Origin of the sequence: Staphylococcus saccharolyticus, assembly GCF_900458815.1 — a bacterium.
Taxonomy (GTDB): domain Bacteria; phylum Bacillota; class Bacilli; order Staphylococcales; family Staphylococcaceae; genus Staphylococcus; species Staphylococcus saccharolyticus.
Window position 1 is genome coordinate 749,727 of the sequence record NZ_UHDZ01000001.1, and the last position, 57,671, is coordinate 807,397.

Consider the following 57,671-nt stretch of genomic DNA (forward strand, 5'->3'; position numbering starts at 1 on the left):
TCAAGGAATAACCTTTCATCTAATTTCTTATATTGTTACTACAATAATGTTCTATTTTATTGTTCATATACATTACGTTTACATCAATATTCAATTTTGGGTAATTATGATTATCATAGGCTTTTTATTTATATGCAAAGAAATTTTTTATCCGGAAAGTAAAAATTTAAATAATAAAAAATAACTCTATTAAGCAATTAGTTTGTATTGCTCTTTTAAATTTGGTTGAATAATTAACTGTTAAGAAAATAAAAAGGAGTAATTATTTATGGCCAGTAATCAGTTACCTAAAACAAAACGTAATTTAATAGTATCTGTAATGTTAATAAGTGCTTTTGTGGCCATTTTAAATCAAACTTTATTGAATACTGATTTGCCTCATATTATGCGTGAATTAAAAATTAATGAAAATACATCGCAGTGGCTGATAACTGGATTTATGCTTGTCAATGGGGTTATGATTCCACTTACTGCTTATCTTATGGATAAAGTTAAAACGAGACCTTTATATCTTGCAGCTATGGGAACATTTCTCTTAGGCTCTATTATAGCTGCGCTAGCTCCTAACTTTGGTGTATTGATGACCGCACGAGTTATCCAAGCCATGGGTGCTGGATTATTAATGCCACTTATGCAGTTTACGTTATTTACTTTATTCTCTAGAGAACATCGTGGCTTTGCAATGGGTCTTGCCGGATTAGTTATTCAATTTGCACCTGCAATAGGTCCTACATTTACAGGATTGATTATTGATAATGCCAGCTGGAGAGTACCGTTTATTGTCATTGTGGGTATAGCTTTGATTGCTTTTATATTTGGTTTTATCTCAATATCAAGTTATAACACTACAAAGGATACAAAATTAGATAAAAGATCTGTCGTTTATTCTACTGTTGGATTTGGCATCATGTTATATGCTTTTAGTAGTGCTGGGAATTTAGGATTTTTCAATTCAATAGTGATTGGTGCACTAATCATTAGTTTGTTTATTATTTCAATTTTTGTTCGAAGACAAATCACAATTTTAAATCCATTATTGAATTTAAAAGTATTTAATAATAAAATTTTTTGTTTTTGTACGATCACATCAATGATTATTATGTTATCTATGATAGGTCCAGCACTGCTTATCCCGCTTTATGTTCAAAATGCGTTAGGTTTATCTGCATTGTTATCTGGTTTAGTAATTATGCCAGGAGCAATTATTAACGGTATTATGTCAGTGTTTACTGGTAAATTCTATGATAAGTATGGTCCAAGACCTTTAATATTTACAGGTTTTACGCTCTTAATGATTTGCACATTATTACTTTGTTTCCTTAAAATAGATACGTCATATAGTTACTTAATTGTCATCTACGCTATTCGCATGTTCGCTGTGTCACTTCTTATGATGCCAATTAATACAACTGGTATTAATTCATTGAGTAATGATAATATCTCTCATGGTACGGCAATTATGAATTTTGGACGTGTGATGGCCGGTTCAATAGGTACAGCATTAATGGTTACCTTCATGAGTATAGGTGCAAAATGGATAAGTCCCGCATCTTCTACTCATACAAGTAAAGAAATATTACAACGTCAAAGTGTGGCTGCAGGAGTGGATGTCTCTTTTGCTATGGTTACTGTTTTTGTAATTATTGCATTTATTTTATCTTTATTTATTTAAGAGCCAAGTAAAAATTCTCATAATATTAGAAAAGTATAAAAAAACAATTATTCATGAAAGTTAGTCCTACATTGTGCGGGCTAACTTCTTTTTTTATATAATAAAAAGTTTTATACTCAAACAGTTGATTTATATCAACTAGCAATCTCAGTTGCTATGTAAATAAATTAATATTAATTAAGGGGGGATTTACTTTGTTAACGGTAAATCAAGTCAAAGAAATAATAGGTGCATTAAAAGATCCAATTATTAATGTACCTTTAAAAGAAACAGATGGAATTGTTAACGTGTCCATCAAAGAAAATATTGAACATCTAAGTCTAAAAGTTGCTATGGCTCAACTAGGTGGACAACCACAGCTAGATTTACAAATGTCTATTGTTAAAGCGTTGAAAGAAAATGGTGCAAATACTGTAGGTATACGTTTTGAAGAATTACCAGTAGAAATAGTGGAAAAGTATAGAGGTAAAGGTACTGAAAAACCTAAAACGATTGAAGGGCTACTATCTCAAAATAATCCTGTTGAGTTTATTTCTATTGCTTCTGGTAAAGGGGGAGTTGGTAAATCGACTGTGGCAGTTAATTTAGCAGTTGCTTTAGCTCGTGAAGGGAAAAAAGTTGGCTTAGTAGATGCTGATATTTATGGATTTAGTGTACCTGATATGATGGGAATTGAAGAAAGACCAGGGATAGACGGTAAAGAAATTATTCCTGTTGAGCGACATGGAGTAAAAGTGATTTCTATGGCGTTCTTTGTCGAAGAAAATGCCCCTGTTATATGGAGAGGGCCTATGTTAGGTAAAATGCTTATAAATTTCTTTACAGAAGTTCAATGGGGTAATTTAGATTATCTTTTGCTTGATTTACCACCAGGAACTGGTGATGTGGCACTAGACGTTCATTCAATGCTTCCTTCAAGCAAAGAAATTATTGTTACAACGCCTCATCCAACAGCAGCTTTTGTTGCAGCAAGAGCAGGTGTTATGGCTAAACATACGGAACATTCTATATTAGGTGTTATTGAAAATATGAGTTATTTTGAAAGTAAAGAAACGGGTAACAAAGAATATGTATTTGGTAAAGGTGGAGGAACTAAGCTTGCAAACGAACTTGATACGCAATTATTAGGTGAACTTCCTTTAGAACAACCTACTTGGATACCAAATGATTTTTCACCTTCTATTTACCAACTTGATGATAGATTAGGAAAAATTTATAAATCGATAGCAAGAAAAGTCATCGCTACTACCCAAAAGTAATCTTGTATTTAATATCAAACGTAGTTATAATCGTACGAATTTATTTTATTTTCGTACGATTTTTCTGTTGCAAAATTTTTGAATCATGCTAAAATGTCTTTTTGTGAGCTAATAAAAGAGAGCTCAAATAAATTTAAATTAATTTGATTTAATTGTTGACTTGAAAACATAAAATTGATATTATACAAAAGTCACTGAAAAGTGAATGTAAAATATATAATCACTTTGTTAAGAGAGTGTAAAACTCACCCTTGCAAAGATGGTTAAATCGAATTAAAATGAATGAAGTAATCTTAATTATTCGTTGACTTTTCTTTTTAAAAAAAGTATAATAAAAAAGATTGAATTTACAAAGATGAACATTGAAAACTGAATGACAATATGTCAACGTTAATTCCAATAAACAGTAACGAAACGTTACAAACTATTAGTATTTATGAGCTAATCAAACATCATAATTTTTTATGGAGAGTTTGATCCTGGCTCAGGATGAACGCTGGCGGCGTGCCTAATACATGCAAGTCGAGCGAACAGACGAGGAGCTTGCTCCTCTGACGTTAGCGGCGGACGGGTGAGTAACACGTGGATAACCTACCTATAAGACTGGGATAACTTCGGGAAACCGGAGCTAATACCAGATAACATGTTGAACCGCATGGTTCAACAGTGAAAGACGGTCTTGCTGTCACTTATAGATGGATCCGCGCCGCATTAGCTAGTTGGTAAGGTAACGGCTTACCAAGGCAACGATGCGTAGCCGACCTGAGAGGGTGATCGGCCACACTGGAACTGAGACACGGTCCAGACTCCTACGGGAGGCAGCAGTAGGGAATCTTCCGCAATGGGCGAAAGCCTGACGGAGCAACGCCGCGTGAGTGATGAAGGTCTTCGGATCGTAAAACTCTGTTATTAGGGAAGAACAAATGTGTAAGTAACTATGCACGTCTTGACGGTACCTAATCAGAAAGCCACGGCTAACTACGTGCCAGCAGCCGCGGTAATACGTAGGTGGCAAGCGTTATCCGGAATTATTGGGCGTAAAGCGCGCGTAGGCGGTTTTTTAAGTCTGATGTGAAAGCCCACGGCTCAACCGTGGAGGGTCATTGGAAACTGGAAAACTTGAGTGCAGAAGAGGAAAGTGGAATTCCATGTGTAGCGGTGAAATGCGCAGAGATATGGAGGAACACCAGTGGCGAAGGCGACTTTCTGGTCTGTAACTGACGCTGATGTGCGAAAGCGTGGGGATCAAACAGGATTAGATACCCTGGTAGTCCACGCCGTAAACGATGAGTGCTAAGTGTTAGGGGGTTTCCGCCCCTTAGTGCTGCAGCTAACGCATTAAGCACTCCGCCTGGGGAGTACGACCGCAAGGTTGAAACTCAAAGGAATTGACGGGGACCCGCACAAGCGGTGGAGCATGTGGTTTAATTCGAAGCAACGCGAAGAACCTTACCAAATCTTGACATCCTCTGACCCCTCTAGAGATAGAGTTTTCCCCTTCGGGGGACAGAGTGACAGGTGGTGCATGGTTGTCGTCAGCTCGTGTCGTGAGATGTTGGGTTAAGTCCCGCAACGAGCGCAACCCTTAAGCTTAGTTGCCATCATTAAGTTGGGCACTCTAAGTTGACTGCCGGTGACAAACCGGAGGAAGGTGGGGATGACGTCAAATCATCATGCCCCTTATGATTTGGGCTACACACGTGCTACAATGGACAATACAAAGGGCAGCGAAACCGCGAGGTCAAGCAAACCCCATAAAGTTGTTCTCAGTTCGGATTGTAGTCTGCAACTCGACTATATGAAGCTGGAATCGCTAGTAATCGTAGATCAGCATGCTACGGTGAATACGTTCCCGGGTCTTGTACACACCGCCCGTCACACCACGAGAGTTTGTAACACCCGAAGCCGGTGGAGTAACCTTTTGGAGCTAGCCGTCGAAGGTGGGACAAATGATTGGGGTGAAGTCGTAACAAGGTAGCCGTATCGGAAGGTGCGGCTGGATCACCTCCTTTCTAAGGATATATTCGGAATATCTTCGTAGAAGATGAGGAATAACGTGACATATTGTATTCAGTTTTGAATGTTTATTATCATTCAAGTGAAAATAATTTCAAAATTAGGCTAATGAAAACGACAACGTTACAAATGCTTGACTTGAAATTAGACATTGTACATTGAAAACTAGATAAGTAAGTAAAGATTTTACCAAGCAAAACCGAGTGAATAGAGTTTTAAATAAGCTTGAATTCATAAATAATCGCTAGTGTTCGAAAGAACACTCACAAGATTAATAACGTGTTTTTGTTTTAAACTTTAAAAGAAATCGTTTTTCAGGTAACGAATGGAAACGAAGCCATATGAAAGCGATTGACTTAAAGTTGAGCGAAAACAGAGATTAAGTTATTAAGGGCGCACGGTGGATGCCTTGGCACTAGAAGCCGATGAAGGACGTTACTAACGACGATATGCTTTGGGTAGCTGTAAGTAAGCGTTGATCCAGAGATTTCCGAATGGGGGAACCCAACATGAGTGATGTCATGTTATTGACATGTGAATTCATAGCATGTCAGAAGGCAGACCCGGAGAACTGAAACATCTTAGTACCCGGAGGAAAAGAAAGAAAAATCGATTCCCTGAGTAGCGGCGAGCGAAACGGGAAGAGCCCAAACCAACAAGCTTGCTTGTTGGGGTTGTAGGACACTCTATACGGAGTTACAAAAGAACATGTTAGACGAATCATCTGGAAAGATGAATCAAAGAAGGTAATAATCCTGTAGTCGAAAACGTATTCTCTCTTGAGTGGATCCTGAGTACGACGGAGCACGTGAAATTCCGTCGGAATCTGGGAGGACCATCTCCTAAGGCTAAATACTCTCTAGTGACCGATAGTGAACCAGTACCGTGAGGGAAAGGTGAAAAGTACCCCGAAAGGGGAGTGAAAGAGAACTTGAAACCGTGTGCTTACAAGTAGTCAGAGCCCGTTAATGGGTGATGGCGTGCCTTTTGTAGAATGAACCGGCGAGTTACGATCTGATGCAAGGTTAAGCAGCGAATGTGGAGCCGTAGCGAAAGCGAGTCTGAATAGAGCGTTGAGTATTTGGTCGTAGACCCGAAACCAGGTGATCTACCCTTGGTCAGGTTGAAGTTCAGGTAACACTGAATGGAGGACCGAACCGACTTACGTTGAAAAGTGAGCGGATGAACTGAGGGTAGCGGAGAAATTCCAATCGAACTTGGAGATAGCTGGTTCTCTCCGAAATAGCTTTAGGGCTAGCCTCAAGTGATGATTATTGGAGGTAGAGCACTGTTTGGACGAGGGGCCTCTCTCGGGTTACCGAATTCAGACAAACTCCGAATGCCAATTAATTTAACTTGGGAGTCAGAACATGGGTGATAAGGTCCGTGTTCGAAAGGGAAACAGCCCAGACCACCAGCTAAGGTCCCCAAATATATGTTAAGTGGAAAAGGATGTGGCGTTGCCCAGACAACTAGGATGTTGGCTTAGAAGCAGCCATCATTTAAAGAGTGCGTAATAGCTCACTAGTCGAGTGACACTGCGCCGAAAATGTACCGGGGCTAAACATATTACCGAAGCTGTGGATTGTCCTTCGGACAATGGTAGGAGAGCGTTCTAAGGGCGTTGAAGCATGATCGCAAGGACATGTGGAGCGTTTAGAAGTGAGAATGCCGGTGTGAGTAGCGAAAGACGGGTGAGAATCCCGTCCACCGATTGACTAAGGTTTCCAGAGGAAGGCTCGTCCGCTCTGGGTTAGTCGGGTCCTAAGCTGAGGCCGACAGGCGTAGGCGATGGATAACAGGTTGATATTCCTGTACCACTTAGTATCGTTTTAATCGATGGGGGGACGCAGTAGGATAGGCGAAGCGTGCTGTTGGAGTGCACGTCTAAGCAGTAAGGCTGAGTGTTAGGCAAATCCGGCACTCATCAGGCTAAGCTGTGATGGGGAGAGGAAATTGTTTCCTCGAGTCGTTGATTTCACACTGCCGAGAAAAGCCTCTAGATAGATAACAGGTGCCCGTACCGCAAACCGACACAGGTAGTCAAGATGAGAATTCTAAGGTGAGCGAGCGAACTCTCGTTAAGGAACTCGGCAAAATGACCCCGTAACTTCGGGAGAAGGGGTGCTCTTTAGGGTTTACGCCCAGAAGAGCCGCAGTGAATAGGCCCAAGCGACTGTTTATCAAAAACACAGGTCTCTGCTAAACCGTAAGGTGATGTATAGGGGCTGACGCCTGCCCGGTGCTGGAAGGTTAAGAGGAGTGGTTAGCTTCTGCGAAGCCACGAATCGAAGCCCCAGTAAACGGCGGCCGTAACTATAACGGTCCTAAGGTAGCGAAATTCCTTGTCGGGTAAGTTCCGACCCGCACGAAAGGCGTAACGATTTGGGCACTGTCTCAACGAGAGACTCGGTGAAATCATAGTACCTGTGAAGATGCAGGTTACCCGCGACAGGACGGAAAGACCCCGTGGAGCTTTACTGTAGCCTGATATTGAAATTCGGCACAGCTTGTACAGGATAGGTAGGAGCCATTGAAACGTGAGCGCTAGCTTATGTGGAGGCGTTGGTGGGATACTACCCTAGCTGTGTTGGCTTTCTAACCCGCACCACTTATCGTGGTGGGAGACAGTGTCAGGTGGGCAGTTTGACTGGGGCGGTCGCCTCCTAAAAGGTAACGGAGGCGCTCAAAGGTTCCCTCAGAATGGTTGGAAATCATTCACAGAGTGTAAAGGCATAAGGGAGCTTGACTGCGAGACTTACAAGTCGAGCAGGGTCGAAAGACGGACTTAGTGATCCGGTGGTTCCATATGGAAGGGCCATCGCTCAACGGATAAAAGCTACCCCGGGGATAACAGGCTTATCTCCCCCAAGAGTTCACATCGACGGGGAGGTTTGGCACCTCGATGTCGGCTCATCGCATCCTGGGGCTGTAGTCGGTCCCAAGGGTTGGGCTGTTCGCCCATTAAAGCGGTACGCGAGCTGGGTTCAGAACGTCGTGAGACAGTTCGGTCCCTATCCGTCGTGGGCGTAGGAAATTTGAGAGGAGCTGTCCTTAGTACGAGAGGACCGGGATGGACATACCTCTGGTGTACCAGTTGTCGTGCCAACGGCATAGCTGGGTAGCTATGTATGGACGGGATAAGTGCTGAAAGCATCTAAGCATGAAGCCCTCCTCAAGATGAGATTTCCCAACTTCGGTTATAAGATCCCTCGAAGATGACGAGGTTAATAGGTTCGAGGTGGAAGCGTGGTGACACGTGGAGCTGACGAATACTAATCGATCGAAGACTTAATCAAATAAAAATGTTTTGCGACACAAAACCTTACTTACTATCTAGTTTTGAATGTATAAACATTCACTTGTCTGGTGACAATGGCAAGGAGGTCACACCTGTTCCCATGCCGAACACAGAAGTTAAGCTCCTTAGCGCCGATGGTAGTCGGACTGACGTTCCGCTAGAGTAGGACGTTGCCAGGCAATTCTATTCATCCGCAGTAGCTCAGTGGTAGAGCTATCGGCTGTTAACCGATCGGTCGTAGGTTCGAATCCTACCTGCGGAGCCATGGCTCCTTGGTCAAGCGGTTAAGACACCGCCCTTTCACGGCGGTAACACGGGTTCGAGTCCCGTAGGAGTCACCATTTTGGAGAATTAGCTCAGCTGGGAGAGCATCTGCCTTACAAGCAGAGGGTCGGCGGTTCGAACCCGTCATTCTCCACCATTTAAATGAATATTGCGGAGGGGTAGCGAAGTGGCTAAACGCGGCGGACTGTAAATCCGCTCCTTCGGGTTCGGCAGTTCGAATCTGCCCCCCTCCACCATGTTATTGGGCTATAGCCAAGCGGTAAGGCAACGGACTTTGACTCCGTCACGCGCTGGTTCGAATCCAGCTAGCCCAGCCATTAGAGCCATTAGCTCAGTTGGTAGAGCATCTGACTTTTAATCAGAGGGTCAGAGGTTCGAATCCTCTATGGCTCACTTTTTAAAACACCTTCAATAGAGGGTGTTTTTTATTTGTAAATTCATATTTTTTCTTAGTGTTTGGTAATAACAGGTAAACGTACTAAACAATCTTATTTTGATGAATAAAATCTTTAGATTCTATCTTTTAAAATACTCATATTCATATGATATCCTTCTTATAAACTAAGTTTTCTTACATTTTACTAATTGTTGTATGACACTATAAATAATGATTGGTATAATAAACAATATGGAAAAATATTACCCGGAGGAGATGTTATGGATTTTTCCAACTTTTTTCAAAATCTGAGTACTTTAAAGATTATTACTAGCGTACTCGATCTACTGATTGTTTGGTATGTACTTTATCTTCTCATCACAGTATTTAAAGGAACTAAAGCAATACAATTATTAAAAGGAATTGTAGTAATTGTAATTGGCCAGCAAGTCAGTAAAATTCTTAATTTGACAGCGACCTCCAAATTGTTTGATATCGTCATTCAATGGGGAGTTTTAGCACTTATTGTTATTTTTCAACCAGAAATTCGGCGAGCATTAGAACAATTAGGTAGAGGTAGCTTTTTAAAACGTTATACTAACACTTATAGTCGTGATGAAGAAAAATTGATTCAATCAGTCTCTAAGGCTGTTCAATATATGGCTAAAAGACGTATTGGTGCATTAATTGTTTTTGAAAAAGAAACAGGACTTCAAGATTACATAGAAACTGGCATACCTATGAATTCAGATATATCTCAAGAACTATTGACTAACGTTTTTATTCCTAATACTCCTTTACATGATGGTGCTATGATTATTCAAGGAATTAAAATAGCTGTTGCTGCCAGTTATTTACCACTATCTGATAGTGTAAAGATTTCTAAAAGTTTAGGAACAAGACATCGAGCAGCAGTAGGTATTTCTGAAGTCTCAGATGCTTTTACAGTCGTGGTTTCAGAAGAAACTGGAGATATCTCGGTTACATTTGATGGCAAATTACGTAGAGATATTTCTAATGATGTTTTTGAAGAACTTTTAGCTGAACATTGGTTTGGTGCACACTTTCAAAAGAAAGGTGTGAAATAAAAAATGTTAGAAAGTAAATGGGGATTAAGATTTGTAGCCTTAATCTTAGCAGTATTTTTCTTTTTATCAGTAAATAATGTATTTGGAAATATCTTTAATTCAGATGATATATCTCAAAAGTCATCAAAAACTATTCAAGATGTGCCTGTAGAGGTTATTTGTAATCATAAAGATTTTCATGTCACAAAAGTCCCTGAAAATGTAGATGTTAATTTATCGGGTCCTCAATCAAAATTAATTAAAATTGAAAATACTAAGGATTTAAAAGTGACAGTTGATTTATCTGGTAAAAAAGCTGGGGAATATCACAAAAAATTTCAAGTAAAAGGTATCGATAGAGATATTAGTTATAATATTAAACCAAAAAGAGCAGATATTAATTTAGAAAAAAAGATAACTAAAAAGATGCATGTACAACCAGATGTTAGTCAAAGCAATATTGATCCAAAATACAAAGTGAGTAAACAAAGTATTTCACCTGAAACAGTTAAAGTAACTGGAGGAGAACAGCAACTAAAAAAAATTGCTTACTTAAAAGCAAACTTTAAAAATTCAACTAAAATTACCAAAGATACGAATGATGTAGCCGAGGTTAATGCTTTTGATAAAGAGCTTAATAAATTGAATGTTTCAATTAAGCCTAATGAAGTTAATCTTAAAGTTGCAGTAGAATCTTTTAGCAAAAAAGTAAAAGTACATATAAAAACAATTGGTAAGTTAGCTGATGATAAAGAATTGGATAATATTAAATTAAATGATAAAGAAGTAGAAATTTATGGTAGCAGAGATGATTTACAAAATATAAATGAAGTTATAGCAGAGGTAGATTTAGACAAAATTTCTGAATCAACACAGAAAACTGTTTCTTTTGATTTACCAAAGAATGTAACGAAAATTGATCCTAAGAAAACTAAAGCTTATATAAATGTTAAATAATTAAAAGATATAAAAAAAAGGAGAGTTTAGGAAATGGGAAAATATTTTGGTACTGATGGCGTTCGTGGCGTAGCCAATCAAGAACTGACACCTGAATTAGCTTTTAAGTTAGGTAGATACGGAGGCTATGTTTTAGCACATAATAAAGGGGAGAATCATCCGAGAGTGTTAGTAGGTAGAGATACTAGAGTTTCTGGTGAAATGTTGGAATCGGCATTAATCGGTGGTTTGATTTCAATTGGAGCTGAAGTTATGCGTTTAGGTGTTATTTCAACTCCAGGTGTAGCTTATTTAGCTAAAGAAATGGAAGCTGCTTTAGGTGTTATGATTTCAGCATCACACAATCCAGTAGCTGATAATGGTATTAAATTCTTTGGTTCTGATGGTTTTAAATTATCTGATAATCAAGAAAATGAAATTGAAGAATTATTGGTCCAAGAAAATCCTGATTTACCACGTCCAGTTGGCGAAGATATCGTACATTACTCGGACTATTTTGAAGGTGCTCAAAAATATTTAAGTTACTTAAAATCTACTGTAGATGTTAATTTAGAGGGGCTAAAAATTGTTTTAGATGGTGCAAATGGTTCAACATCTTCACTCGCACCATTTTTATTCGGTGATTTAGAGGCAGATACTGAAACGATAGGGTGTAGTCCAGATGGTTATAATATTAATGAACAATGTGGTTCTACGCATCCTGAGAAATTAGCTGAAACAGTATTAGAAACTGAAAGTGATTTTGGTCTAGCTTTTGATGGTGATGGAGATAGAATTATTGCTGTTGATGAAAAGGGCCAAATTGTTGATGGCGATCAAATTATGTTTATCATTGGACAAGAAATGCATAAAAATCATGAATTAAACGATAACATGATTGTTTCTACTGTGATGAGTAACCTTGGGTTTTATAAAGCATTAGAAAATGAAGGTATTCAATCAAATAAAACAAAAGTTGGAGACCGCTATGTTGTAGAGGAAATGAGAAGAGGTAACTACAATCTTGGTGGTGAACAATCAGGACATATTGTTTTAATGGATTATAATACTACTGGGGATGGACTTTTAACAGGAGTTCAACTTGCTTCTGTCATTAAAATGAGTGGTAAGCCGTTAAGTGAACTGGCATCTCAAATGAAAAAATATCCTCAAGCACTTATAAATGTAAGAGTAACTGATAAATATCGTGTTGAAGAAAACATCGACGTACAAGAAGTAATGACAAAAGTCGAAACTAAAATGAATGGTGAAGGTAGAATACTTGTACGTCCTTCAGGTACTGAACCATTAGTTCGAGTAATGGTTGAAGCATCTACCGATGAAGATGCTAAACAATTTGCTCAAGATATTGCAGATGTTGTTGAAGAAAAAATGGGATTAGATTAATAAGATTTAAGTAGCTATTTCAAAAATACCAAACCTAGTGAGATAACTCATTAGGTTGGTTTTTTGTGCGAGATATTGAATTAGATATCATTTTAAAATGTACGTAAATATCAAAAAAATAACTTTTTTAAATTATTTTATAAAGCACTGTTAAATCATTTGCAAATTAAAACAATGTCAGTGTACAATGATTATTAATGGAAAGGAGGAAAGTAAAGTTAATTAATAATTATAGCGCCTGTGCAAAGTGTTTAAGTTATTGTTGACAATTAAGAGTTAAAATAGGAGAACTTTTATAGAGAATGACTTAGCTTTTGTAGACGAGGAGGATAGTGATCGAATAGATCGGCGGATGCTATCCCGGATGTGGCTCATTCGTTAGCTTATTAAGTAAATCATTAAGGTGACTTAGTGGACAAAGTTAATAAGATCGCTAAATTTAATTATCAATCTGGGAGACGACAGACAGCGTGTGTAAAATTTTGGTGAATTTGCGCGCTTATTTCTTGATGTATTAAATACGTTATATTTATGATAGAAGATTATCAATCTAAATTAAGGTAATAAATCATACTGTCTTCGTTATCTCGCATTTTTGGAGGAAATATAATATGTGTGGAATTGTTGGATACATTGGCTACGATAACGCCAAAGAATTATTATTAAAAGGTTTAGAGAAACTAGAGTATCGTGGCTATGACTCTGCAGGTATTGCAGTTGTTAATGAAGATGGAACGAAAGTTTTTAAAGAAAAAGGTAGAATTTCAAAACTACGTAAAGTAGCTGATAATAGTGATGAAGATGGGACAGTAGGAATTGGACATACACGTTGGGCTACGCATGGTATACCTAATTACGAAAATTCACATCCTCATCAATCAACATCTGGACGTTTTACATTAGTGCATAACGGTGTAATTGAGAATTATGAAGAGTTAAAAGAAGAATATTTAACAAATGTGTCATTTGTGTCTGATACTGATACTGAAGTCATTGTGCAATTAGTTGAATACTTCTCCAAGCAAGGATTATCTACTGAAGACGCATTTACTAAAGTATTGACACTGTTACATGGTTCATATGCGTTAGGTTTATTGGATGAACAAGATAAAGATACGATTTATGTTGCAAAAAATAAATCACCGCTACTTGTTGGTGTGGGTGAAGGATTTAATGTCATTGCATCTGACGCTTTAGCGATGTTACAAGCTACAAATCAATATAAGGAAATCCATGACCATGAAATCGTCATTGTTAAACGTGATTATGTTGAGATTAAAGATACTGATGGAAATGTACAACAACGTGTCACCTATACTGCTGAAATAGATGCATCAGATGTAGAAAAAGGTGTATACGATCATTACATGTTAAAAGAGATTCATGAACAGCCTGCAGTAATGCGTCGTATCATTCAAGAATACCAAGATGAAAAAGGCAATTTAAAAATTGATCAAGATATTATAAATGATGTTACAGAAGCAGATCGTATCTATATTATTGCAGCAGGTACAAGTTATCATGCAGGTTTAGTGGGTAAAGGGTTTATTGAAAAATGGGCTGGAGTTCCAACTGAAGTCCATGTATCTTCAGAATTCGTTTATAATATCCCATTACTATCTGAAAAGCCACTATTTATTTATATTTCACAATCTGGTGAGACAGCTGATAGCCGTGCAGTATTAGTTGAAACAAATAAATTAGGCCATAAGTCATTAACAATTACTAACGTAGCTGGATCGACTTTATCACGTGAAGCGGATCATACATTATTGTTGCATGCGGGTCCTGAGATAGCAGTGGCATCTACAAAGGCTTATACGGCTCAAATTGCAGTATTGGCAATCTTATTCCAAATAGTTGCTAAAAATCATGGTCGTGAAGCTGATATCGACTTATTAAGAGAGCTAGCAAAAGTAACAACTGCAATTGAAACAATTGTTGATGATGCTCCTGTAATGGAACAAATAGCTGATGATTTCTTAGCAACTACACGCAATGCGTTCTTTATTGGTAGAACAATAGATTATAATGTAAGTTTAGAAGGAGCTTTAAAACTTAAAGAAATTTCATACATTCAAGCAGAAGGTTTTGCTGGTGGTGAATTGAAACATGGTACAATTGCACTAATTGAAGAGGGGACGCCTGTGATTGGCTTAGCTACTCAAGAAAATGTTAATCTTTCTATTCGTGGTAATATGAAAGAAGTTGTTGCACGTGGCGCTTATCCTTGTATGATTTCAATGGAAGGGTTAAATAAAGAAGGAGACACTTACGTGATTCCGCAAGTGCATGAATTGTTAACTCCATTAGTTTCTGTAGTAACAATGCAATTAATTTCATATTATGCAGCACTACACAGAGATTTAGATGTAGACAAACCACGTAATTTAGCTAAATCAGTAACAGTAGAATAATTTGAGTAACCACATAAATACTTAATGACTGTCTACAAAGTTTTAAACTTTGTGGGCAGTTTTTTGTACATATTTTTTAAAAAATATAATCTCGCTTTATAGTTTTAGATTGATATTATTTTGGTAATAGGTAAAAGTTATACTTCACCATAGGTTTAATATTATATTATCAGCGTTATTTTTAATAATGTTTTTAATCAATAAATAAAAGCAAAGAAGGTATTTATGTAATAAAAAGAAGTCAGTGCAATGATTAAAGTCATTGCACTTTAGCTTAATCAATGACACAATTTATTTATATCGTTTTTAATTTTTGAACGGAGGATAATATGAATAATATTAAAGCAATATTTTTAGATATGGATGGAACAATCTTACATGAGAATAATAAGGCCTCAGAATTTACTAAGGAAACTATTGATCAATTAAGAGATAAGGGTTACAAAGTTTTTTTAGCTACTGGTCGTTCTTATGCTGAAATATATCAACTTGTTCCACAAGGTTTTAAAGTTGATGGGATAGTAAGTTCAAATGGAACTACAGGGGAAATTGATGAGGATAACTTATTTAAACATAGTCTATCCTTAAAGCAAGTTAAAAATATTGTCGATTTAGCACAACAACAACACATTTATTATGAAGTATTTCCGTTTGGTAGTGGTCGCATTGTTTTAAAAGAAGATGAAGCTTGGATGCGTGAAATGATTTCTACAAAAACACCACCTTATACTGTTAGTCATAGTGAGTGGTCATCAAGAAGAGATGCTATGAAAGGTAAAATAAATTGGCTAGACACCTTACCTGATGTAGATTTTTCTAAAATTTATTTGTTTAACCCTAATTTAGAAAAAATCACTAACTTTAGAGATAATTTAATGCAAAATAAACTACAATTAAGCATCAGTGTTTCTAATTCTTCTCGTTATAACGCTGAAACAATGGCTTATCAAACTGATAAGGGTACAGGAATTAAAAAAATGATTGAGCACTTTGGTATTAAACAAGAAGAAACATTAGTTATTGGAGATAGCGATAATGATAGAGCAATGTTTGAATTTGGTCACCATACAGTTGCAATGAAAAATGCTAGACAAGAAATTAAAGATATGACAAATGATGTTACAGAATTTACAAACGAAGAAGATGGGGCAGCTAAATATTTGAAAAAGAATTTTTTTAATTAAACTCATAACAAAACAAACTCCCAAATGCTTTTATAATGGCTTGGGAGTTTGTTAAGTCTACATTATTTTTTATCAAAATGATCTTTAGCCTGATCTGAGATATTATCTTTGTTGTCATTTAATTTGTCTTGTACATTTTCTTTCACGTCTTCTTTTTGAGTAGAATGATTCTCGTGTTGATGATCTAATTTTGATTCTGCTTTATCTTTAAGACGATGTTCTTTTTCTTCGTGATGGTTAGCTTTATCTTGAGTCGTGTCTTTAACCTCATCTTTAGTGTTAGCTAAAGTAACTTCATCTTGATTCTTATTATCTTTACGAGTTTGTTTAGTCGATTTATTAAGACGTTTACCACGTTTAATAAAGTAGTTAATAATTCCCATAATTAAAACATAGTAAATAAATAATTTTAGGATGATTATAATAACAAAAGTTGTAATTACAATGATGTTAGCAGCATTTTGAGAAATACTACTTGTAAGTAGTCTGACTAAAGTTAATAAAGGTTGGCTAAAAATGATGGCAATAAGGTTTATAAGTAATACACCAATATAGAATTTAAACCATGTTTTATTACCATTTTTAATACCTTTAAATCTTTCTATAAAATTCTTAAAAGGTTTGTGAGTAGGATTTTCATTATAGGCTACTGTATAGTTAATCATAAAGATGAAGAATAACCAATATACAAATGATAGTATAAATGATGTTATGATGTATAAAATAATTTGGACCGTTAATAAAATTCCCATTGCATTACTACCGTTACTTGCTACGTGTTGTAGCGAACTAAATAATGATGTTATTGCTAAATTAAATAAATAGTTTAAAAGCGCAATAATAACATACATGATGATTAATAGTGCAATAGAAATTAAAGCAAGTAACAATGATTTGGCATAGTTACCTTTTTTAAAAGCCACAAATAAATCGCTAAAGTTAACTTTCTCTTTTTTAATAGCCTTTTGAATTACATTTGTAGCTCCAGCGATTAATTGATAACCTGCAAAGATAAATAGTAATGCTAAAATAACAATAATACCAATAATAGGAATTAATAATCTTTGAACAGGTTGACCAAATTGCGCTAACATTTGCATTTGCATGTATTGGCGTATTATTAATGCCGTTGCAAATCTAGTTACAACAAAACATATTACAAAACTAATTAATGTATATAATATGATTTTAAGATTTTGCGGTTTAGCATTTTGAAATCCAGATTTATAATATCTAAACAAAATTTAAGCACTCCTTTACCGTAATATAAATACAATATCAGAAATCTAATTGTTTTTAAATTAATATCTAACATAAAAGGGTATAGAATGTTAAAATGTGCTAATAAACTTACTTTGAAAGGAGATATCATAATGAAATTTGCAGTTATTACAGATATCCATGGAAATTATGGTGCTTTACAAAAGGTGTTGGATGATATTGATAGTAGAGAAGATATCGATAAAATTTATAATCTTGGTGACAATATAGGAATTGGACATGAGACCAATAAGGTTTTAGATACTGTTTTTGACCGTGATGATATGGAAATGATTGCAGGTAATCATGATGAAGCAGTCATGTCGCTTATTAATGGGACACCCTATCCTAAAGATTTAAAAGGAAAATTCTATGAACATCATCAGTGGGTTGAGAGTCATTTAGATGAATCATACTATGATGAACTTAATCAACTTCCACGGTATATTGAGACAAATATAAAAGGTAAAAACGTATTATTTATCCATTATGAAATTGCCAATAATCAATTGGAAGATCGAATTGATTATCAACCTTTTGCTGATATTGTAAATGATGATGAATACGAAATATCTCAATTGTTTAGTGATAAAGATGCAGATTTAATTTTATTTGGTCATAATCATAGATTGCACATGTTTGATGATAAGTCTACAATTTATTTTAATCCTGGTGCTGTTGGTTTGAATAATGGTTCAAATACTGTATATGGTATCGTTACTATTAATGAAAAGGGAATTTCAGTAGAACGTGTTAAATTAGCTTATGATGACGAAGAGTTCTTAGCTGGGTTTAAGGAAAAACAAGTTCCAGCAAGAGAGTTTATATTTAAAAACTTCATGTAAAAAGACGAAAAGCCTCTCTTTTATTATGATGTGTTTCTTAAAGGTTAGATTACCCATCTAACTTCAACAGATTGCATCTAAATAAGTGAGAGGTTTCTTAATTAAGATAAATTATATTAATGATGATGTTTATGTAGACCCGTACATAATGTTGATTCGTCATGCTTATGCTTAGGTGTTTCGAGTTGGATAGTCATATGTTGAATATTTAAGTGTAATAATTGATGCTCTATCGATTCTAATAAGGATTCACACTCATCAATAGTTAGTTTTTCTGGAACAACTGCATGACAACTTAATGCATTCATATTATTAGAGATTGTCCAAACATGATAGTCATGTACATTTTGTATATGTTCATCTTGAGTAATAGTCTTAATGATAGCTTCTAAATTAACATCATTTGGAGTCCCTTCCATTAAGATATTAAGTGAAGATTTAGCAATTGCATAAGCACTTTTAAAAATAATAAGCGAAACTAAAATACTAGCGATAGAATCTGCAATAGTTAAATTAAATCCCCAAATGAGTAAAGCTGCTATAATAGCTCCTATGGAACCGAGTAAATCGCCTAGTACATGTAAGAACGCACCACGCATGTTAAGATTGTGTGATGTATCTCCTTTTTTAAACATCAGTATTGCTACAATAATGTTGATAATGAGTCCAATGACACTAATAATAAACATTTCCTGTGATTGAACTTCAGGAGGAGCTAAAAATCTATGAATTGCTTCAATAATTATAATAATACTGATTATAAAGAGTATTACACTGTTGAATAACGCAGCTAATACTTCATAGCGTTTGTACCCATATGTTTTAGACTGTGTGGCATGTTTTTCTGCATAGATAAATGCCACTAATGCTACTCCTAAAGAAACAGTATCACTTAGCATGTGAAATCCATCAGATAAGAGTGCTAGACTATTTGCAATGAAGCCTCCAATGACTTCAATAATCATGAATGTTCCAATGATAATAAATGAAATTAGGAGAACTTTCTTATTATTGGTGTGAATATGGTTGTGACTATGATGTTGATGATTAGTCATATGAATTCCCGCTTTCGGTAGGGTGACTTGCATGATGAACTGCTTGTTTTAATAAAGTAGAAACGTGTTGATCATCTAATGAATAAATCATTGATTGACCTTGTCTTTTAGATTTAACAAGATGAATACTTTTCAATAATTTAAGTTGATGTGATACGTTTGATTGTGACATGTTGAGTGCATGTGAAATATGGCCAACACTAGCTTCGCCATTTTCAAGTAACTTCATAATTCTTAAACGATTTAAATCACTTAATGCTTTAAATATGTCAGTAACTTTTTCTAATGTTTTAGTGTCACTACATACTTGGGGCTCAAGTTCATCCATTTTTAGTACACCTCAATATATGAATATTTGTTCATATATTAATGTAATTGATATGTTTTCATTTGTCAATGTAGTTATGTTGCGTTTATCTTTTATAAAAAGTGGTAAACATCTTATACGAATTTAATAAGGAGGGCGTTGTTAATGAGCATTTTAGTTATTGGTGCTAATGGTGGTGTAGGTTCAAAATTAGTACAACAATTAAAAGAAGATTATGTTGATTTTACTGCTGGCGTACGCAAGAATGAGCAAGTGAAAGAATTAGAAAATCAAGGTATCAAATCAACATTAATTGATGTAGAAAAAAATGATATCAATGATTTAAAAAGTATCTTTAAAGACTATGATAAAGTTATTTTCTCTGTCGGTTCTGGTGGCAATACAGGTGCTGACAAAACAATTATTGTTGATTTGGATGGTGCTGTTAAAACAATCAAAGCTAGTGTAGAAGCAGGGATTAAACATTATGTTATGGTTTCAACTTATGATTCTAGACGTGAGGCTTTCGATCTAAGTGGTGATTTAAAACCTTATACAATAGCTAAACATTATTCTGATGATTACTTAAGAAATTCTGGCTTAAATTATACAATTGTGCATCTAGGATCTTTAACAGATGATGAAGGTACTGGACAAATCGAAGCAGATTTATATTTTGATAAGCCAGGTTCAATACCACGTGAAGACGTAGCATCGGTTTTAAAAGAGGTGGTTACGTCAAATCATTTTATTCAACAAGAGTTCCAAATTTTAAGTGGACAAAAAGACATTAAAGATGCATTAAAAAAATATGAATAATCAATTTATTATCTACATGAGTGAACATAATGGCTGGGAACTGGTTATGATTCCCGGTCATTTTTTATTTACTTATAATACGAAGATATCATATTTAAATATATTATAAAGTGAAGTAAAAGCAAAGAGTTATCTATGAATTCTCAATCAACCAATAATTGATAACTGAAGATGTAAAACTTTATCAGTTACTTGCACTGAACGATTAGTGACTGCTTATTGTTGAGTAAAAGAGATGCTATTCAATTCGTCATCCAGTTGATATAATATTGAATATCGTTCTTTCAAAGTTATTTTTCAAGTGACTAAATTTTTATTAACGTTTAAAACATGGCACATTATTTTAAAATCAAATATGGTACAATCGTTTATAGTGAATAAGAGAATTTATTATATATACATAGACTAAAAGACATACCTATTTATTGTTTGAGTTTAGACATACCTGTAGTTGTGAGATATAAATGATTAAACTAAATCTAAATATGGGGATGAAACGCTAACAAAGTTAGCTTCAAGAGATAAATCAAGTTAACAATTAAGATAATGGAGGTGTAGTCATGCCGCTATTTTTAAAGCCTATTTTTCATGAGAAGGTTTGGGGAGGTAGTAAACTAAAAACGTTTGGTTACAATATTCCTAATGAACGTATAGGTGAGTGTTGGGGGATTTCTGCTCATCCTAATGGCAAAAGTGAGATTGAAAATGGACATTATGCAGGACAAACGTTAGATCAAGTTTGGCGTGAGCACAGAGAATTATTTGGAGAATTTCCAAGTAAGGATTTTCCGTTAATGGCAAAGATTGTAGATGCCAATGCTCCTCTGTCAATTCATGTTCATCCAGATGACTCATATGCTTATGAGAATGAAAATGGGCAATATGGTAAGTCTGAATGTTGGTATATTATTGAAGCAGATGATAATGCTGAAATTACTATAGGTACACATGCTCAATCTCGTGAGGAATTTGAAAATCAATTAAAAGATGGCTCATTTGAAAAGTATTTAAGAACTGTTAAAGTACAACCAGGTGACTTTTATTTCGTTCCTGCTGGTACTGTTCATTCCATTGGAGCAGGAATAATGGCATACGAAGTCATGCAGTCATCGGATATTTCTTATAGAATTTATGATTATCAACGCAAATTGCATAATAAAAAGCGTGAATTAAGTGTATCAAAAGCGCTAGATGTAATGGATTATTCTAATGAGTTGCCTAATATTGCACCACAAAATGAAGTTATAGAAAATCATAATTGTACTCATATAGTATCTAGTGATTTCTTTACGATGGTTAAATGGGAAATTACAGGAACGTTAAATTATATGAAACCTAGAGAGTTTTGTCTTATTTCAGTATTAGAAGGTAAAGGTAAGATAATTGTTGATGGTGACATTTTTGAATTAGAGAAAGGAACGAACTTTGTTTTAACTTCTGAAGATTTGGATAGTGTATTTGAAGGTGATTTCACACTCATTATTAGTTATATATAACGTTTCAAATTATGATAATAGGCGCATTACTTATTTAAAGAGTGTTAGACGTTGAAACAATTTATATATTTCTCTTATATGTGGCATTATATCCGGCGCAGGAATATTTTTACATATGCCGCATTGGCCATCACTCATGATTCCTAGATTAGTTGCCATTTTAGGAATAATTAGTGTTTTGATAACTATTAAAGATAAAAAAATCAATAGCATGCTTAAACTAGGGGGGATGATGATAAATATATTACCTTTATTAGGCAGTTTTATTACGAAATATTAAATAATTAGAATTTAGTGCAAGTGTCAGGTCAGGGAACTTGCACTTTTTAAAAAATGAAATAAAAAAATTTGAATTATTAGTGATAATAAAAATGAATGATAAAATGAACTTAATTTTAAATTACCAATCGATATTTGCGTTAAGAAGAATAATAGAAGATGATGATATCTAAATTTAAATATTTATGATAGATTAATATAGTTATGAAATATAAAATATAATATAATGGTTAGATAAGGAGTATCATAATGACTGAGGAAACCAATTATTTTTGGCTGAACTGTGGTTATAATAGATGGAATCATAATGAACCTCTAGTTGGTCAAACAACTTTATTTGAATCAGGCGCACATTTTAATCCTTCACAAGGTTATCGTGCTTTTAAGAAAGCTAAAGCTGGTGATCAAGTTATTTTCTATCAAGTCCAAACAGATACTGGATTGTTAGGAATAGGTGAAATTATCAGTGTTCAATCAGGCGTACAAAATAAAATTAGAGTGCACTTCAAATTTAATGAAGAATTGAAACCTTTAACAACTGATTATTTAAAAAGAAGTGAAGCGCTAGATTTTCGTATAAATAATATAAAAGAAATGCTGTTTAATCAAATTAAACCATCTGAGTTTAATTTAATTGTTAATTTAGGTAAAGGAGAGACAAAAATACCAAGATACTTTTTGCTATCAGAAACAGAAGAATTTGAACCAGGAAAGAATTATACAATTTTTACACATACGTACAATGGTATCAAAAGAAATGGCTATCACATTTACACGCAATTAGAGGTGGGTGATAATGTAATTATTTACAATAAGAATAAGGACCAATCAGTTGTTGGTGTAGGTGAAGTATCACGACATATACATGAAAAACCTCCAATTTTTGGTAGAACAAATAGTACAGCAATTGAAATTCTTTATGGCAAAAATATTACCCCTATCTCTTTAGGTCATTTAAATACGCATCCTAAATTAAAAAATCTTTACTTTTTACAGGAGAATGCTAAGCAAGCTATCGCAAGTATGTCACAAGCACAATATGATGCAATTATTGACATGAGCGATAATAAGGGTGTTAAAAGTCCATTTGAGACAATCCAAAGAGTAGAAGTAGACCATCAATCGACTGATGACACATTAAAACCTTTTGTTTTATTAGTTGTAGATCAAAAAGAGGAAGGATTAAATGCAGCTAATGAATTACTACAAAAGACAAACGCTAATCTTGTAATTACTAGTGGACATCCTGATTTTACTGAAGATATGTTGTATGGTAGGTATCTTCCAAATGAAACAGGGGCGCTCTATTATAGAGAAGGATTTATTACACATTTGATGCCTAAGAAAGATAAAAGCTATTTAGTCATTGATAATTTTAATCGCATTGATCCAGATATTTTTCAAACTTTCATTAATGTCCTTGAAGGCTATGAAGTGACTTTACCAAGATATAATAAAGAAGGTCATATGATTAAGTGGTCTAAAAATAAAGATTCTTTTTATCATTTTAATCCCAATTGGCATATTTTAGGTGTGACCTATGATTCAATAGATGAAATTAAACAAAAGTATTCCTCTCAATTTTTAAAATATACACGAATTGTTCTTGTGAATCATGAGTAATAATATAGTAACTAACTATCCATATAAGGTTATTTAATAGATAATTAATGAAATCTAACACAGTTTTTAAACCTTGCTGTGTTATCTTTTTAGATGAACACAGTAAGGTTTATTTACTAGCATTAGTAGGGAATATACATAAATAAAGCTGATAAGGAGAGTGTGTACAGATGCCTATTATTTACTATGACGGTAATTGTATTTATTGTTACAACTATGCTATTTGGTTGATTCAAAATGGTCTTTCTCATAAATATGAATTTGCAACTATTAAAGGTAACATTGGTCAACAGTTTTTCGAACAATACCCTGAGGCTAAAAATAAAAATAGCGTCATTTTACAAAAAGGGAACCACTTAGAATATCAATCTAGAGCTATTGCAACACTTATTTCTTCATTGCCAAATAATAAAAAATGGATAGGTATAGGTTTATGGTTAGTTCCTAAACCTCTGCGAGATTTAGGATATAATCTTTTTGCAAATAATAGAGATAAAATGTGGAAAACACATTGGCACAAACCCACTGAATATGAGAAATCTTTCTTTTTAGATGATAATGCTAAAATCAAGTTAACCTAATTGATAAAATAATACTTCTAATTGATAAAAAATATTATGAGAATAGTTATTTTTTATTTTGGGTAATAGATGATATATGTTTGTTTAAAATTTTACAGCATTATAAAGGATACACTCACATGGTTGTATTTAACATACTCTTTAAAATGATTATAAAATAAAGTGTAATTTCGCTTTACATATTATAATTAAAAGAAAATTTTAAGGAGTGTATTTAAGTGAGTAATCAACAAGATGTAGTAAAACAATTGAATCAACAAGTAGCAAACTGGACAGTAGCATATACAAAATTACACAATTTTCATTGGGTATGTTAAAGGACCTAATTTCTTCTCATTACACACTAAATTTGAGGAATTATATAACGAAGCTAGTCAATATGTTGATGATTTAGCTGAGAGAATTTTAGCAATTGGCGGAAATCCAATTGGTACATTAACTGAAAGTTTAAACCAATCTATCGTTAAAGAAGCTTAGAAAAATTATACAGCTGAAGAAATGGTTGAAGAACTTTCTAAAGATTTCACTAATATCTCTAAACAACTAGAAGATGGAATTAGAGTAGCAGGTGACGCTGGAGATGACGTTTCAGAATATATGTTTATAAGTATGCAAACATCAGTGGATAAACATAACTGGATGTTGCTATCTTATTTAGGTAAATAAGATTCATAAAATTTTTAAGAATTGTTTCTTATAAATTAAGAGCTTGAGACATCAATCATTGTTCAGGTATTTTTCGTATATTGACAGTCGATGACTGAATTGAAAATGGGCTTATATCAAGCTTTTTTAAATTCTAGTCCTCGTTGCCGGGGTGAGACAACGAATTCAATACGAATTCTGTCCCACTCCCTTTTTTATTATTCAGCAATTTCTAAAGCTATTTCCATCATTTGAGTGAAAGAACTTTGTCTTTCTTCTGGAGTCGTGGCTTCATCACGTAGGATGTGGTCGCTAACAGTGAACACACCTAAAGCTTTTTTACCGGCATTTATCGCGTTTAAATACAACCCTGCTGATTCCATTTCGATACCTAAGATGCCCATTTTTTTCCATGCGTCATTAAAAGATGAATCAGCATTGTAAAACGTATCAGATGATAATACATTTCCAACATGAGAAACAGCACCAATTTCATCTGCAGCTTTTTTAGCTTTTGTTACTAAATCAAAATCTGCAATTGGCGCAAAATGTCCAGGAATATTGTATTGATCAATATAGTTAGAATTTGTAGAAGCCGCTTGAGCTATGATTACATCGTAAAGATTCACATTCTCTTGAAGTGCACCACAAGAACCAACACGAATAATGGTCTCCACATTGAAAAAGTTATATAGTTCATAAGAATAAATTCCTATACTTGGGATACCCATTCCAGAGCCCATTACTGAAATTTCTTTACCTTTATAAGTCCCTGTGTAGCCAAACATGTTACGTACGTCATTAAATTGTTCTACATTTTCTAAAAAATTATCAGCAATATATTTAGCACGTAAAGGATCGCCAGGCATTAAAACTGTTTTGGCGATTTTAACACTGTTAGGTTGAATGTGAGGTGTACCATTTGTCATTTTATCATCTTCTCCTTAATTTAAAAGTTATGATTAAAAACCTTAATATTACTATATAAGATAACATTTGTTTATCTTTTTTGCGAATTTTTGTACTATAATAATTAAAGAAAATATGTGTTGACTTTTAACTATATATTAAACTTTTATTGAGTTTTTGTTATAGGGAAATGAAACCAATCTATTCTTAAAATGGAGGAATTAAAATGAACGAAGCAAAATTGATAGACCACACATTATTGAAACCTGAGACGACGCGTGAACAAATTGATAAACTTATTGAAGAGGCTAAAAAATATCAGTTTAAATCGGTTTGTATTAACCCTGCACATGTACAATATGCTGCTAAAAAATTAAAGGACTCAGATGTAGTAGTGTGCACAGTAATTGGATTTCCTTTGGGCGCTTCAACAACAAGTGTTAAAGCTTATGAAACAAAAGATGCTATCAATCATGGCGCATCAGAAATAGACATGGTTATTAATGTTGGGGCGCTTAAAGACGAACGTTATGACGAAGTCCAAAAGGATATTGAAGCTGTTGTTGCAGCAGCAAATGGTAAGACAGTTAAAGTTATTATTGAAACAATTTTACTTTCTGACGATGAAAAGGTAAAAGCATGTGAGTTGTCAGAGGCTGCAGGAGCGAAATTTGTTAAAACGTCAACTGGATTTGCTGGAGGAGGTGCAACACCAGAAGATGTTAAACTCATGAAAGATACTGTAGGCAATTGTTTAGAAGTGAAAGCATCTGGTGGTGTAAGAAATCTTGATGATTTCAATCAAATGATTCATGCAGGTGCAACACGTATAGGAGCTAGTGCAGGAGTACAAATTTTACAAGGCTTAGAATCAAAATCTGATTATTAATACAAAGAAATATCATTTAAGGGAATGATCGATTATGAGAATGGTTGATATTATTGAAAAGAAACGTGATGGGAAAGCATTAAACACCGAAGAAATCGAATTTTTTGTAAGCGGATACACGAATGGAGATATTCCTGATTATCAAGTTTCAAGTTTAGCTATGGCAATTTTTTTCCAAGATATGAATGATGATGAAAGAGCGGCATTAACAATGGCAATGGTCAATTCAGGAGATAAAATTGATTTATCCAAAATAAATGGCGTGAAAGTAGATAAACATTCCACTGGTGGTGTGGGTGATACAACTACTCTTGTACTTGCACCTTTAGTAGCTTCTGTAGGTGTACCAGTAGCTAAAATGAGTGGGCGAGGATTGGGTCATACTGGTGGAACAATTGATAAATTAGAATCAGTACGTGGTTTTAATGTTGAGATAAGTGAAAAAGATTTTGTTCAACTTGTCAATGATAAGAAAGTCGCTGTCGTTGGACAATCTGGTAATTTAACACCTGCTGATAAAAAATTATATGCACTTCGTGATATTACCGGAACTGTTAACTCAATCCCTCTTATCGCCTCATCAATTATGAGTAAAAAAATTGCTGCGGGTGCAGACGCAATTGTTCTTGATGTTAAAACTGGAAGCGGTGCGTTTATGAAGACGCTTGGTGATGCTGAAGCACTTGCGCATGCTATGGTGCGAATAGGTAATAACGTTGGTAGAAATACTATGGCTATTATTTCTGATATGAGTCAGCCTCTTGGTAGAGCTATTGGTAATGCGCTTGAGCTTAAAGAAGCTATAGATACTTTAAAAGGAAGAGGACCTAAAGATTTAACTGAGCTGGTTTTAACACTTGGTTCCCAAATGGTTGTCTTAGCCGAAAAAGCATCAACGCTTGAAGAAGCCCGTGAGTTACTTAAAAAAGCAATTCAATCTGGCAGTGCTCTAGCTAAATTTAAAACATTTTTAAGTAACCAAGGTGGGGATGCTTCAATTATTGATTATCCTGAACGATTACCTAGCGCTCGCTATCAAATTCAGTTTCAAGCTAAAAAAGATGGCATTATCACAGAGATGATTGCTAATGAAATTGGTGTAGCCTCAATGATGTTAGGTGCTGGACGTCAAACAAAAGAAGATAAAATAGATTTAGGTGTTGGTATCGTCTTAAATAAAAAAGTGGGTGATCATGTGATTGAAGGCGATAGTATTTTAACAATCCATAGTAATAAAGAACAAGTTGATGATATATTAGACAAATTGAATGAGAGTATTACAATTGAGGATAAAGGTGAAGTTCCAATATTAATTCATAAAATAATAACTGAGTAGGAGATGTAAACAATAACTACACCGTTTAAAAGAATTCATCTAATTGTTATGGACTCAGTGGGTATAGGTGAGGGTCCTGATGCAGTAGCATTTAATGATGAAGGTTCACATACTTTAAAACATACTTTGGAAGGGTTCCAGCAACAATTACCGAATTTACAACGACTCGGCTTAGGTAATATTGAACCTCTTCCAGTTATTTCAGAGGTCAAAGAACCAGGTGTGTTTTATACTAAATTAAGTGAAGCATCTGTGGGAAAAGATACAATGACAGGTCATTGGGAAATGATGGGATTAAATATTATGCAGCTTTTTAAAGTATATCCAAATGGTTTTCCAGAAGAGTTTGTTCATGAAATAGAAGAAATCACTGGACGAAAAGTGGTAGCAAATCGCCCCGCTTCAGGCACTCAGATTATTGATGAGTGGGGCGAACATCAAATGAAAACAGGAGAATTAATTGTTTATACAAGTGCCGATCCTGTCTTACAAATCGCTGCACACGAAGATGTCATTCCATTAGAAGAGTTATATGATATTTGTGAAAAGGTTCGTAAATTAGCAAAAGATCCCAGATATTTAATTGGACGCATTATTGCTCGACCTTATGTAGGTGAACCTGGTCATTTTACTCGAACTTCAAATCTCCATGACTATGCTTTGAAACCATTTGGTCGTACTGTGATGAATGAATTAAAGGACAATCATTACGATGTCATAGCTATCGGTAAAATCAATGATATTTATGATGGAGAGGGCGTCACTGAGATGATTCGTACGAAAAACAATATAGATGGTATGGATCAATTAATTAAGGTGGTTCAACGTGACTTCACAGGTATAAGTTTCTTAAATCTCGTTGATTTTGATGAATTATACGGACATCGACGTGATAAAGCAGGCTATGCTCAAGCGATTAAGGACTTTGATAATCGTTTACCAGAACTGATAGAGCATTTACAAGAGGATGATTTAGTCATTATTACCGCCGGCCACGGTAATGATCCAACCGCCCCAGGAACAGGCCATACACGTGAATATATACCTATCTTAATGTATAGTCCGAAAATTAAAGACTATCATGCATTATCACAAGACACGACATTTAGTTCAATTGGTGTTACAATTGCAGATAATTTCAACGTAGAATTACCAAAATTTGGTAAAAGTTATCTAAAAGAAATGGGAGTTGAGCACGAATGAAATTTTTGAGATATTTATTAGGATTAGGATTTGGAACTGCTGGCGTTTTGCATTTTATAAATGAACGTCAATTTAGAACAATTGTTCCAGATTATTTGCCTTTGCAAAAAACGGCTGTTCTAGTAACTGGCGTTTTTGAAATCTTTTTTGGCATAATGCTATTCATTAAAAGACCGACAACATGGTTGAAAAAAGGTATTAATTTATTTTTATTAGCAGTATTTCCTGCGAATATTTATATGGCACGTAAAGGTTTACCTTTGGGAGATAAAGAACTTCCTAAATGGGTACTTTATTTAAGATTGCCATTTCAGTTTGTCTTGATTAAAGCCATAAAAAAATTATAAATAGTATTTTATTTTAACAATGTTCATTGGTGTTATAAAGAAAATCTATAATTGAATTTTTAAAATTATGTGCTTCTCATAAGCTGGGTTATACTCTAACTTTATGAGATGCATTTTTTAGATTCGATTTTGGCTATAGTCATTTATTTACCATCACCAAAAACATCATTCCATTGCTCTCTTTGATCTAAAAATTCTTGTGCAATTTCTTTAGCGCCTTCTAGTGAGTGGCTGGCAGCCCAACCACATTGTACTTCATTACATGCTGGAACTTCAGTTGCATTTAATACATCGTTTAAAGTCTTTTCAATTATATTTAATACATCTTCGTAGTCACCGTGGTTGATAAATGAAAAATAGAACCCTGTTTGACATCCCATTGGACTTAAATCAACAACTTTATCAGTATGGTTTCTAATATTTTCAGCCATAAGATGTTCTAGAGAATGGAGTCCAGGCATTTCCATATGCGCTTTGTTGGGTTGTTTGAAACGAATATCATATTTATGAATGACATCTCCATTTAAACCTTCCATTGTGCCCGCTAAACGAATAAAAGGGGCAACTACTTTAGTGTGATCTAAATTAAAACTTTCAACATTCATTTTCGACATTATGTTATCCTCCTTATTGCGATTAAGCAATTTTGTGTTCAATTCAATAGTTAGATTGTAACAATCCTATCTATGATTTACAATTTTCTGAATACCATTGTAAACATACATTTTTAAATTGTAAGAAAATTGTGTCAAAATGATGACAACAGAAATTTAATCCGATAGAATGGGTAATAATTAAATGAAAATCAGAGATGTTGATATAGAATGACTTCATAGGAATAACATTTTGAAGATATTTATTAATTAGTTTGTCTATCAAAGTCTCTATTATTGAGCAAATTAATGACGTTTTTACAATTAATAAAATTAATAATACGTCAAGTTTCAAAGGGAGTTAGATACAATGGACGCAAAACAAGCGATTTTAGATTTTATAGAAAATAATAAATATGATTATGTCGAAATAAGTCATCGTATACATGAAAGCCCTGAATTAGGGAATGAAGAAATATTCGCCTCAAGAACACTTATTGATAGCTTAAAATCACATGATTTTGAAATTGAAACAGATATCGCAAGACATGCGACAATAGCCACATATGATTCGAATCAATCAGGACCAGTGATAGGGTTTTTAGCTGAATATGATGCACTTCCAGGTTTGAGTCATGCTTGTGGTCATAATATTATCGGAACTGCTAGTGTGCTCGCTGGAACAGCTTTGAAACAGGTCGTTGATCATGTGGGAGGTAAAGTTGTTGTTTTAGGATGTCCAGCTGAAGAAGGTGGTGAAAATGGCTCAGCGAAAGCTTCTTATGTCAAAGCTGGAGTCATTGATGACATAGATATTGCTTTAATGGTTCATCCAGGTAATGAAACATATCGGACAATTAACACACTAGCTGTGGATGTTTTAGATATTAAATTTTATGGTCGTAGTGCCCATGCCTCTGAAAATGCAGATGAGGCAATAAATGCACTTGATGCGATGATTTCATACTTTAATGGCGTGGCTCAACTAAGACAACATATTAGAAAAAGTCAACGTGTGCATGGTGTGATTTTAGATGGTGGTAAAGCAGCAAATATTATACCTGACTTTACACATGTGCTACTACACGTAAAGAATTAGACATATTGACTGAAAAAGTTAATCAAATTGCCCGTGGTGCGGCGATTCAAACAGGTTGCGATTATGAATTTGGTCCAATACAAAATGGTGTAAATGAGTTTATAAAATCTCCAAAATTAGATGATTTGTTTGAACAGTTTGCAACAGAATTAGGTGAAGAAGTCATTGATGATGATTTTGGTTATGGATCAACAGATACGGGTAATGTTAGTCACATTGTTCCTACTATTCATCTGCACATTAAAATACGTTCACGTAATCTTGTAGGTCATACTCATCGTTTTAGAGAGGCAGCTGCAAGTATTCACGGTGACCAAGCATTAATTAGGGGAGCAAAAATAATAGCCTTAATGGGCTTAGAATTAATCAAAAATGAGCAGTTATTCAAAGATATCGTTGAGGAATATACTCAATTAAAGGGGCATGTAAAATAATGAATAATAAAGTTAAGAGTCCGATGTTAACGCTAAGTGATTTATATAACGAAAATGTTGTTTATACTTCGAGACATTCTTGTGTTTCAAATCCTTGGTTAAAGCCAGATGAGCATCAATCTAATTTTTTAACCGGCAGGGGGAATTTCTGATTGCTAACCAGTTTCCTGTTACCGTACATGAGGCAAGTGTCACTGAAAAATTATAACAATTGTTTAAACTAGTTGAAAAGAGTATCCCACCTCATATTTATAAGTTTAATAATCAAGAAACTTATGAGGGTTTATTATGTCGTTTAACACATGAACAGGGCAAGAAAATTTATTTTCAGTATATTCATGATGAAAATATTTTAGAGAAAGAATACTATGCACTTAATAAAGATATCTTTATGGCTTTAAATAATAAATCTAGAATTCCTGAATGGACAAATAATAAATACTTACCACAAAGAGAGATTGTACCTTTAGATCAATTTGAAACACGTATTCAGTCATGGTCGTATCCATTCGTTATCAAGCCAGGTGATGATCTTCCTACTGCAGGAGGATATGGGGTAATGATTTGTTATAACGATAATGATTTGAAGAAAGCAGTAAGACGTATAAAAGAGGCTACTTCTGAGACGAATCATTTAATCATTGAACAAAAAATTAATGCTGTTAATAATTATTGTGTTCAGTTTGCTTATTCAGAGGAAATGGGTGTTGTATACTTAGGCACTGCACAGCAATTAACAAATGATTACGGTTTTTATAATGGTAATGAAAATGTAACTGATTTGCCACAACATGTCATTGATGCTGGAAAGGAAATTATGGAAATTGGTGTAAGTAAAGGATTCTATGGCGTGGCTGGTTTCGACTTGCTTGTTGATGATCAAAATAATGTTTTTGCTATAGATTTAAATTTCAGACAGAATGGCTCGACGAGTATGTTACTGTTAGCAGATGAATTAACTAGTGGGTATCATAAATTCTATAGTTATTTCGCGAATGGGAACAATACTAAATTTTTCAATGCAATCATTAAAATATGTGAAAAAAGGTGTTTTATATCCTTTATCTTATTATGACGGAGATTGGTATAGCAATGATACAGTTAACTCACGGTTTGGTTGTATTTGGCATGGTGTAAATAAAGAAGAGGTTGCTCAATATGAGAAAGCTTTTCTAAGTGAAGCCGGTTTATAAATATTATTTAAAATATTACATCTAATTTATAATAAACTTACTTGTAAGCATTTTACTTATTTTTATAAAATGTAATTAACGTTTTCACATTATTGACTATCGATTCTTAGTATTTTAAGATTTTAATTAAGTAGTTTTACGAAATAACTTATGAATTGAGGGTTAATTATGTCATATAAATATGAAACATTTTTTAAAGATATTTTAATTAATGAATATATTTATTTTGCTTCGAAAAATAAAAAGTTGGTAAGAGTCAAACATAATGAGCAATCGTTTATTGCTATGTGGACAGATGAGTATGTGGCAGAATCATATTTATCACAAAGTTCAATCGATTATGACAAAATTATTCGTGCAGATATCGATCGTTTTGTGACATATGAAATGGACGATATTTTTGATAAGGGCGACAGCGTTTTAGTGAATATTAGCAATGATGAAAAGGGACAACTTGTAGATATTGTTAAAATGACAGATGAACTTATGTCAGAATTAGATGACGTTAGAATGAAAGAATTCGTTAAAGATGTTGCTCAATACGATGAAGTTTATGGTTTGACAAACAAAGGTCAAAATAATTTCATTATGATTACTGATGATGACCATAACAAACCACATATTATGCCAGTTTGGAGTATTAAAAGTCGTGCGCGAAAAGTACGTGATGAAGATTTTGAAGAATGTGATTTTATCGAAATTGAAGGAAAGGTATTTGGTGAATGGCTAGACAAACTGCGTGATGATGACAAGGCTGTAGCTATAGATATAAAGTCGGGGGTAGTAAGTAGGTACAGTCGTTTCAGCCCCAAAACTCTCTAATGAAACAACTTTTAAAAAAACATTTTTCATATATGCACAAAGACCTACTGATTTTGAGATATGCAATCAATAGGTCTTTTAGTTTAATGGAATTTATAGATAAAGTGAGCCTAGAGCCCCAGAAAATGCTCCATTCTCGATATAATAATGTTTAAATCCTCTTAAAACCGTATAATCCTCAATAACTTCACGTAATAAAGGATTATTGTTAAAGGACGATCCAATAAAAACGACATTTTCAGTATTATATTCTCTGGCTAATGTAATTGCCATTGTAGTTATCACTTCACCAACAACACCTATCACTGATGAAAGTTTGTCCGCAGAGGTGAATTGTTCATCTAAATGGTGTAATACATTTCCAAAATTTGCAGCTGTTAAATTTCCTGGAATAGGGGGTTCAGTATCTTTATATATATATTTAACTTTTAAATCAATAGCTTCTCGGTCACCACTTTGAGCTAAATGAGTTAATTCATTATAATCTTTAATTTCCGTTAAAAGATATCCTAAACCTTGTATCATCCCTCCACCTGTGCCTACGCCACCTACACGTTGTTGTTGATTTCCGTCATAATAATGTAAGGAAGTACCTGTTCCAACATTGGCGAAGATATAATTATTAAGTTGGTGTCCTTGTTCGTTTAATAAGATTTCTAATCCTTTTGAAGAGGCATCGAATTCAACGAAAGTTTGTGATGGAATATGTATACTATCCGCAATAACGCCAGCATTACCACCAGTTAATTTAAGAGTTTCAATATCTTCATTGCTAAGCCACTCAATGACTTGTTGAATGTTGGTAGTTAATTCAGTTCTATATGAGCGATGACTGTTTTGTTCTTTCACTATTTTTATTAAAGTACCTCCAGCATCAATACCAATCTTCATATATCTATCACTCCACATCAAATATACGTCAATCACTATAGTATATTAAAATCTCTGAAAAACAAGTGTTAATTTATTGAAAATAATTAATAATACATAATTTTAAAAATTTATTTTGCAGAGCTTTTCTATTGCATTATTTCAAAACATGATATATAAAACAAAATCCTGATTGTTAATAATCTAATAGGGTAAACCTTATATAACATTGTTAAAATTGATGTGTTACAAGCTTAATAATAATCAATACTTTACTCGTTTATAATAAAGTATGTCATTAAGGAATAGGGGATTAAAACATGCTTATCAAAAAAGATTTTGAAAATATAACAGTTCAAGTGTTCGAAGAAAAGTATCGTGAAGCAGTCAATCATTTTCAACTCAATGAAAGGAAACAAATATACTCTTCATTAACTAAAACTGTTCTAGATGAAGCTTTAAAAGATGAGGATAGAACTGCTAATATTGCAGTTAATCAAAAAGGCGAAGTCGTGGGATTCTTTGTCTTACACCAATACTATCAACATAAAGGCTATGATACACCTGAAAATGTCGTGTATGTTCGCTCATTATCCGTTAATGAGAAGTTCTAAGGACATGGATATGGAACAACGATGATGATAATTTTTACCACAATATATACAAGAATTATTTCCAAATTTTAACCATTTATACTTAGTAGTTGACGCTGAGAATAAAGGTGCTTGGAATGTTTACGAACGAGCTGGTTTCATGCACACCGCAACTAAAGAGGAAGGATCAATAGGTAAAGAACGTCTTTATTATCTAGATTTAGATTCTAAACATGTCTCGTCTCTACGTTTAAGTGAAAATGATAAGACTGAAGACACGTCAATTCATGTCATTAATTTACTGAAAGACGATGAGAAAGTAGGTTTTATTGCAGTAGAACATATTGATGATAAAATGAATATTTCAGCTATTGAAGTAAATAAAGATCATAGAAATGAAGGGATTGCAGAGAGTACGCTAAGACAGCTACCTACATATATACGTAAACACTTCGAATTAATTAAAGTATTAACGATTATACTCTATGGTGAACATAATGAACTTAAACCTCTATGCGTAAACAGTAATTTTGTAGTCATAGAAGAAGCTGAAGATTATGTACGTTTTCAAAAGTATATTAATTATTAACAGTGATTGCTAAATCACATCTTGTCATTTATAATTTACTTTTGTTACTATTAATAAATGATTATTTGACGTTTAATTAAAAGAAAAATCCTTTGAAAGGAAGTATTTATACATGAAAATTCAAGATTACACTAAAGAAATGGTTGATGAGAAGTCATTTATCGATATGGCTTATACTTTGTTAAATGATAAACAAACTACAATGAATTTATATGATATTATTGACGAATTTAAATCACTAGGTGGATATGAATATGAAGATATTGAAAATCGAATCGTTCAATTTTACACAGACTTAAATACTGATGGGCGTTTCCTTAATGTCGGTGAAAATCAATGGGGCCTTCGTGACTGGTATTCTGTGGATGATATAGAAGAAAAGATTGCACCTACAATTCAAAAATTTGATATTCTTGATGACGATGATGAAGAAGATCAAAATCTTAAATTATTGGGTGAAGATGAAGCGGATGATGACAATATCTCAGCACAAACTGATGATCAAGAAACATTAGATGATTCTGAGAATGAAGACGTAGATGAAGAAATGAATGACACAGACATTGTTATTGAAGAAGAAGAAGAAGATGATATTGCTGAAGAGGAAGAAGAAGCATTTGAAGAAGAAGAAGACTTTAATGACTAATTCATGTGTTCTTTTTAAATGCATGAGTAAGTCTTACTTTACAATATAAACTTTAAAGTGGGACTTTTATTTTCTATTAAAAGATGATAGAATTTTATTCGGGCTCCTTTAATTAGGACACGTATATTAAATAGATACACTCCCCCTTACAATTGTTGTGAGAGGGAGCGTTTTTTTATTTTAAAAGATTAAAAGATTAAATGATTAAAAAGTATATAGAACTGTAGAGCATGATTATTAAAGTACATTATCATATACTCGCAGTTTTCAATTTATATTACAACTACTAGGTAGCATCCCTAAATTTTACAGGAGGTCAGACAATGACAAAATTTATTTTTGTAACAGGTGGCGTAGTTTCATCATTAGGAAAAGGTATTACAGCCGCTTCTCTAGGAAGATTACTTAAAGATAGAGGATTAAAAGTTACAATTCAAAAGTTCGATCCATACTTAAATGTAGATCCAGGTACTATGAGTCCATATCAACATGGTGAAGTTTTCGTCACGGATGATGGTGCTGAAACAGACCTAGATTTAGGACATTATGAGCGATTTATTGATATTAACTTGAACAAGTATTCTAATGTTACAGCTGGTAAAGTATATTCTCACGTTTTAAAGAAAGAACGTCGTGGAGATTACTTAGGTGGTACTGTACAAGTTATTCCTCACATTACAAATGAAATTAAAGAAAGATTATTATTAGCAGGAGAAAGCACAAATGCTGATGTAGTTATTACTGAAATAGGCGGTACAACAGGTGATATTGAATCACTACCTTTCTTAGAAGCGATTCGTCAAATTAGAAGCGATTTAGGTCGTGAAAATGTAATGTATGTGCATTGTACGCTTTTACCATACATTAAAGCTGCAGGAGAAATGAAGACGAAGCCAACACAACATAGTGTAAAAGAATTGCGTGGTTTAGGTATTCAACCTGATTTAATTGTAGTTAGAACAGAATATGAAATGACTCAAGATTTAAAAGATAAAATTGCGCTCTTTTGTGATATTAATAAAGAAAGTGTCATTGAGTGTCGTGATGCCGATTCACTTTATGAAATACCTTTACAATTGAGTAAACAAGATATGGATGATATAGTCATTCAACGTCTGCAACTAAATGCCAAATATGACACTCAATTAGATGAGTGGGAACATTTACTTAATACAGTTAACAGCCTTGATGGTAAAATTACGATCGGTTTAGTGGGTAAGTATGTAAGTTTACAAGACGCCTATTTATCAGTAGTGGAATCATTAAAACATGCTGGATACCCATTTAAAAAAGATGTTGTTGTCAAATGGATAGATTCTAGTGAAGTAAATGATTACAACGTTGACAGTTACTTATCTGATGTTGATGGTATACTAGTTCCTGGTGGATTTGGATTCCGAGCGAGTGAAGGTAAAATTTCAGCTATTAAATACGCACGTGAGAATAACATTCCTTTCTTTGGTATTTGCTTAGGTATGCAACTGGTTACAGTAGAATATGCGCGTAATGTTCTTGGCCTTGAAGGTGCACACTCTGCTGAATTAGATTCTAGTACACCTTATCCAATTATAGATTTATTACCTGAACAAAAAGATATTGAAGATTTAGGTGGAACATTACGTCTAGGTTTGTATCCTTGCCACATTAAAGAAGGTACTTTAGCTGAGAAAATTTACACTGAAAATGATATAGAAGAACGTCATCGTCATAGATATGAATTTAACAACGAGTTCAGAGAACAATTAGAAGGTAGTGGTATGGTGTTTTCAGGTACAAGTCCGGATGGTCGCTTAGTTGAAATTGTTGAAATTCCTAAAAATGATTTCTTTATTGCATGCCAATTCCATCCAGAGTTTTTATCTAGACCTAATAGACCTCAACCTATTTTTAAATCATTTATTGAAGCATCCTTGAAATATCAACAAAAATCAAAGTAAAAAATCGGTATATAAGAAGCCCTGAAATGATTCCATTTCAGGGCTTTCACAGTTTAATAAGCAATATTTGTTGTTAGCTTTTAAAATAGAGATTTATAAATCTAAGTCTCTTGTCATCTCTACCATCTGGGTATAAATTGCATAATAAATATAGTTAAATGTCATAGGATGAGGTTGAACGATTTTATCATAATCTTCGGTATAGACAATAGGTCTTGGCGTCGATAGGTTAACATAGTGCATGAGGTGTTCAGGAAAATCATCTTGCTTAGGTTTATTACATATAAGTACAAAATCCACATCTAAATTAATAAGTTGTTGTACATCTTTTGCTACTTCAGTCGTATAAAAAGGTGAGAATAACAATACTCTATCTGTTGTATCTATGACATTATAACTAATTAGATTGTCCAGTAAAAAGCTAGAATATAACTTTTCATCACTATTTAGTACGAATGACTCATAAAATTTTAAATCACCATACCCTTTTATATATACTTTCCCCTCGCTACCTATAGCTTGTATTATGCATTGTGCTGCCATTTGAATGTCTAACGCTTGATTTTCAAGTCTATTAAATATCCCTGTCAATTGAGCATTGAGTATTTTTGACATAGTTGACCTCCAATCTATTCATTGAAATATTGTAAATAATGTAGGGCGGTAATGCAATATGTGAACATTTTTCAAAATGTATGCGGTTGCAATTGTTAAATATTGAAGTATTATGAAAATTATTAATATTAAATAAAGTATTCGTATGCATTCACTATATATTTCTGATATAATGACTTTGAAAAAATACGTGCACTGTTGCACTCAAGGAGGAACTTTCATGCCTTTAGTTTCAATGAAAGAAATGTTAATTGATGCGAAAGAAAATGGTTATGCGGTTGGTCAATACAATCTAAATAACCTTGAATTTACGCAAGCTATTTTAGAAGCTTCACAAGAGGAAAATGCACCTGTAATTTTAGGTGTTTCTGAAGGTGCTGCTCGTTATATGAGTGGTTTCTACACAGTAGTAAAAATGGTTGAAGGATTAATTCACGATTTAAACATTACTATTCCAGTAGCTATTCACTTAGATCACGGTTCAAGTTTTGAAAAATGTAAAGAAGCGATTGATGCTGGGTTTACTTCAGTTATGATTGATGCTTCTCATAGCCCATTTGGAGAAAATGTTGAAATTACTTCTAAAGTAGTTGAATATGCACAAGAAAGAGGCGTTTCTGTAGAAGCTGAATTAGGTACAGTTGGAGGACAAGAGGATGATGTAGTAGCTGATGGTGTTATTTACGCAGATCCTAAAGAATGTCAAGAATTAGTAGAAAAAACAGGCATTGATGCTTTAGCACCAGCACTAGGTTCTGTACACGGTCCATATAAAGGTGAACCTAAATTAGGATTCAAAGAAATGGAAGAAATCGGAGCTTCTACTGGATTACCATTAGTATTACACGGAGGTACTGGAATTCCTACTAAAGACATCCAAAAAGCAATTCCTTATGGTACTGCTAAAATTAATGTAAACACTGAGAATCAAATAGCTTCAGCTAAAGCTGTTCGTGACGTTTTAAATAACGATAAAGACGTATACGATCCACGTAAATATTTAGGACCAGCTCGTGAAACAATTAAAGAAACAGTTAAAAGTAAAATTAAAGAATTTGGCACTTCAAATCGTGCTAAATAATTTTAATATTTAATAATTCGGTCATTGAACTTAAAGTTCAATGGCCTGTTTTTATGCTATACTAAGTACAGAAATTTAAAAATTAAATAGAGGTTTTACTACACGGCTATAATATTACTTAGTTCTTTTACATAAAATAAAAAGATACATGTATTACACATTCACGATTAAAAAATTGAATATGAGGTAAAAGTTTACTATTGAATTATAATTGAATAGTATAGAGCACTAATTAATATTGTTTAGTGTAGTAATATAAGTGGATTTAACTTATTAACTTATTAAATTGAAGTATTTTACAAACAAAGCAAAATTATTTTATAATGCTAATAATGTGTTATTTTAAAAAAGAAGGAAACAAAGGAGAAAATTCATATGACTCAAGAGGTAATAAAAATAAGAGGTGGACAAACACTAAAAGGAGAAGTAGGAATTAGTGGAGCAAAAAATAGTGCTGTTGCTATTATCCCCGCAACTTTATTAGCTCAAGGACATGTAAAGTTGGAAGGTCTACCCCAAATCTCTGATGTCAAAACTTTGGTGAGTTTATTAGAAGACTTGAATATAAAGACAAATTTAAAAGGTAAAGAACTGGAAGTCGATACAACAGAAATAAAAAACGCACCATTGCCGAATAATAAAGTTGAGTCGCTTCGTGCATCGTATTATATGATGGGTGCTATGTTAGGACGCTTTAAAAAATGTGTCATTGGATTACCTGGTGGGTGCCCCCTTGGGCCACGCCCGATTGATCAACATATTAAAGGTTTTAAAGCATTAGGTGCAGAAATTGATGAATCTAGTGATACTTCTATGAAACTAGAAGCTAAAGAACTTAAAGGTGCAAATATTTTCTTGGATATGGTAAGTGTCGGAGCAACAATTAATATCATGCTTGCTGCTGTTCATGCAAAAGGACAAACGATTATCGAAAATGCTGCTAAGGAACCTGAAGTTGTTGATGTAGCCAATTTTTTAATGAGTATGGGAGCTAACATTAAAGGTGCAGGTACTACTTCAATTAAAATTAATGGTGTTGAAGAATTACGAGGTTCTGAATATCAAATTATTCCTGATAGAATTGAAGCGGGTTCATATATGTGTATGGCTGCTGCGATGGGTGAAGAAGTTGTTTTAAATAACATAGTGCCTAAACATGTTGAAGCTTTAACAGTCAAATTGAAAGAAATTGGTGTTGATATTCAAATTGAAGACGAAAAAGTTACTATTCGTAAACAAGCACCATACAAAAATGTAGATATTAAAACGCTTGTTTACCCTGGGTTTGCAACAGATCTCCAGCAACCTATCACACCACTATTATTTATGACTAATGGTCCCTCATTTGTGACTGATACAATTTATCCCGCAAGATTCAAACATGTAGAAGAATTACAACGTATGGGAGCAAATGTTTATTCAGATGAAGGGACCGCTACAATTAAACCTTCCTCTTTAAAAGGTACTGAAGTATACGCAAGTGATTTGCGTGCTGGAGCATGCTTAATTACTGCAGGTTTGATTGCTGAAGGTGTGACAACAATTTTTAATGTGAAGCATATATATAGAGGCTATACGAATATCGTGGAACATTTAAAATCACTCGGAGCAGATGTTTGGACTGAAGAAGTTTAGATGATTTTGATATAATAATTATACTAGAAGTTGCACATGGGTTAAGTATATATAAAATAATATTATAAATAAATGGGAGGTGAGGCGAATGGAAATTTGTCCATATCTTGAAGAAACATTTAAAATTGTTGGTCGTAGTTGGAATGGGCTTATTATTAACTATCTATCCAGATGTGAAAGCCATTCAGCTCATTTTTCCGATATGAAAAGAGATTTAAAAACAATTACACCGAGAGCTCTGAGCTTAAAATTAACTGATTTAGCAGATTGGAACCTTGTTGAGAAAAAAATCATTTCTTATAGTCCAGTAACAATTGTTTATGAATTGACAGAAAAAGGACAAGCATTAGCAAATGCCCTTAAACCAATGGAGGAATGGGCACAAAAATATGTTGAAATAGAAACAAACACTGCTAAGTAAAGATTAGTTGTTTAGTATTTGATTTATACAGATATGTAGTATGATTTGTTGTCACTCTACGAATGTTTATATCAGTACTAAGTCTTTTTTTTGTTTATGAGCAGATATGTTTAATTCATTTGAACAATGGATACAATATACATATAACTTTTCTAAGGAGTGAATGTTTAAGATGAGAAATTTCACTAAACAATATATAAATGGTGAATGGGTTGATAGTGCAAGTGGAGCAACAATTGATGTAATTAACCCAGCAACCGAAGAAGTAATGGGCTCTATAGCTAAAGGTAACGAAGAAGATGTTAATAAAGCTGTAGAAGCTGCAGATAATGTATATTTAGAATTTCGTCATAGTTTTGTTGAAGAAAGAAAAGAACTTTTAGATAAAATTGTTAAAGAATATCAAAATAGAAAAGATGATATAATTCAAGCGATTACAGATGAACTAGGTGCGCCCTTATCAGTTTCTGAGAACGTTCATTATCAAATGGGATTAAATCATTTTACGGCTGCAAGAGATGCTTTAGATAACTTTGAATTTGAAGAGCAACGTGGTGATGATTTAGTTGTTAAAGAAGCGATTGGTGTTGCAGGACTTGTTACACCATGGAATTTCCCTACAAATCAAACTTCACTCAAATTAGCTGCTGCGTTTGCTACTGGAAGTCCAGTAGTACTAAAACCTTCCGAAGAGACACCATTTGCGGCAATCATTTTAGCTGAAATCTTCGATAAAGTTGGTTTACCTAAAGGTGTATTTAATCTAGTTAATGGAGATGGTTCAGGTGTTGGAAATCCTTTAAGTGAACATCCAAAGGTTAGAATGATGTCATTTACTGGTTCTGGTCCAACAGGTTCTAAAATTATGGAAAAGGCAGCTAAGGACTTCAAGAAAGTTTCACTTGAACTAGGCGGTAAATCTCCATATATTGTATTAGATGATGTAGATATAGAAGAAGCAGCAAAAGCAACAACTAAAAAAGTTGTCAGTAATACTGGTCAAGTATGCACAGCAGGGACACGTGTGCTTATTCCTGAGAGTCTTAGAGAAGATTACCTATCAGCTGTAAAAGAACAATTTAATAATGTTAAAGTTGGTAATCCACGTGAAGAAGGTACTCAAGTCGGACCTATTATTAGTAAAAAACAATTTGATCAAGTTCAAGATTATATCAATAAAGGTATTAATGAGGGTGCAGAATTGTTCTACGGTGGTCCTGGTAAACCTGAAGGATTAGATAAAGGTTACTTTGCTCGTCCAACTATTTTCATTAACGTTGATAACCATATGACTATTGCACAAGAAGAAATATTTGGTCCTGTCATGTCAGTTATCACTTATAACAATTTAGATGAAGCAATTGAAATTGCAAATGATACTAAATATGGTTTAGCTGGATATGTAATTGGTAAAGATAAAGAAACATTACGTAAAGTAGCACGCTCTGTTGAAGCTGGAACAATTGAAATCAATGAAGCTGGAAGAAAACCTGATTTACCTTTTGGCGGCTATAAACAATCAGGTTTAGGTCGTGAATGGGGCGACTATGGTATAGAAGAATTCCTTGAAGTCAAATCAATTGCTGGTTATTATAAATAAAAGAACAATTAAATTAAAACTTGCAATTAAACAAAGCACGGGACTATTACAGTTCTGTGTTTTGTTTTTGTTGTTAAATTTTCTAAATTCATTTTGTAATTAAATTGAAAATTTGCTATAGTTATTCTAGTATTTAGAAGGTTAGGACACATATGAACGTAAATCTTAGATATTCATTTACTTCTATTAAAAGTTATTGGATGCTACATATTCTTTTCGAAATGAAAATGACGTTTAATATGTCAAATCCTCGCAACATAAAAACTAACGAAATGGGTGCAAGTCTATGCCTGAAAGAGAACGAACATCTCCACAGTATGAATCTTTCCACGAATTATATAAAAACAATACTACTAAAGAGCTCACTCAAAAAGCCAAATCTTTAAAATTGAGTAATTATAGTAAATTGAATAAAAAAGAATTAGTCTTAGCCATTATGGAAGCTCAAATGGAAAAAGACGGTAATTATTATATGGAAGGTATTCTAGATGATATCCAACAAGATGGTTATGGTTTCTTAAGAACTGTTAATTATTCTAAGGGTGAAAAGGATATCTATATTTCTGCGAGCCAAATTCGACGGTTTGAAATTAAACGTGGTGATAAAGTAACTGGTAAAGTGCGTAAACCAAAGGATAACGAAAAATATTATGGATTACTGCAAGTCGACTTTGTCAATGATCAGAATGCAGAGGAAGTAAAAAAACGCCCACACTTTCAAGCGTTAACACCTCTATACCCTGAAGAAAGAATTTTATTAGAAACGTATCCTACTAATTATTCTACTCGTATCATGGATTTAGTAACCCCAATAGGACTTGGGCAACGTGGTCTTATTGTAGCGCCTCCTAAAGCTGGTAAAACAAGTTTATTGAAGGAAATTGCTAATGCTATTGCAAGTAATAAACCTGAAGCACAATTATTTATTTTACTCGTTGGCGAACGTCCTGAAGAGGTGACTGATATTGAGAGATCTGTTGAATCTGCTGAAGTTGTACATTCTACTTTTGATGAACCTCCAGAACATCATGTTAAAGTAGCAGAATTACTACTTGAACGTGCCAAACGTTTAGTTGAGATTGGTGAAGACGTTATTATTTTAATGGACTCAATCACACGTTTAGCACGTGCGTATAACCTTGTTATTCCTCCTAGTGGACGTACATTATCTGGTGGTCTTGATCCTGCTTCATTACACAAGCCAAAAGCATTCTTTGGAGCGGCTCGTAATATAGAAGCTGGAGGGAGTTTAACTATTTTAGCCACTGCATTAGTTGAAACTGGCTCTAGAATGGACGATATGATATATGAAGAGTTCAAAGGTACTGGTAATATGGAACTTCATCTTGATCGTAAGTTGTCTGAGCGCAGAGTGTTCCCTGCAATTGACATTGGTCGTAGTTCAACACGAAAAGAAGAGTTGTTAATTTCAAAAGCTGAGCTTGATTCACTGTGGCAATTACGTAATTTATTTACTGATTCTACAGACTTTACAGAACGCTTTATCAGAAAGTTAAAACGCTCAAAAAATAATCATGAATTTTTCCAACAGTTACAAAAAGCTGCTGAAGAAAGTACAAAAACTGGAAAACCAATTATTTAATATATCGGATTAAGGGTTGCGTTTTAATTTGATTACTATTATAATTACACAGTATTGGGTAAAAAACTCACAAATAACTCTGTTCCAGATGGTTCAGGGCAAAGGAGCTGAAAGAAATGAAACAAGGAATTCATCCTGAATATCACAAAGTTATCTTTTTAGATACAACTACAAACTTTAAATTCCTAAGTGGTTCTACAAAAACATCTTTAGAAACAATGGAATGGGAAGATGGAAATGAATACCCAGTTATTCGTTTAGACGTATCTTCAGATTCACATCCATTCTATACTGGACGTCAAAAATTCGCTGCAGCGGATGGTCGTGTGGAACGCTTCAACAAAAAGTTTGGTCTCAAATCAAACAACAATTAATTATGAATTTCAACTGTCTACGTATCCTTCACAGGTTTGTAGGCAGTTTTTTAATTTAATCTCTAAGAGCTCTATGATTTAATCGTTAAAATATTATACATTACCTAATGAAGTTGAAAGGCTACATGGAAGTAAAGATAACATCAGTGTGTAATAGACTATTTACTTTTGCTGCCACCCCTTTTAAATTACAGTAATACTTTGAAAATGTATTTAACTACATAAAAAATATGATATAATTAAGCGATTATGTTTTGAAAAAAGGTGGAACTCTCAATGTATGAAACGTACCATTCGGGTTGGATTGAAACAATTACAGGAAGCATGTTTAGTGGGAAATCTGAGGAATTAATACGACGATTAAGACGCGGTATTTATGCCAAACAAAAAGTAGTAGTTTTTAAACCAACAATTGATGATCGTTACCATAAAGAAAAGGTCGTCTCACATAATGGTAATGAGATTGAAGCAATTAATATATCAATAGCAAGAGAAATTTTTAATCAAGAATTAGATGATGTGGATGTCATCGGAATCGATGAAGTTCAATTTTTTGATAATGGAATTGTGAATATAGTTGAAACTTTAGCTGAGAAAGGGCATCGTGTTATTGTAGCAGGTCTTGATATGGATTTTAGGGGAGAACCGTTTGAACCTATGCCTAAATTATTAGCAGTTAGTGAACGTGTAACTAAGTTACAAGCGGTTTGTGCGGTATGCGGTTCCTCATCAAGTCGCACACAACGGTTAATCAATGGTAAGCCAGCTAAAATTGATGATCCTATTATTTTAGTTGGCGCTAACGAGAGCTATGAACCACGGTGTAGGGCACATCACAATGTTGCACCAAGCGAAAATGACAAGGAGGAAATGTAGTGTTTGATCAATTAGATATAGTTGAAGAACGATATGAACAATTAAACGAAATGTTAAGCGATCCTGATGTCGTTAATGATGCAGATAAATTAAGAAAGTATTCTAAGGAGCAATCGGATTTACAAAAGACGGTAGATGTTTATCGTAGTTATAAAACAAAAAAAGAAGAATTACTTGATATTGAAGATATGTTGGAAGATACGTCTGATAAAGAAGAAGTTGATATGTTAAAAGAGGAAAGCAGTGTATTAAAGGCTGAATTACCAGAAATGGAAGAAGAACTTAAAATCTTACTTATTCCTAAAGATCCAAATGATGACAAGGACGTTATTGTTGAGATTCGTGCAGCTGCAGGCGGAGATGAAGCAGCAATATTTGCTGGTGATTTAATGAGAATGTATTCTAAGTTTGCAGAGACAAATGGTTTTAAAACTGAGATTGTTGAAGCTTCAGAAAGTGATCATGGTGGTTATAAGGAAATCAGTTTCTCAGTCTCTGGTACGGGTGCCTATAGTAAATTGAAATTTGAAAATGGTGCGCATCGAGTGCAACGCGTTCCCGAAACCGAATCAGGAGGGCGTATTCATACTTCTACTGCCACAGTAGCTGTATTACCAGAAGCTGAAGATGTAGAGATTGAAATTCGTAATGAAGACTTAAAGATAGATACTTATCGTTCTAGTGGTGCAGGTGGTCAACATGTTAACACTACTGACTCAGCAGTACGTATTACCCACTTACCTACAGGTGTTATTGCGACATCATCTGAAAAATCACAAATTCAAAACCGTGAAAAAGCGATGAAAGTTTTGAAAGCACGTTTATATGATATGAAACTTCAAGAAGAACAACAAAAATATGCAACTCAAAGAAAATCTGCAGTAGGTACAGGCGACCGTTCTGAAAGAATTAGAACTTACAACTATCCTCAAAGTCGTGTAACAGATCACCGTATAGGTTTAACGTTACAAAAGTTAGGTCAAATTATGGAAGGTCATTTAGAGGAAATCGTAGATGCACTTACACTTTCAGAACAAACAGAAAAATTGAAAGAATTAAACAATGGTGAGCTATAGAGAAAAACTTGAAGAAGCTATTCAACGCACTATAGAAAAAGGTTTTGAACAAACGAGAGCTGAGTGGTTATTTTTAGACATTTTTAATTGGTCACGAACGGACTATCTTATTCATAAGCATGATGAAGTGACACAAACAGATATCTCAAAATTTAATCTAGCATTAAAAAGAATGCTTTCCGGAGAACCTATACAATATATTGTTGGTTTTCAATCATTCTACGGGTACCAATTTAAAGTCAATAACCATTGTTTGATTCCACGACTAGAAACTGAAGAAGTAATGCTACATTTTCTAAACCTTTGTAGTGACAGACAAACAGTAGCTGATATAGGTACAGGAAGTGGTGTAATTGCTATTACACTTAAATTACTTAAACCTGATTTAAACGTGTATGCCACTGATTTATATCGTGATGCACTAGAGGTAGCTGAAGAAAACGCACAATATCATCTGCAAGATATTCACTTTCTTGAAGGTAATGCTTTAAAACCACTCATTAAGAAACAAATAAAAATAGATGGCTTAATTTCTAATCCGCCATACATAGATAAAAGTGAATCAGTTTTTATGGATGATACAGTACTTAAATATGAACCTCATCAGGCACTTTTTGCTGACGACAAAGGTTATGCGATTTATATAGATATTTTAAAAAATTTACCATTAATTATGAACGATGGTGGGTTTATCGTTTTTGAAATTGGGTATCAACAAGGTGAAAAACTGAAATCTATCATTCATCATTTATATCCAAATAAGCAAGTAGAAGTAATCAAAGATATTAATGGCAACCAACGGATTGTGTCACTAAAATGGTAATAAAGTATTCAATCTTTAAAATATAGAAGACTAGCAGTAAACATTTAAATGTTTATCATAATCGAAATAAAATATATAAGTAAAAAGTAAGGGTGGGACTTTTAATTCAACAACTGGGGCTGAATAAAGTTCCACTTTTTTAAATAGATGAAAGCCATGGAAGAGGTGATTATTATGCAAACAAGAATATGGGATTTACGTGAGTATGAAGATGATTTGCATCAATATCCTCAACTAGATGAAATTAAAAGAATAATGGTTGAGGGGGGATTAGTTGCATTTCCTACTGAGACAGTTTATGGGCTCGGTGCAAATGCTAGAAATGAAGGTGCTGTTAAGCGTATTTACACTGCTAAAGGTCGTCCATCAGATAATCCTTTAATTGTTCATATTCATGATGTAAAGCAACTTGATCAATTTGTTCAATACGTCGATGAACGTGTCAAGGTTATAATGAATGAATTATGGCCAGGTCCGATTTCTTTTATATTACCTCTTAAAACTGGGTATTTATGCGATAATGTGAGTGGAGGATTGAATTCTATAGCTGTACGTATGCCAAGCCACAAAATAGGCAGAGCATTCCTACGAATTGTTAATGAACCTATTGCTGCCCCGAGTGCTAATTTAAGTGGCCGTCCATCGCCTACGACTTTTGAACATGTTTATCAGGATTTATATGAAAAAGTAGATGGAATTATAAATGGAAATCAAAGTGACGAAGGTTTAGAAAGTACCGTTTTAGATTGTACTCAATTCCCATTTCGTATTGCTCGACCAGGAGCAATTACACAAGAAATGATTGAAACAGTTTTACCAAACTCTATAGGACAATCTGATTTTAATAATAATGAGAAACCAATTGCGCCAGGTATGAAATACAAACATTACTCACCTGATACGCCTGTCACAATCATTAGAGATTTAAGTGAAAACATTACTGCTAATAAGAGTTGGGAAAATGTAGCTTTTATAGTTCCTGAAAGTAAAAAGCAATTTATCCCGAATGATGCAAAATTTATCCCATTGTGTAAAGATGTAACAGATATCAAAACTGCTAATCATAATTTATATAGCATTTTGCACGTGCTTGATCAAAACAGTGACATTCAACGAGCATTTATTTTTGGATTTAAATATAATTCTGAAACTGAAGCAATTATGAATAGAATGTTGAAAGCAGCTGGTAATAATGTCGTTGAAGGTGATGAACTATGAAAATAATATTCGTTTGTACTGGCAATACGTGTCGTAGTCCGTTAGCGGAAAGCATAGGAATGCAATTATTACCAAGTGAAAACATTACTTCTAGAGGACTATTTACTGTTAATGGTCAATCTATTTCTAAAGAGTCTTTAAAATTAATTCATCAGTTTAATTTACCCGAGCCAACTTGCACACAACAATTTAGCATTGATGATTTAGAAGCGGACCTCATTTTAACTATGACAACTTCTCATAAAGACTTACTAATGGCACAATATGGACAACACTCAAATGTTTACACGCTGAGTGAATATGTAAATGACAATGAAGAAGTTCAAGATCCATTTGGTGCTTCATCCGAAGTATATGAACAAACCTATCATCAAATTTATGAATTAATAGAAAAATTGAAGCTAAAACACACTTGAAGCAAATTATATATAAATAGTATATGTTACGCTTTAAATAAGTTATAATGATGGAGTATAGCAAGTTTGCTATGTTCCTTTTTTATTTAATACAAAGGGGTGGGTTCAAATGCGTGATTTACAAAAGTTGCTGGATGAATTGCAAAGATATGTCATTCTTCAATGAGGGCGAATTGTGTGTCATTGGTTGTTCGACATCAGAAGTTATTGGTCAAAGAATTGGGTCAGTTGGCTCAATGGAAATAGCTAAAGAGATTAAAACAAGTTGAAAATGATACAGGCGTGTCTTTCGCTTTTCAAGGTTGTGAACATATTAATAGAGCAGTTAACCATTTAAAGAGCAAATTTTAACCCATTGACTATGGAAGAAGTTACTGTTATTCCAGACGTTCATGCAGGTGGTAGTTTATCCACTTATGCTTATCAACATATGAAAGAGCCTATAGTTGTTGAGCATATTACTGTTTCAAAAGGTATAGATATAGGTCAAACCTTAATTGGAATGCATATTAAACATGTTTGTGTTCCGGTAAGAACAAGTGTTAATCAAATTGGAGAAGCTATTGTTACCATAGCGGCATCAAGACCCAAGAAAATAGGTGGCGAACGAGCTAAATATCATTAATATTAAGGAAGAAGGGGATTTATATGTCTTATATCGAAAAGCAGGATAAAGTAATTTTTGAAGCAATCCAAAAGGAGTATCAGAGACAAAATAGCAATATTGAATTAATTGCATCAGAAAACTTTGTGTCAGAGGCTGTTATGGAAGTCCAAGGTTCGGTACTAACGAATAAATACGCTGAAGGTTATCCAGGGAAACGTTACTATGGCGGTTGTGAACATGTAGATGTCACTGAAACCATTGCTATTGACAGAGCTAAAGCTTTATTTGGTGCTGAACATGTTAACGTACAACCTCACTCAGGCTCACAAGCAAATATGGCCGTGTATTTGGTGGCTATTGAAATGGGAGATACCGTGTTAGGTATGAATCTAAGTCATGGTGGGCATTTAACACATGGATCTCCAGTTAACTTTAGTGGTAAATTTTATAATTTCGTTGAGTATGGTGTTGATAAGGAAACTGAATTAATTAACTATGATGAAGTCCGTCGTCTTGCTCTTGAGCATAAACCTAAACTGATTGTGGCTGGAGCTTCTGCATATTCAAGAACAATTAATTTTAAAAAGTTCAGAGAAATTGCGGATGAAGTAGGAGCGAAGTTAATGGTTGATATGGCTCACATAGCTGGCTTAGTTGCTACCGGATTGCATCCAAATCCTGTAGAGTATGCAGATTTTGTAACAACTACAACTCATAAAACATTACGAGGACCTCGTGGTGGTATGATTTTATGTAAAGAAGAATATAAAAAAGAGATAGACAAAACTATTTTCCCTGGTATTCAAGGCGGTCCGCTTGAACATGTAATTGCAGCTAAAGCTGTGGCTTTTGGAGAAGCATTACATAGTGACTTTAAAACTTATCAACAACAAGTTGTTAAAAACGCTCAAGTTTTAGCATCAACTTTAATCAATGAAGGTTTCAGGGTTGTATCTGGTGGAACTGATAATCATTTAGTAGCTGTTGATGTTAAAAGATCAATTAATATTACTGGTAAGATTGCTGAAGAAACTTTAGATAAAGTGGGTATCACATGTAATAAAAACACAGTTCCATTCGACCAAGAAAAACCTTTTGTTACAAGTGGTATTAGATTAGGTACACCTGCAGCCACTTCACGTGGATTTGATGAATCAGCATTTGAGGAAGTAACAAAAATTATTAGTTTAGCTTTAAATAATACAGATGATGAAGCAAAACTTAATAAAGCTAAAGAAAGAGTACACGCACTCACTTCTAAATATCCGTTATACGAATAATAGAGAAATACATTGGAGGAAATTGATAATGAGTAAAGTACATGTTTTTGATCATCCGTTAATTCAACATAAATTAAGCTATATTCGAGATGCTCGTACGGGTACAAAAGAATTTAGAGAACTTGTAGATGAAGTTGGAATGTTAATGGCTTATGAGGTAACCAGAGATTTAGAATTACAAGATGTTGAAATTCAAACGCCTGTAACTAAGATGACTGCTAAACGTTTGGCAGGGAAAAAATTGGCAATTGTACCAATTTTAAGAGCAGGTTTAGGAATGACTGATGGAGTTTTAAGTCTAGTACCAGCTGCAAGAGTTGGTCACATCGGCTTATATAGAGATCCAGAAACTCTAAAAGCAGTAGAGTACTTTGCTAAAATGCCTCAAGATATAGATGAAAGACAAATTATTGTTGTTGACCCAATGTTAGCAACAGGCGCCTCAGCAATAGAAGCAATTTCTTCATTAAAAAAGCGTGGTGCTAAAAGTATTCGTTTTATGTGCTTAATTGCCGCTCCAGAAGGTGTTGAAAAGATGCAAGAAGCACATCCAGATGTAGACATTTACATCGCTGCATTAGATGATAAATTAAATGATAAAGCATATATTACACCTGGATTAGGTGATGCTGGAGATAGATTATTTGGTACTAAATAAAAGATTCGGAGATAGATATTTTTGATGAAAAAAATTATGACCATATTTGGCACAAGACCAGAAGCTATTAAAATGGCACCGCTTGTTAAAGCATTAGAACAAGATCCTGATTTAGAGCCCATTGTGGTTGTTACTGCGCAACATCGAGAAATGTTAGATTCAGTGTTAAATATATTTGGCGTTACACCACAATATGATTTGAACGTTATGAAAGTAGGACAAACATTATCTGGCATTACCTCTAAATCAATTGTTAAATTGGAAGACATTATTCAAGATGTAATGCCTAATATGGTGCTTGTTCACGGGGATACGTTAACTACATTTTCTGGAGCACTAGCTGCATTTTATAATCAGGTACCAATAGGTCATGTTGAAGCGGGTTTAAGAAGCTATGAAAAATATTCTCCGTTTCCTGAAGAAGTGAATAGACAAATGGTTGGGGTAATGGCAGACTTGCACTTTGCCCCAACATATCATGCAGCTCAAAATCTTATTAAAGAAGGTAAGCTTCCAGACCAAGTAGTGATTACAGGAAATACTGCTATTGATGCAATGAATTTTACTATTAGCAATCATTATACGTCTCAAATCATTGAAAAACATAAAGATAAAAAAGTTGTTTTACTTACTGCTCATAGAAGAGAAAATATTGGTCAACCTATGATCAACATCTTTAAAGCAGTGAAAAAAATTATTGATGATTATGAAGATTTAGTTTTAATTTATCCTGTACATATGAATCCAAAAGTGAGAGAACTAGCTCATAAATATTTAGGTAATCATCCTAGAGTAGAGCTCATAGAACCACTTGATGTTGTTGACTTCCATAACTTTGCGAAACAGTCTTATCTCATATTGACAGATTCAGGTGGTATCCAAGAAGAAGCTCCATCCTTACATAAGCCAGTTCTTGTATTGAGAGAGAGTACTGAGAGACCAGAAGGCGTAGAAGCAGGAACTTTAAAAGTCATAGGGACGAAAGAAGAAACTGTTTTTAAAGCTTTAAAACAGTTGTTAGATAATAGTTATATTTATCAAAACATGTGTAATGCAAAGAATCCATATGGGGATGGACAAGCTAGTGAAAGAATCGTAAACCATATAAAATATTATCTAGGTCTAATAAATGAAAAACCCAATCATTTTGAATTAGCAAAAGATTAATATTATTAATATTTTGTGAATATTTTGTGACGAATTCAGCTTAAAATTTAACAACACTTTGAATAGAATTGACACCGTACAATAGGCTATATTATCATTTAGATTGTATGAGTGGAACGGTTTACATGATTGGTATAAGACACTTGGAGGTAAAGAAATGAGTCGTTTCAACATCATTTTTAAACAATATATACAGTATTATCTTTGTTTGTTGATAATTCTTGGAATATTGTACTTAATTATACCCCGCCCATTTATTTTGGGTTTAATAATAGGTGCATGCGGTTCTTTAGTAAATACATATATCTTTGAAAGTTATCTAACAAGGTCGAGGAAACATGACACTACACATGTAGCCACGGGTAGTACGTGGAGATATGCTGTAGCAATTATCACTTGTTTGTTATGGTTTTTCTGCAAAGAGCACATCAATATTATTGGAGTATTAATTGGTTTAATGATTTCTTATATTGTAATCATATTGCGCCCTCTGCTACAAAGGGAGTGAAAATTTAAATAAGAAAGAGGTGAGATTATGGATCACAAATCCCCACTAGTCAGTTGGAACGTATTTGGTTTTGATATAGTCTTTAATATGGCTAGTGTTATGATGGTGCTCATTACAGCAATTTTGGTTTTTATTATAGCTATAATATGCACGCGTAATCTTAAAAAACGACCAACTGGAAAACAAAACTTCATTGAATGGATATTTGATTTTGTTAGAGGCATTATTGAAAGTAATATGGCCTGGAAAAAAGGTGGTCATTTCCACTTCTTAGCAGTGACATTAATTCTTTTCATATTTGTAGCCAACATGCTTGGTTTACCGTTCGCAATTGTCACTCGTGATCATACGCTATGGTGGAAATCACCTACAGCGGATGCAACGGTAACTCTAACGTTATCTACAACTATGATTTTGTTAACACATTATTATGGTATAAAAATGCGTGGTACTAAAGCCTATGCAGCTGGATACTTCAAACCTTTCTGGCCATTGGCTATTATTAATGTATTCGAAGAATTCACTTCTACATTAACTTTAGGTCTACGTTTATACGGTAATATCTTTGCAGGTGAATTATTACTTGGTTTACTTGCAGGTTTATTTGTTGGACACCCTGCATGGGGTTGGATTATTAGTTTACCTGGATTAATTGTTTGGCAAGCGTTCTCAATCTTTGTTGGAACAATCCAAGCATATATCTTTGTAATGCTCTCAATGGTATACATGTCACACAAAGTGGCAGATGGTCACTAACATAATTTTATAATTATATACAATCTTAGGAGGAAATTTTATTATGAATTTAATCGCAGCGGCAATCGCAATTGGTTTATCAGCATTAGGTGCAGGTATTGGTAATGGTCTTATTGTATCTAGAACAGTTGAAGGTGTAGCACGTCAACCAGAAGCACGTGGTCAATTAATGGGTATTATGTTTATTGGTGTTGGTTTAGTTGAGGCTTTACCTATCATCGGTGTTGTAATTGCGTTCATGACATTTGCTGGATAAGGCATATTTTAAGGCGAAGTCTAATGAGAGGCTATCGCCGTTCGTTTTGTTTTTTATAGCTTAGTGATTATTTTGACGAAAGGAGTGTCATGAGTCCGTGACTGCAACAGCTAATACATTCGTTCTCGGTGCAGGAGTAGAATGGGGTACTACTATAGTAACTCTAGTAACTTTCATAATTTTACTCTTGTTATTGAAAAAATTTGCTTGGGGTCCATTAAAAGAAGTAATGGACAAACGTGAACGCGATATCAATAAAGATATTGACGATGCAGAACAAGCTAAAATAAATGCTCAAAAACTTGAAGAAGAAAATAGAAAGACACTTAAAGAAACTCAAGATGAAGTTCAAAAAATCTTAGATGATGCTAAGATTCAAGCTCGTAAACAACATGAAGAAATAATTCATGAAGCTAACGAGAGAGCTAATGGCATGATTGAAACTGCTCAAAGTGAAATTAATAGTCAAAAAGAACGTGCATTATCTGATATCAACAATCAAGTTTCTGAACTATCAGTATTAATAGCATCTAAAGTTCTTAGAAAAGAAATCTCTGAGCAAGATCAAAAAACATTAGTTGAAAAGTATTTAAAAGAGGCAGGGGATAAATAATGGTAAAGGTAGCAAAGAAATATGCCAAAGCATTATTTGATGTCTCTGTGGATACTCATCAATTAGATGGTGTATATGAAGATTTAGAAACAATCAGTCATTCATCTTTTGACTTCATTAAACATCTTAAAGCAATTGATAGTAATCCATCTTTAACTGCAAATCAACGTAAAGAGTTTGTAATTAAAATTTATAATGGTGCTAATCAATATGTAATTAATACATTAAAAGTTTTAGCTGACAACCGTCATTTATCAATTGTGGAAGATGTATTTAAATCTTTTCAAAGTTTATACAATTGGCATTATAATCAAGACTTTGCCATTGTAGAATCAACATATGAATTAAGTGAAGATGAATTATTAAGAATTGAAGAACTAATTAAAAATCAAACTCAATTATTAAATGTAATTGTAAGTACTAAAATTAATCCTGGCTTAATTGGAGGATTTAGAGTGAAGGTTGGAACTACTGTGATGGACGGTAGTGTTAGAAATGACCTTGTTCAATTACAAAGAAAATTTGAAAGAGCTAACTAATATTTATAGAGGAGTGACATAGATGGCCATAAAAGCTGAAGAAATCAGTGCATTGCTTCGCTCACAGATTGAAAATTATGAGTCAGAAATGTCCGTAACTGATGTAGGTACTGTACTTCAAATTGGTGATGGTATCGCATTAATTCACGGATTAAATGACGTTATGGCTGGTGAGCTAGTAGAATTCCACAATGGCGTACTAGGTTTAGCACAAAACCTTGAAGAATCTAATGTTGGTGTGGTTATTTTAGGACCATACGATGAAATTAGTGAAGGTGATGAAGTTAAACGTACTGGTCGTATCATGGAAGTACCAGTAGGGGATGAATTAATCGGAAGAGTGGTTAATCCTCTTGGTCAACCTATCGATGGACAAGGTCCTATTAATTCAACGAAAACACGTCCAGTTGAGAAAAAGGCTACTGGTGTCATGGATCGTAAATCAGTTGATGAACCATTACAAACTGGAATTAAAGCGATTGATGCATTAGTACCAATTGGTCGTGGACAACGTGAGTTAATTATTGGTGACCGTCAAACTGGTAAAACAACAGTTGCTATTGATTCAATTTTAAATCAAAAGGACCAAGACACAATTTGTATTTATGTTGCGATTGGTCAAAAAGATTCAACAGTGCGTGCTAACGTTGAAAAATTACGACAAGCTGGCGCATTAGATTATACAATTGTTGTTTCAGCATCTGCAGCTGATCCAGCGCCATTATTATATATTGCACCATATTCTGGTGTGACAATGGGTGAAGAGTTTATGTTTAATGGTAAACATGTACTAATTGTATATGATGACTTAACAAAACAAGCAGCTGCTTATCGTGAGTTATCATTATTACTTCGTAGACCTCCAGGTCGTGAAGCATACCCTGGGGACGTTTTCTATTTACATAGTAGATTATTAGAAAGAGCTGCAAAACTTAACGATGATTTAGGTGGCGGTTCGATTACTGCGTTACCAATTATTGAAACACAGGCTGGCGATATTTCAGCATACGTACCAACCAACGTTATTTCAATTACAGATGGACAAATTTTCTTACAATCTGATTTATTCTTCTCAGGTGTAAGACCAGCGATTAACGCAGGTCAATCTGTATCGCGTGTTGGTGGCTCTGCTCAAATCAAAGCTATGAAAAAAGTAGCAGGTACACTACGTTTAGATTTGGCATCATATCGTGAGTTAGAATCATTCGCACAGTTTGGTTCTGATTTAGACGAATATACTGCTCAAAAATTAGCACGTG

At 34.0% G+C, this 57,671-nt stretch carries 47 protein-coding genes, 6 tRNA genes, 3 rRNA genes and 6 pseudogenes (2 of these 62 cut by a window edge); 55 read left to right on the forward strand and 7 right to left on the reverse strand.

Annotated features, from left to right (window positions below; all coding sequences use genetic code 11):
- From DYE57_RS03515 to DYE57_RS03595, 17 genes are all read left to right on the forward strand, one after another.
- Positions 1-184: the 3' portion of a SepA family multidrug efflux transporter gene (locus tag DYE57_RS03515; RefSeq protein ID WP_165417854.1), read on the forward strand. 284 nt of this gene lie to the left of the window's left edge; 184 of the gene's 468 nt are visible here — the last part of the coding sequence; the start codon falls outside the window, past its left edge; its stop codon occupies positions 182-184.
- Between the two features lie 84 nt (positions 185-268).
- The gene (locus DYE57_RS03520; protein ID WP_115312889.1) at positions 269-1,672 is read left to right on the forward strand and encodes an MDR family MFS transporter; all 1,404 of its coding nucleotides are present in this window, start codon (positions 269-271) and stop codon (positions 1,670-1,672) included.
- Positions 1,673-1,866: 194 nt separating this feature from the next.
- The gene (locus tag DYE57_RS03525) at positions 1,867-2,931 is read left to right on the forward strand and encodes an Mrp/NBP35 family ATP-binding protein (protein WP_115312890.1); all 1,065 of its coding nucleotides are present in this window, start codon (positions 1,867-1,869) and stop codon (positions 2,929-2,931) included.
- 461 nt (positions 2,932-3,392) lie between these two features.
- Positions 3,393-4,943: ribosomal RNA gene (locus DYE57_RS03530) — 16S ribosomal RNA — on the forward strand.
- 381 nt (positions 4,944-5,324) lie between these two features.
- Positions 5,325-8,246: ribosomal RNA gene (locus DYE57_RS03535) — 23S ribosomal RNA — on the forward strand.
- 66 nt (positions 8,247-8,312) lie between these two features.
- A 5S ribosomal RNA gene (rrf, locus tag DYE57_RS03540) occupies positions 8,313-8,427 on the forward strand.
- The 16S, 23S and 5S rRNA genes sit together here with 6 tRNA genes alongside, the layout of an rRNA operon.
- Before the next feature lie 11 nt (positions 8,428-8,438).
- Positions 8,439-8,513: transfer RNA gene (locus DYE57_RS03545), tRNA-Asn, on the forward strand.
- A gap of 1 nt (position 8,514) precedes the next feature.
- Positions 8,515-8,589, forward strand: a tRNA-Glu gene (locus DYE57_RS03550).
- A 4-nt stretch (positions 8,590-8,593) separates the two neighbouring features.
- Positions 8,594-8,669, forward strand: a tRNA-Val gene (locus DYE57_RS03555).
- A gap of 16 nt (positions 8,670-8,685) precedes the next feature.
- A tRNA-Tyr gene (locus DYE57_RS03560) sits at positions 8,686-8,769 on the forward strand.
- 6 nt (positions 8,770-8,775) lie between these two features.
- Positions 8,776-8,850 (forward strand) — tRNA-Gln (locus DYE57_RS03565).
- Between the two features lie 3 nt (positions 8,851-8,853).
- Positions 8,854-8,926 (forward strand) — tRNA-Lys (locus tag DYE57_RS03570).
- Between the two features lie 264 nt (positions 8,927-9,190).
- Positions 9,191-9,997 (forward strand): diadenylate cyclase CdaA, encoded by an 807-nt coding sequence (gene cdaA / locus DYE57_RS03575; RefSeq protein ID WP_115312891.1) that lies wholly within the window; start codon positions 9,191-9,193, stop codon positions 9,995-9,997.
- Positions 9,998-10,000: 3 nt separating this feature from the next.
- Positions 10,001-10,933, forward strand: coding sequence for a CdaR family protein (locus tag DYE57_RS03580; protein ID WP_115312892.1), 933 nt, complete (start codon positions 10,001-10,003; stop codon positions 10,931-10,933).
- Between the two features lie 33 nt (positions 10,934-10,966).
- The gene (gene glmM, locus DYE57_RS03585; RefSeq protein WP_115312893.1) at positions 10,967-12,319 is read left to right on the forward strand and encodes a phosphoglucosamine mutase; all 1,353 of its coding nucleotides are present in this window, start codon (positions 10,967-10,969) and stop codon (positions 12,317-12,319) included.
- Positions 12,320-12,930: 611 nt separating this feature from the next.
- On the forward strand, positions 12,931-14,736 hold the full coding sequence (gene glmS, locus DYE57_RS03590; protein WP_115312894.1) for a glutamine--fructose-6-phosphate transaminase (isomerizing): 1,806 nt from the start codon (positions 12,931-12,933) through the stop codon (positions 14,734-14,736).
- A 329-nt stretch (positions 14,737-15,065) separates the two neighbouring features.
- Positions 15,066-15,920 (forward strand): HAD family hydrolase, encoded by an 855-nt coding sequence (locus DYE57_RS03595; RefSeq protein WP_115312895.1) that lies wholly within the window; start codon positions 15,066-15,068, stop codon positions 15,918-15,920.
- A gap of 62 nt (positions 15,921-15,982) precedes the next feature.
- Here DYE57_RS03595 and DYE57_RS03600 read toward each other — a convergent pair whose 3' ends face one another.
- Complete coding sequence (locus tag DYE57_RS03600; protein WP_115312896.1) at positions 15,983-17,161, reverse strand: YtxH domain-containing protein; 1,179 nt, start codon at positions 17,159-17,161, stop codon at positions 15,983-15,985.
- 132 nt (positions 17,162-17,293) lie between these two features.
- On the opposite strand from DYE57_RS03600, the gene DYE57_RS03605 reads away from it, so the two are divergent.
- A complete protein-coding gene (locus DYE57_RS03605; RefSeq protein WP_115312897.1) occupies positions 17,294-18,025 on the forward strand; it encodes a metallophosphoesterase family protein in 732 nt (243 codons plus the stop codon).
- A gap of 116 nt (positions 18,026-18,141) precedes the next feature.
- Here the strand turns inward: DYE57_RS03605 and czrB are convergent, their stop codons facing one another.
- Together czrB and DYE57_RS03615 are read right to left on the reverse strand one after the other, a co-directional pair.
- Positions 18,142-19,080, reverse strand: coding sequence for a CDF family zinc efflux transporter CzrB (gene czrB / locus DYE57_RS03610; protein WP_115312898.1), 939 nt, complete (start codon positions 19,078-19,080; stop codon positions 18,142-18,144).
- Positions 19,073-19,408 carry an ArsR/SmtB family transcription factor gene (locus tag DYE57_RS03615; protein WP_115312899.1) on the reverse strand — a complete coding sequence of 112 codons (336 nt, stop codon included), beginning with the start codon at positions 19,406-19,408 and terminating at the stop codon, positions 19,073-19,075. Before DYE57_RS03615 ends, czrB begins: the two co-directional genes overlap by 8 nt.
- Before the next feature lie 144 nt (positions 19,409-19,552).
- On the opposite strand from DYE57_RS03615, the gene DYE57_RS03620 reads away from it, so the two are divergent.
- The 6 genes and pseudogenes from DYE57_RS03620 to DYE57_RS03645 all read left to right on the forward strand — a co-directional run bounded on the left by DYE57_RS03620 (position 19,553) and on the right by DYE57_RS03645 (position 24,851).
- A complete protein-coding gene (locus DYE57_RS03620) occupies positions 19,553-20,206 on the forward strand; it encodes an SDR family oxidoreductase (RefSeq protein ID WP_115312900.1) in 654 nt (217 codons plus the stop codon).
- A gap of 560 nt (positions 20,207-20,766) precedes the next feature.
- Complete coding sequence (locus tag DYE57_RS03625) at positions 20,767-21,702, forward strand: type I phosphomannose isomerase catalytic subunit (protein ID WP_115312901.1); 936 nt, start codon at positions 20,767-20,769, stop codon at positions 21,700-21,702.
- A 67-nt stretch (positions 21,703-21,769) separates the two neighbouring features.
- On the forward strand, positions 21,770-21,982 hold the full coding sequence (locus DYE57_RS03630; protein WP_115312902.1) for a hypothetical protein: 213 nt from the start codon (positions 21,770-21,772) through the stop codon (positions 21,980-21,982).
- Positions 21,983-22,230: 248 nt separating this feature from the next.
- A complete protein-coding gene (locus DYE57_RS03635) occupies positions 22,231-23,604 on the forward strand; it encodes an EVE domain-containing protein (protein ID WP_115312903.1) in 1,374 nt (457 codons plus the stop codon).
- A 170-nt stretch (positions 23,605-23,774) separates the two neighbouring features.
- Positions 23,775-24,185 (forward strand): thiol-disulfide oxidoreductase DCC family protein, encoded by a 411-nt coding sequence (locus DYE57_RS03640; protein WP_115312904.1) that lies wholly within the window; start codon positions 23,775-23,777, stop codon positions 24,183-24,185.
- Positions 24,186-24,403: 218 nt separating this feature from the next.
- A pseudogene (locus DYE57_RS03645) lies at positions 24,404-24,851 on the forward strand (Dps family protein).
- A 197-nt stretch (positions 24,852-25,048) separates the two neighbouring features.
- Here DYE57_RS03645 and deoD read toward each other — a convergent pair.
- On the reverse strand, positions 25,049-25,759 hold the full coding sequence (deoD, locus tag DYE57_RS03650) for a purine-nucleoside phosphorylase (RefSeq protein WP_115312905.1): 711 nt from the start codon (positions 25,757-25,759) through the stop codon (positions 25,049-25,051).
- Positions 25,760-25,965: 206 nt separating this feature from the next.
- On the opposite strand from deoD, the gene deoC reads away from it, so the two are divergent.
- From deoC to DYE57_RS03670, 4 genes are read left to right on the forward strand one after another with little or no spacing between them, the layout of a single operon-like run.
- The gene (gene deoC / locus DYE57_RS03655) at positions 25,966-26,628 is read left to right on the forward strand and encodes a deoxyribose-phosphate aldolase (RefSeq protein ID WP_115312906.1); all 663 of its coding nucleotides are present in this window, start codon (positions 25,966-25,968) and stop codon (positions 26,626-26,628) included.
- A 34-nt stretch (positions 26,629-26,662) separates the two neighbouring features.
- A complete protein-coding gene (locus DYE57_RS03660) occupies positions 26,663-27,964 on the forward strand; it encodes a pyrimidine-nucleoside phosphorylase (RefSeq protein WP_115312907.1) in 1,302 nt (433 codons plus the stop codon).
- 12 nt (positions 27,965-27,976) lie between these two features.
- Positions 27,977-29,167, forward strand: coding sequence for a phosphopentomutase (gene deoB / locus DYE57_RS03665; RefSeq protein ID WP_115312908.1), 1,191 nt, complete (start codon positions 27,977-27,979; stop codon positions 29,165-29,167).
- Entirely contained in the window at positions 29,164-29,514 is a 351-nt protein-coding gene (locus tag DYE57_RS03670) for a DoxX family protein (RefSeq protein WP_115312909.1), read from the forward strand. Before deoB ends, DYE57_RS03670 begins: the two co-directional genes overlap by 4 nt.
- A 143-nt stretch (positions 29,515-29,657) precedes the next feature.
- On the opposite strand, the gene DYE57_RS03675 is transcribed toward DYE57_RS03670, so the two are convergent.
- Positions 29,658-30,128 (reverse strand): S-ribosylhomocysteine lyase, encoded by a 471-nt coding sequence (locus DYE57_RS03675; protein ID WP_115312910.1) that lies wholly within the window; start codon positions 30,126-30,128, stop codon positions 29,658-29,660.
- Between the two features lie 349 nt (positions 30,129-30,477).
- Here DYE57_RS03675 and DYE57_RS03680 point away from each other — a divergent pair.
- The 3 pseudogenes from DYE57_RS03680 to DYE57_RS03690 form a co-directional block, all read left to right on the forward strand.
- Positions 30,478-31,640, forward strand: a pseudogene (locus DYE57_RS03680) (M20 family metallopeptidase).
- Positions 31,640-32,833 (forward strand): annotated as a pseudogene (ldmS, locus tag DYE57_RS03685) (L-aspartate--L-methionine ligase LdmS). Before DYE57_RS03680 ends, ldmS begins: the two co-directional pseudogenes overlap by 1 nt.
- Before the next feature lie 168 nt (positions 32,834-33,001).
- Positions 33,002-33,668: pseudogene (locus DYE57_RS03690) on the forward strand (DUF2750 domain-containing protein); the annotation flags it as partial.
- An 80-nt stretch (positions 33,669-33,748) separates the two neighbouring features.
- On the opposite strand, the gene coaW reads toward DYE57_RS03690, so the two are convergent.
- Positions 33,749-34,546, reverse strand: a complete 798-nt coding sequence (coaW, locus tag DYE57_RS03695; protein ID WP_115312911.1) for a type II pantothenate kinase — start codon at positions 34,544-34,546, stop codon at positions 33,749-33,751.
- Positions 34,547-34,845: 299 nt separating this feature from the next.
- Between coaW and DYE57_RS03700 the strand changes: the two are divergent.
- The 3 genes and pseudogenes from DYE57_RS03700 to DYE57_RS03710 all read left to right on the forward strand — a co-directional run bounded on the left by DYE57_RS03700 (position 34,846) and on the right by DYE57_RS03710 (position 38,290).
- A pseudogene (locus DYE57_RS03700) lies at positions 34,846-35,707 on the forward strand (N-acetyltransferase family protein).
- 112 nt (positions 35,708-35,819) lie between these two features.
- On the forward strand, positions 35,820-36,353 hold the full coding sequence (gene rpoE / locus DYE57_RS03705; protein WP_115312912.1) for a DNA-directed RNA polymerase subunit delta: 534 nt from the start codon (positions 35,820-35,822) through the stop codon (positions 36,351-36,353).
- Positions 36,354-36,676: 323 nt separating this feature from the next.
- A complete protein-coding gene (locus DYE57_RS03710) occupies positions 36,677-38,290 on the forward strand; it encodes a CTP synthase (RefSeq protein WP_115312913.1) in 1,614 nt (537 codons plus the stop codon).
- 93 nt (positions 38,291-38,383) lie between these two features.
- On the opposite strand, the gene DYE57_RS03715 is transcribed toward DYE57_RS03710, so the two are convergent.
- Positions 38,384-38,905 (reverse strand): DUF2529 family protein, encoded by a 522-nt coding sequence (locus tag DYE57_RS03715; protein ID WP_115312914.1) that lies wholly within the window; start codon positions 38,903-38,905, stop codon positions 38,384-38,386.
- 220 nt (positions 38,906-39,125) lie between these two features.
- Between DYE57_RS03715 and fdaB the strand changes: the two genes are divergently transcribed.
- The 21 genes and pseudogenes from fdaB to atpA all read left to right on the forward strand — a co-directional run.
- The gene (gene fdaB / locus DYE57_RS03720; protein ID WP_115312915.1) at positions 39,126-39,986 is read left to right on the forward strand and encodes a class IIb fructose-bisphosphate aldolase FdaB; all 861 of its coding nucleotides are present in this window, start codon (positions 39,126-39,128) and stop codon (positions 39,984-39,986) included.
- A 375-nt stretch (positions 39,987-40,361) separates the two neighbouring features.
- Positions 40,362-41,621 carry a UDP-N-acetylglucosamine 1-carboxyvinyltransferase gene (locus DYE57_RS03725; protein WP_115312916.1) on the forward strand — a complete coding sequence of 420 codons (1,260 nt, stop codon included), beginning with the start codon at positions 40,362-40,364 and terminating at the stop codon, positions 41,619-41,621.
- Positions 41,622-41,709: 88 nt separating this feature from the next.
- Positions 41,710-42,042 carry a winged helix-turn-helix transcriptional regulator gene (locus DYE57_RS03730; protein ID WP_115312917.1) on the forward strand — a complete coding sequence of 111 codons (333 nt, stop codon included), beginning with the start codon at positions 41,710-41,712 and terminating at the stop codon, positions 42,040-42,042.
- 172 nt (positions 42,043-42,214) lie between these two features.
- Entirely contained in the window at positions 42,215-43,642 is a 1,428-nt protein-coding gene (locus tag DYE57_RS03735; RefSeq protein WP_115312918.1) for an aldehyde dehydrogenase family protein, read from the forward strand.
- A 286-nt stretch (positions 43,643-43,928) separates the two neighbouring features.
- Positions 43,929-45,245 carry a transcription termination factor Rho gene (rho, locus tag DYE57_RS03740; protein WP_115312919.1) on the forward strand — a complete coding sequence of 439 codons (1,317 nt, stop codon included), beginning with the start codon at positions 43,929-43,931 and terminating at the stop codon, positions 45,243-45,245.
- Positions 45,246-45,361: 116 nt separating this feature from the next.
- Positions 45,362-45,619: a type B 50S ribosomal protein L31 gene (locus DYE57_RS03745; RefSeq protein ID WP_115312920.1), complete on the forward strand. Its 258-nt coding sequence runs from the start codon at positions 45,362-45,364 to the stop codon at positions 45,617-45,619.
- A 276-nt stretch (positions 45,620-45,895) separates the two neighbouring features.
- A complete protein-coding gene (locus tag DYE57_RS03750) occupies positions 45,896-46,495 on the forward strand; it encodes a thymidine kinase (RefSeq protein WP_115312921.1) in 600 nt (199 codons plus the stop codon).
- Positions 46,495-47,571: a peptide chain release factor 1 gene (gene prfA / locus DYE57_RS03755; RefSeq protein WP_115312922.1), complete on the forward strand. Its 1,077-nt coding sequence runs from the start codon at positions 46,495-46,497 to the stop codon at positions 47,569-47,571. Before DYE57_RS03750 ends, prfA begins: the two co-directional genes overlap by 1 nt.
- On the forward strand, positions 47,558-48,394 hold the full coding sequence (gene prmC / locus DYE57_RS03760) for a peptide chain release factor N(5)-glutamine methyltransferase (RefSeq protein WP_115312923.1): 837 nt from the start codon (positions 47,558-47,560) through the stop codon (positions 48,392-48,394). Before prfA ends, prmC begins: the two co-directional genes overlap by 14 nt.
- A gap of 174 nt (positions 48,395-48,568) precedes the next feature.
- Positions 48,569-49,612 carry an L-threonylcarbamoyladenylate synthase gene (locus tag DYE57_RS03765; RefSeq protein ID WP_115312924.1) on the forward strand — a complete coding sequence of 348 codons (1,044 nt, stop codon included), beginning with the start codon at positions 48,569-48,571 and terminating at the stop codon, positions 49,610-49,612.
- Positions 49,609-50,028: a low molecular weight protein arginine phosphatase gene (locus DYE57_RS03770; RefSeq protein WP_115312925.1), complete on the forward strand. Its 420-nt coding sequence runs from the start codon at positions 49,609-49,611 to the stop codon at positions 50,026-50,028. Before DYE57_RS03765 ends, DYE57_RS03770 begins: the two co-directional genes overlap by 4 nt.
- Before the next feature lie 109 nt (positions 50,029-50,137).
- Positions 50,138-50,653 (forward strand): annotated as a pseudogene (locus DYE57_RS03775) (TIGR01440 family protein).
- A 23-nt stretch (positions 50,654-50,676) separates the two neighbouring features.
- On the forward strand, positions 50,677-51,915 hold the full coding sequence (glyA, locus tag DYE57_RS03780) for a serine hydroxymethyltransferase (RefSeq protein WP_115312926.1): 1,239 nt from the start codon (positions 50,677-50,679) through the stop codon (positions 51,913-51,915).
- Positions 51,916-51,943: 28 nt separating this feature from the next.
- Positions 51,944-52,573, forward strand: coding sequence for a uracil phosphoribosyltransferase (gene upp / locus DYE57_RS03785; RefSeq protein WP_115312927.1), 630 nt, complete (start codon positions 51,944-51,946; stop codon positions 52,571-52,573).
- Positions 52,574-52,597: 24 nt separating this feature from the next.
- Positions 52,598-53,740, forward strand: a complete 1,143-nt coding sequence (gene wecB, locus DYE57_RS03790) for a non-hydrolyzing UDP-N-acetylglucosamine 2-epimerase (protein WP_165417917.1) — start codon at positions 52,598-52,600, stop codon at positions 53,738-53,740.
- Between the two features lie 157 nt (positions 53,741-53,897).
- Positions 53,898-54,248: an ATP synthase subunit I gene (locus DYE57_RS03795; protein ID WP_115312929.1), complete on the forward strand. Its 351-nt coding sequence runs from the start codon at positions 53,898-53,900 to the stop codon at positions 54,246-54,248.
- A 27-nt stretch (positions 54,249-54,275) separates the two neighbouring features.
- On the forward strand, positions 54,276-55,004 hold the full coding sequence (atpB, locus tag DYE57_RS03800) for a F0F1 ATP synthase subunit A (RefSeq protein WP_115312930.1): 729 nt from the start codon (positions 54,276-54,278) through the stop codon (positions 55,002-55,004).
- A 43-nt stretch (positions 55,005-55,047) separates the two neighbouring features.
- Positions 55,048-55,260 carry a F0F1 ATP synthase subunit C gene (gene atpE / locus DYE57_RS03805; RefSeq protein WP_001048816.1) on the forward strand — a complete coding sequence of 71 codons (213 nt, stop codon included), beginning with the start codon at positions 55,048-55,050 and terminating at the stop codon, positions 55,258-55,260.
- 97 nt (positions 55,261-55,357) lie between these two features.
- The gene (locus tag DYE57_RS03810) at positions 55,358-55,873 is read left to right on the forward strand and encodes a F0F1 ATP synthase subunit B (protein ID WP_115312931.1); all 516 of its coding nucleotides are present in this window, start codon (positions 55,358-55,360) and stop codon (positions 55,871-55,873) included.
- A complete protein-coding gene (locus DYE57_RS03815) occupies positions 55,873-56,412 on the forward strand; it encodes a F0F1 ATP synthase subunit delta (RefSeq protein ID WP_115312932.1) in 540 nt (179 codons plus the stop codon). The genes DYE57_RS03810 and DYE57_RS03815 overlap by 1 nt, the downstream gene beginning before the upstream one ends.
- Before the next feature lie 22 nt (positions 56,413-56,434).
- On the forward strand, positions 56,435-57,671 hold the 5' portion of the coding sequence (atpA, locus tag DYE57_RS03820) for a F0F1 ATP synthase subunit alpha (protein ID WP_115312933.1). It continues 275 nt past the right edge of the window; the window shows 1,237 of its 1,512 coding nt (coding positions 1-1,237); the start codon lies at positions 56,435-56,437; the stop codon falls past the right edge of the window.

Bases quoted from the DNA above. Each gene is read 5' to 3' on its own strand.
- DYE57_RS03520 (WP_115312889.1), top strand. From the start codon at position 269: ATGGCCAGTAATCAGTTACCTAAAACAAAACGTAATTTAATAGTATCT.
- cdaA (WP_115312891.1), top strand. From the start codon at position 9,191: ATGGATTTTTCCAACTTTTTTCAAAATCTGAGTACTTTAAAGATTATT.
- DYE57_RS03580 (WP_115312892.1), top strand. From the start codon at position 10,001: ATGTTAGAAAGTAAATGGGGATTAAGATTTGTAGCCTTAATCTTAGCA.
- glmM (WP_115312893.1), top strand. From the start codon at position 10,967: ATGGGAAAATATTTTGGTACTGATGGCGTTCGTGGCGTAGCCAATCAA.
- glmS (WP_115312894.1), top strand. From the start codon at position 12,931: ATGTGTGGAATTGTTGGATACATTGGCTACGATAACGCCAAAGAATTA.
- DYE57_RS03595 (WP_115312895.1), top strand. From the start codon at position 15,066: ATGAATAATATTAAAGCAATATTTTTAGATATGGATGGAACAATCTTA.
- DYE57_RS03605 (WP_115312897.1), top strand. From the start codon at position 17,294: ATGAAATTTGCAGTTATTACAGATATCCATGGAAATTATGGTGCTTTA.
- czrB (WP_115312898.1), bottom strand. From the start codon at position 19,080: ATGACTAATCATCAACATCATAGTCACAACCATATTCACACCAATAAT.
- DYE57_RS03615 (WP_115312899.1), bottom strand. From the start codon at position 19,408: ATGGATGAACTTGAGCCCCAAGTATGTAGTGACACTAAAACATTAGAA.
- DYE57_RS03620 (WP_115312900.1), top strand. From the start codon at position 19,553: ATGAGCATTTTAGTTATTGGTGCTAATGGTGGTGTAGGTTCAAAATTA.
- DYE57_RS03625 (WP_115312901.1), top strand. From the start codon at position 20,767: ATGCCGCTATTTTTAAAGCCTATTTTTCATGAGAAGGTTTGGGGAGGT.
- DYE57_RS03635 (WP_115312903.1), top strand. From the start codon at position 22,231: ATGACTGAGGAAACCAATTATTTTTGGCTGAACTGTGGTTATAATAGA.
- DYE57_RS03640 (WP_115312904.1), top strand. From the start codon at position 23,775: ATGCCTATTATTTACTATGACGGTAATTGTATTTATTGTTACAACTAT.
- deoD (WP_115312905.1), bottom strand. From the start codon at position 25,759: ATGACAAATGGTACACCTCACATTCAACCTAACAGTGTTAAAATCGCC.
- deoC (WP_115312906.1), top strand. From the start codon at position 25,966: ATGAACGAAGCAAAATTGATAGACCACACATTATTGAAACCTGAGACG.
- DYE57_RS03660 (WP_115312907.1), top strand. From the start codon at position 26,663: ATGAGAATGGTTGATATTATTGAAAAGAAACGTGATGGGAAAGCATTA.
- DYE57_RS03670 (WP_115312909.1), top strand. From the start codon at position 29,164: ATGAAATTTTTGAGATATTTATTAGGATTAGGATTTGGAACTGCTGGC.
- DYE57_RS03675 (WP_115312910.1), bottom strand. From the start codon at position 30,128: ATGTCGAAAATGAATGTTGAAAGTTTTAATTTAGATCACACTAAAGTA.
- coaW (WP_115312911.1), bottom strand. From the start codon at position 34,546: ATGAAGATTGGTATTGATGCTGGAGGTACTTTAATAAAAATAGTGAAA.
- rpoE (WP_115312912.1), top strand. From the start codon at position 35,820: ATGAAAATTCAAGATTACACTAAAGAAATGGTTGATGAGAAGTCATTT.
- DYE57_RS03710 (WP_115312913.1), top strand. From the start codon at position 36,677: ATGACAAAATTTATTTTTGTAACAGGTGGCGTAGTTTCATCATTAGGA.
- DYE57_RS03715 (WP_115312914.1), bottom strand. From the start codon at position 38,905: ATGTCAAAAATACTCAATGCTCAATTGACAGGGATATTTAATAGACTT.
- fdaB (WP_115312915.1), top strand. From the start codon at position 39,126: ATGCCTTTAGTTTCAATGAAAGAAATGTTAATTGATGCGAAAGAAAAT.
- DYE57_RS03725 (WP_115312916.1), top strand. From the start codon at position 40,362: ATGACTCAAGAGGTAATAAAAATAAGAGGTGGACAAACACTAAAAGGA.
- DYE57_RS03730 (WP_115312917.1), top strand. From the start codon at position 41,710: ATGGAAATTTGTCCATATCTTGAAGAAACATTTAAAATTGTTGGTCGT.
- DYE57_RS03735 (WP_115312918.1), top strand. From the start codon at position 42,215: ATGAGAAATTTCACTAAACAATATATAAATGGTGAATGGGTTGATAGT.
- rho (WP_115312919.1), top strand. From the start codon at position 43,929: ATGCCTGAAAGAGAACGAACATCTCCACAGTATGAATCTTTCCACGAA.
- DYE57_RS03745 (WP_115312920.1), top strand. From the start codon at position 45,362: ATGAAACAAGGAATTCATCCTGAATATCACAAAGTTATCTTTTTAGAT.
- DYE57_RS03750 (WP_115312921.1), top strand. From the start codon at position 45,896: ATGTATGAAACGTACCATTCGGGTTGGATTGAAACAATTACAGGAAGC.
- prmC (WP_115312923.1), top strand. From the start codon at position 47,558: ATGGTGAGCTATAGAGAAAAACTTGAAGAAGCTATTCAACGCACTATA.
- DYE57_RS03765 (WP_115312924.1), top strand. From the start codon at position 48,569: ATGCAAACAAGAATATGGGATTTACGTGAGTATGAAGATGATTTGCAT.
- DYE57_RS03770 (WP_115312925.1), top strand. From the start codon at position 49,609: ATGAAAATAATATTCGTTTGTACTGGCAATACGTGTCGTAGTCCGTTA.
- glyA (WP_115312926.1), top strand. From the start codon at position 50,677: ATGTCTTATATCGAAAAGCAGGATAAAGTAATTTTTGAAGCAATCCAA.
- upp (WP_115312927.1), top strand. From the start codon at position 51,944: ATGAGTAAAGTACATGTTTTTGATCATCCGTTAATTCAACATAAATTA.
- wecB (WP_165417917.1), top strand. From the start codon at position 52,598: ATGAAAAAAATTATGACCATATTTGGCACAAGACCAGAAGCTATTAAA.
- DYE57_RS03795 (WP_115312929.1), top strand. From the start codon at position 53,898: ATGAGTCGTTTCAACATCATTTTTAAACAATATATACAGTATTATCTT.
- atpB (WP_115312930.1), top strand. From the start codon at position 54,276: ATGGATCACAAATCCCCACTAGTCAGTTGGAACGTATTTGGTTTTGAT.
- atpE (WP_001048816.1), top strand. From the start codon at position 55,048: ATGAATTTAATCGCAGCGGCAATCGCAATTGGTTTATCAGCATTAGGT.
- DYE57_RS03815 (WP_115312932.1), top strand. From the start codon at position 55,873: ATGGTAAAGGTAGCAAAGAAATATGCCAAAGCATTATTTGATGTCTCT.